Annotated in this window: 49 protein-coding genes and 1 other annotated feature (1 of these 50 only partly in view); of the genes, 39 read left to right on the forward strand and 10 right to left on the reverse strand. The window is 36.1% G+C overall.

Annotated elements, in window-relative coordinates:
• The 16 genes from ACSKT4_RS08830 to mtnN all read left to right on the forward strand — a co-directional run.
• A protein-coding gene (locus ACSKT4_RS08830) for a cysteine desulfurase family protein (protein WP_186870322.1) crosses the window boundary here: on the forward strand, positions 1-131 show its 3' end. The gene continues 1,012 nt to the left of window position 1, outside the view; 131 of the gene's 1,143 nt are visible here — the last part of the coding sequence; its start codon lies beyond the left edge, outside the window; it ends in the stop codon at positions 129-131.
• Positions 132-141: 10 nt separating this feature from the next.
• A complete protein-coding gene (gene mnmA / locus ACSKT4_RS08835) occupies positions 142-1,254 on the forward strand; it encodes a tRNA 2-thiouridine(34) synthase MnmA (RefSeq protein WP_186870323.1) in 1,113 nt (370 codons plus the stop codon).
• An 11-nt stretch (positions 1,255-1,265) separates the two neighbouring features.
• Complete coding sequence (locus ACSKT4_RS08840; protein ID WP_186870324.1) at positions 1,266-1,922, forward strand: tetratricopeptide repeat protein; 657 nt, start codon at positions 1,266-1,268, stop codon at positions 1,920-1,922.
• A gap of 29 nt (positions 1,923-1,951) precedes the next feature.
• Positions 1,952-4,276: an SF1B family DNA helicase RecD2 gene (gene recD2, locus ACSKT4_RS08845; RefSeq protein ID WP_186870325.1), complete on the forward strand. Its 2,325-nt coding sequence runs from the start codon at positions 1,952-1,954 to the stop codon at positions 4,274-4,276.
• Positions 4,277-4,350: 74 nt separating this feature from the next.
• A complete protein-coding gene (locus tag ACSKT4_RS08850) occupies positions 4,351-4,545 on the forward strand; it encodes a hypothetical protein (protein WP_186870326.1) in 195 nt (64 codons plus the stop codon).
• Positions 4,546-4,590: 45 nt separating this feature from the next.
• On the forward strand, positions 4,591-5,658 hold the full coding sequence (locus ACSKT4_RS08855; protein ID WP_186870327.1) for an AI-2E family transporter: 1,068 nt from the start codon (positions 4,591-4,593) through the stop codon (positions 5,656-5,658).
• A 42-nt stretch (positions 5,659-5,700) separates the two neighbouring features.
• Positions 5,701-5,904: a binding site (T-box leader), on the forward strand.
• A 129-nt stretch (positions 5,905-6,033) separates the two neighbouring features.
• Positions 6,034-8,676 carry an alanine--tRNA ligase gene (alaS, locus tag ACSKT4_RS08860; protein WP_186870328.1) on the forward strand — a complete coding sequence of 881 codons (2,643 nt, stop codon included), beginning with the start codon at positions 6,034-6,036 and terminating at the stop codon, positions 8,674-8,676.
• Positions 8,677-8,779: 103 nt separating this feature from the next.
• Positions 8,780-9,052 carry an IreB family regulatory phosphoprotein gene (locus ACSKT4_RS08865; RefSeq protein WP_186870346.1) on the forward strand — a complete coding sequence of 91 codons (273 nt, stop codon included), beginning with the start codon at positions 8,780-8,782 and terminating at the stop codon, positions 9,050-9,052.
• Positions 9,053-9,466 carry a Holliday junction resolvase RuvX gene (gene ruvX / locus ACSKT4_RS08870; protein WP_186870329.1) on the forward strand — a complete coding sequence of 138 codons (414 nt, stop codon included), beginning with the start codon at positions 9,053-9,055 and terminating at the stop codon, positions 9,464-9,466.
• A gap of 16 nt (positions 9,467-9,482) precedes the next feature.
• A complete protein-coding gene (locus ACSKT4_RS08875; RefSeq protein WP_186870330.1) occupies positions 9,483-9,767 on the forward strand; it encodes a DUF1292 domain-containing protein in 285 nt (94 codons plus the stop codon).
• Between the two features lie 266 nt (positions 9,768-10,033).
• The gene (gene mltG / locus ACSKT4_RS08880; RefSeq protein ID WP_186870331.1) at positions 10,034-11,149 is read left to right on the forward strand and encodes an endolytic transglycosylase MltG; all 1,116 of its coding nucleotides are present in this window, start codon (positions 10,034-10,036) and stop codon (positions 11,147-11,149) included.
• Between the two features lie 142 nt (positions 11,150-11,291).
• Positions 11,292-11,933, forward strand: a complete 642-nt coding sequence (locus tag ACSKT4_RS08885; RefSeq protein WP_186870332.1) for an O-methyltransferase — start codon at positions 11,292-11,294, stop codon at positions 11,931-11,933.
• A 15-nt stretch (positions 11,934-11,948) separates the two neighbouring features.
• Positions 11,949-12,608, forward strand: coding sequence for a uridine kinase (gene udk / locus ACSKT4_RS08890; protein WP_186870333.1), 660 nt, complete (start codon positions 11,949-11,951; stop codon positions 12,606-12,608).
• A 114-nt stretch (positions 12,609-12,722) separates the two neighbouring features.
• Complete coding sequence (gene greA, locus ACSKT4_RS08895; protein ID WP_186870334.1) at positions 12,723-13,199, forward strand: transcription elongation factor GreA; 477 nt, start codon at positions 12,723-12,725, stop codon at positions 13,197-13,199.
• A gap of 240 nt (positions 13,200-13,439) precedes the next feature.
• Complete coding sequence (locus tag ACSKT4_RS08900; protein WP_186870335.1) at positions 13,440-14,132, forward strand: YrrS family protein; 693 nt, start codon at positions 13,440-13,442, stop codon at positions 14,130-14,132.
• 19 nt (positions 14,133-14,151) lie between these two features.
• A complete protein-coding gene (mtnN, locus tag ACSKT4_RS08905) occupies positions 14,152-14,841 on the forward strand; it encodes a 5'-methylthioadenosine/S-adenosylhomocysteine nucleosidase (protein WP_186871458.1) in 690 nt (229 codons plus the stop codon).
• Positions 14,842-15,010: 169 nt separating this feature from the next.
• Here the strand turns inward: mtnN and sigK are convergent, their stop codons facing one another.
• From sigK to sda, 8 genes are all read right to left on the reverse strand, one after another.
• Complete coding sequence (sigK, locus tag ACSKT4_RS08910; protein WP_186871459.1) at positions 15,011-15,715, reverse strand: RNA polymerase sporulation sigma factor SigK; 705 nt, start codon at positions 15,713-15,715, stop codon at positions 15,011-15,013.
• A 149-nt stretch (positions 15,716-15,864) separates the two neighbouring features.
• Entirely contained in the window at positions 15,865-16,233 is a 369-nt protein-coding gene (gene mnhG / locus ACSKT4_RS08915) for a monovalent cation/H(+) antiporter subunit G (RefSeq protein WP_211741266.1), read from the reverse strand.
• Positions 16,214-16,525, reverse strand: coding sequence for a Na(+)/H(+) antiporter subunit F1 (locus tag ACSKT4_RS08920; RefSeq protein ID WP_186871461.1), 312 nt, complete (start codon positions 16,523-16,525; stop codon positions 16,214-16,216). The genes mnhG and ACSKT4_RS08920 overlap by 20 nt, the downstream gene beginning before the upstream one ends.
• The gene (locus tag ACSKT4_RS08925; protein WP_186871462.1) at positions 16,526-17,002 is read right to left on the reverse strand and encodes a Na+/H+ antiporter subunit E; all 477 of its coding nucleotides are present in this window, start codon (positions 17,000-17,002) and stop codon (positions 16,526-16,528) included.
• Between the two features lie 6 nt (positions 17,003-17,008).
• Positions 17,009-18,490: a Na+/H+ antiporter subunit D gene (locus ACSKT4_RS08930; protein ID WP_186871463.1), complete on the reverse strand. Its 1,482-nt coding sequence runs from the start codon at positions 18,488-18,490 to the stop codon at positions 17,009-17,011.
• A complete protein-coding gene (locus ACSKT4_RS08935) occupies positions 18,483-18,821 on the reverse strand; it encodes a Na(+)/H(+) antiporter subunit C (protein ID WP_186871464.1) in 339 nt (112 codons plus the stop codon). Before ACSKT4_RS08935 ends, ACSKT4_RS08930 begins: the two co-directional genes overlap by 8 nt.
• Positions 18,822-21,161: a Na+/H+ antiporter subunit A gene (locus ACSKT4_RS08940; protein WP_186871465.1), complete on the reverse strand. Its 2,340-nt coding sequence runs from the start codon at positions 21,159-21,161 to the stop codon at positions 18,822-18,824. It lies immediately after the preceding gene.
• Between the two features lie 275 nt (positions 21,162-21,436).
• Positions 21,437-21,577, reverse strand: a complete 141-nt coding sequence (sda, locus tag ACSKT4_RS08945; RefSeq protein WP_010094136.1) for a sporulation histidine kinase inhibitor Sda — start codon at positions 21,575-21,577, stop codon at positions 21,437-21,439.
• 513 nt (positions 21,578-22,090) lie between these two features.
• Between sda and ACSKT4_RS08950 the strand changes: the two genes are divergently transcribed.
• From ACSKT4_RS08950 to ACSKT4_RS08995, 10 genes are all read left to right on the forward strand, one after another.
• Positions 22,091-22,606 carry a YqeG family HAD IIIA-type phosphatase gene (locus tag ACSKT4_RS08950; RefSeq protein WP_186871466.1) on the forward strand — a complete coding sequence of 172 codons (516 nt, stop codon included), beginning with the start codon at positions 22,091-22,093 and terminating at the stop codon, positions 22,604-22,606.
• A 2-nt stretch (positions 22,607-22,608) separates the two neighbouring features.
• On the forward strand, positions 22,609-23,706 hold the full coding sequence (yqeH, locus tag ACSKT4_RS08955; protein WP_186871467.1) for a ribosome biogenesis GTPase YqeH: 1,098 nt from the start codon (positions 22,609-22,611) through the stop codon (positions 23,704-23,706).
• Between the two features lie 11 nt (positions 23,707-23,717).
• Complete coding sequence (gene aroE / locus ACSKT4_RS08960) at positions 23,718-24,545, forward strand: shikimate dehydrogenase (protein WP_186871468.1); 828 nt, start codon at positions 23,718-23,720, stop codon at positions 24,543-24,545.
• Between the two features lie 4 nt (positions 24,546-24,549).
• Positions 24,550-24,852, forward strand: a complete 303-nt coding sequence (gene yhbY, locus ACSKT4_RS08965; RefSeq protein ID WP_186871469.1) for a ribosome assembly RNA-binding protein YhbY — start codon at positions 24,550-24,552, stop codon at positions 24,850-24,852.
• Between the two features lie 59 nt (positions 24,853-24,911).
• On the forward strand, positions 24,912-25,493 hold the full coding sequence (gene yqeK, locus ACSKT4_RS08970; protein ID WP_186871470.1) for a bis(5'-nucleosyl)-tetraphosphatase (symmetrical) YqeK: 582 nt from the start codon (positions 24,912-24,914) through the stop codon (positions 25,491-25,493).
• A 7-nt stretch (positions 25,494-25,500) separates the two neighbouring features.
• A complete protein-coding gene (gene rsfS / locus ACSKT4_RS08975) occupies positions 25,501-25,842 on the forward strand; it encodes a ribosome silencing factor (RefSeq protein ID WP_186871486.1) in 342 nt (113 codons plus the stop codon).
• A 3-nt stretch (positions 25,843-25,845) separates the two neighbouring features.
• Complete coding sequence (locus ACSKT4_RS08980; protein WP_186871471.1) at positions 25,846-26,595, forward strand: class I SAM-dependent DNA methyltransferase; 750 nt, start codon at positions 25,846-25,848, stop codon at positions 26,593-26,595.
• Between the two features lie 78 nt (positions 26,596-26,673).
• Positions 26,674-27,264, forward strand: coding sequence for a helix-hairpin-helix domain-containing protein (locus ACSKT4_RS08985; RefSeq protein ID WP_343221422.1), 591 nt, complete (start codon positions 26,674-26,676; stop codon positions 27,262-27,264).
• 60 nt (positions 27,265-27,324) lie between these two features.
• A complete protein-coding gene (locus ACSKT4_RS08990; RefSeq protein ID WP_186871472.1) occupies positions 27,325-27,888 on the forward strand; it encodes a ComE operon protein 2 in 564 nt (187 codons plus the stop codon).
• 7 nt (positions 27,889-27,895) lie between these two features.
• Positions 27,896-30,163 (forward strand): DNA internalization-related competence protein ComEC/Rec2, encoded by a 2,268-nt coding sequence (locus ACSKT4_RS08995; protein ID WP_186871473.1) that lies wholly within the window; start codon positions 27,896-27,898, stop codon positions 30,161-30,163.
• Positions 30,164-30,238: 75 nt separating this feature from the next.
• Here ACSKT4_RS08995 and ACSKT4_RS09000 read toward each other — a convergent pair whose 3' ends face one another.
• Entirely contained in the window at positions 30,239-30,373 is a 135-nt protein-coding gene (locus ACSKT4_RS09000) for a YqzM family protein (protein ID WP_186871474.1), read from the reverse strand.
• Positions 30,374-30,684: 311 nt separating this feature from the next.
• Here ACSKT4_RS09000 and holA point away from each other — a divergent pair, with 311 nt between their 5' ends.
• A complete protein-coding gene (holA, locus tag ACSKT4_RS09005; RefSeq protein ID WP_186871475.1) occupies positions 30,685-31,698 on the forward strand; it encodes a DNA polymerase III subunit delta in 1,014 nt (337 codons plus the stop codon).
• 56 nt (positions 31,699-31,754) lie between these two features.
• Here the strand turns inward: holA and rpsT are convergent, their stop codons facing one another.
• A complete protein-coding gene (rpsT, locus tag ACSKT4_RS09010) occupies positions 31,755-32,021 on the reverse strand; it encodes a 30S ribosomal protein S20 (protein ID WP_186871476.1) in 267 nt (88 codons plus the stop codon).
• Between the two features lie 197 nt (positions 32,022-32,218).
• Here rpsT and gpr point away from each other — a divergent pair, with 197 nt between their 5' ends.
• The 12 genes from gpr to mtaB all read left to right on the forward strand — a co-directional run bounded on the left by gpr (position 32,219) and on the right by mtaB (position 46,582).
• Entirely contained in the window at positions 32,219-33,310 is a 1,092-nt protein-coding gene (gene gpr, locus ACSKT4_RS09015; protein ID WP_186871488.1) for a GPR endopeptidase, read from the forward strand.
• 106 nt (positions 33,311-33,416) lie between these two features.
• Positions 33,417-34,589, forward strand: coding sequence for a stage II sporulation protein P (spoIIP, locus tag ACSKT4_RS09020; protein ID WP_343221423.1), 1,173 nt, complete (start codon positions 33,417-33,419; stop codon positions 34,587-34,589).
• Between the two features lie 13 nt (positions 34,590-34,602).
• Positions 34,603-34,935 carry a hypothetical protein gene (locus tag ACSKT4_RS09025; RefSeq protein WP_465823204.1) on the forward strand — a complete coding sequence of 111 codons (333 nt, stop codon included), beginning with the start codon at positions 34,603-34,605 and terminating at the stop codon, positions 34,933-34,935.
• A 360-nt stretch (positions 34,936-35,295) separates the two neighbouring features.
• On the forward strand, positions 35,296-37,104 hold the full coding sequence (gene lepA / locus ACSKT4_RS09030; protein ID WP_186871478.1) for a translation elongation factor 4: 1,809 nt from the start codon (positions 35,296-35,298) through the stop codon (positions 37,102-37,104).
• Between the two features lie 118 nt (positions 37,105-37,222).
• A complete protein-coding gene (hemW, locus tag ACSKT4_RS09035) occupies positions 37,223-38,395 on the forward strand; it encodes a radical SAM family heme chaperone HemW (protein WP_186871479.1) in 1,173 nt (390 codons plus the stop codon).
• A 63-nt stretch (positions 38,396-38,458) separates the two neighbouring features.
• Entirely contained in the window at positions 38,459-39,490 is a 1,032-nt protein-coding gene (gene hrcA / locus ACSKT4_RS09040; RefSeq protein ID WP_186871480.1) for a heat-inducible transcriptional repressor HrcA, read from the forward strand.
• Positions 39,491-39,540: 50 nt separating this feature from the next.
• Complete coding sequence (gene grpE, locus ACSKT4_RS09045; RefSeq protein WP_186871481.1) at positions 39,541-40,125, forward strand: nucleotide exchange factor GrpE; 585 nt, start codon at positions 39,541-39,543, stop codon at positions 40,123-40,125.
• A 37-nt stretch (positions 40,126-40,162) separates the two neighbouring features.
• Positions 40,163-41,992 (forward strand): molecular chaperone DnaK, encoded by a 1,830-nt coding sequence (dnaK, locus tag ACSKT4_RS09050; protein WP_186871482.1) that lies wholly within the window; start codon positions 40,163-40,165, stop codon positions 41,990-41,992.
• Positions 41,993-42,310: 318 nt separating this feature from the next.
• Entirely contained in the window at positions 42,311-43,438 is a 1,128-nt protein-coding gene (dnaJ, locus tag ACSKT4_RS09055; RefSeq protein ID WP_186871483.1) for a molecular chaperone DnaJ, read from the forward strand.
• Between the two features lie 82 nt (positions 43,439-43,520).
• Complete coding sequence (gene prmA / locus ACSKT4_RS09060) at positions 43,521-44,459, forward strand: 50S ribosomal protein L11 methyltransferase (protein WP_186871490.1); 939 nt, start codon at positions 43,521-43,523, stop codon at positions 44,457-44,459.
• A gap of 9 nt (positions 44,460-44,468) precedes the next feature.
• A complete protein-coding gene (locus ACSKT4_RS09065) occupies positions 44,469-45,224 on the forward strand; it encodes a 16S rRNA (uracil(1498)-N(3))-methyltransferase (protein WP_186871484.1) in 756 nt (251 codons plus the stop codon).
• A 2-nt stretch (positions 45,225-45,226) separates the two neighbouring features.
• Entirely contained in the window at positions 45,227-46,582 is a 1,356-nt protein-coding gene (gene mtaB, locus ACSKT4_RS09070; RefSeq protein ID WP_186871485.1) for a tRNA (N(6)-L-threonylcarbamoyladenosine(37)-C(2))-methylthiotransferase MtaB, read from the forward strand.
• Positions 46,583-46,687: the final 105 nt, after the last annotated feature.

The following is a 46,687-nucleotide window of genomic DNA, read 5'->3' on the forward strand; positions in this document are numbered from 1 at the left end:
CGATTTATGGTGAAAATAACCCATGCACAACTAGCTCGATTCGATTTAGCTTTGGAGCTGCCAATACTAGTGAAAATGTCGAAGAAGCAGCACATCGTGTTGCCAAAATTATAAAACGATTAGTAAAGTAGGGTGTTCATAATGAAAGAAAATAAAGATATACGTGTTGTTGTAGGAATGAGTGGTGGAGTCGATTCATCAGTAGCTGCACTACTATTAAAGGAACAGGGGTATGATGTAGTCGGTATTTTTATGAAAAACTGGGACGATACCGATGAATTTGGTGTCTGTACCGCAACAGAAGATTTTGAAGATGTTGTTCGTGTATGTAATCAATTGGATATCCCGTATTATTCAGTTAACTTTGAAAAGCAATACTGGGATAAAGTGTTTACGTATTTCTTAGATGAATATAAAGCAGGGCGCACACCTAACCCAGATGTAATGTGTAATAAGGAAATTAAGTTTAAAGCATTTTTAGATTATGCACTAGATTTAGGAGCGGATTATTTAGCTACTGGACATTATGCTCAAGTTCGTGAACATAATGGAAAGTATGAAATGTTACGCGGGGTAGATTCAAATAAAGACCAAACATATTTCCTAAATCAATTAACTAGTGATATTTTAGAAAAAGTTATGTTTCCACTAGGTCACTTACCAAAATCTAAAGTGCGTGAAATTGCCAAAGAACACGGCTTAGCTACTGCTACGAAAAAAGATAGCACTGGAATTTGTTTCATCGGTGAGCGTAACTTTAAAGAATTTCTTAGTGAATATTTACCTGCACAACCTGGTGAAATGCAAACCCTTGATGGAGAGGTGAAGGGAAAGCATGATGGATTGATGTATTATACGATTGGTCAACGTCAAGGACTAGGAATCGGTGGTTCAGGTGATCCATGGTTTGTTGTTGGTAAGAATCTAAAGAAAAATATTCTTTATGTGGAACAAGGCTTTAGTAATGAATATCTATATTCTGATGAACTACTAGCGACAGATGTTAATTGGATTAATCCTGATACAGTTGAGAAAACCTTTACGTGTACGGCAAAATTCCGCTATCGTCAAGAAGACAGTGGGGTAACCGTACATGTATTGGATAACGGTGACTTAAAGGTAGTATTTGATGAGAGTCAACGCGCTATTACACCAGGCCAAGCTGTTGTATTCTACGATGGTGAGGTATGTCTTGGTGGTGGAACAATAGACAAAGTAAAGAAACAAAACAACGTATTAGATTATGTTGGATAGGGAGTACGACAATGAGTAAAATTGCAGAAGCAGTCGAATTAATGAAAGAAAGTAAATATGAAGAAGCAGCTAATCTATTTAATGAATATATCGAAGAAAATCCTAATGATCCGGTTGGGTTTATAAACTTTGGTAATTTATTATTGCATATTGGTGAGCATGAAAGTGCCATTAATTTCTTTCAAAAGGCTTTATCGTTAGAAAATACAACCGCTACAGCCTATTATGGGATTGGAAATGCTTATTTTGAAATGGAAGATTTTCCAAAAGCACAGCAGAACTTTCTTGAAGCGATTAAATTGGGATTAGAAGAAGCAGACGTATATTTTATGCTCGGAATGTCTCATCAAAACCAACAGCAATTTAAATTAGCTTTGCCGTATCTTTTAAGAGCCAAGGAAATAACACCTCAAGATGAGGAGGTCGTGTTTCAGTATGGACTTGCTTTAGCACAGAGTGAATTGTTATCGGATGCTAAAAAGGTTTTCGAAACGGTGTTAGAATTAAATGAAAGCCACAGTGATGCTTTATATAACTTAGGCGTCATTTCATTATTCGAAGAAGACGTAACTAGTGCAGTAGCATATTTTGATGAAGCACTAAAATATAATCCGAATCATGTGCTAGCAGCGAATGGAAAGCGGGTAGCAGAGGAAGCAATAAATTAATTGCGGTATGGGAATGTGAGGTATTTAGTATGGACCAACTTCAACCTGTGGAAATCGAAGAATATATAAAGGGAGAGCTTCTCTATACAATTTTTCATAATGATGTAGAGCATTTTTCCATTGCCAAGGTAAAAATACTAGATACTAATCTAAACTATGATGAGAAAGAAATTGTCATAAAAGGCTACTTTTCCCAATTGCAGGAAGGGACTGTGTATCGGTTTATTGGTCAACTTGAAAAGCATCCTAAATATGGACAGCAATATAGTGTTATTTCCTATCAAACATTTATTCCAGATACAAAGGAAGGACTAATCGCTTATTTAGCTAGTGATATGTTCTATGGAATCGGAAAAAGAACTGCTAAGAAGGTTGTTGACCATTTAGGAGAATCTGCTGTTTCTTCTATATTAAACAATCCTTCTGTTTTAGATTCCGTCCCAGGGTTAAAGAAAGAAGCTGCTAATACGATTGTCAAGACATTACAAGAGAATCAAGGCTTTGAACATGTAGTAGTTTACTTAGCAAAGTATAATATTGGTCTTAAAATGGCGCAGAAAGTCTATGAACAATATAAGGATGAAACGATAGAGTTATTAGAAGATGATCCATACCGCTTAGTATTTGATGTGGAGGGTTTCGGATTTCATACAGCAGATGAGATTGCAAAGAAGAATGGATTATCTCTATCCAGTCCAAATCGAATTGGAGCTGGATGTATTTATATATTGCAAAGAAGTGTGCAGGATGGTCATGCATTCTTGCCATTAAACCAATGCCTTGATGAGGTCAGTGCGTTATTAAGTAATCAGGAGTATGTCCTAACAGAGGACGAAATCAAAAGTACGATAGAAAAGTTAAATAAGGAAAAGAATGTAATCCTATATAAAGGCAAAGTGTATCTACCGTCTTTATATTATGCAGAAGATGGATTTGCCTCTAGTGTTAAACGATTAATTTCTTCTCAGATGGATGAAGCTACTACGCTAGCTGATTTAATGAAGATTATCGGCAAAATTGAAGAGGAAGAAATCCTTAGCTATGGAAAGGAACAGTTTGCTGCTATCGAACAGGCACTAAAATCAAAACTGATGATTCTTACAGGTGGTCCTGGAACTGGTAAGACTACCGTTATTAAAGGGATTATTAAGGCATATGCGGCTGTTCATAATCTTTCGGTAGAAACAGCAGACTATGAGCATAAGAAGGACTTTCCTTTTGTCCTTGCTGCACCAACAGGGAGAGCAGCAAAACGATTAAATGAATCGACAGGTCTTCCAGCTCTTACGATACACCGCCTCCTAGGTTGGAATGGTAGTGAAGGCTTTGAGAAGAACGAGCATGAGCCTTTGAACGGAAAGTATCTCATAATTGATGAGTTTTCTATGGTAGACATATGGTTAGCTAATAATCTATTTAAAGCCATCCCTACGGATATGCAAGTACTAATCGTTGGAGATGAAGATCAACTTCCATCTGTTGGTCCGGGACAGGTGTTAACCGATTTGTTGGAAAATAATCATATTCCAAAAGTAAGCCTACATGAAGTTTATCGGCAAAAAGAAGGTTCAAAGATAATCCAATTAGCTCATAGTATAAAGAATGATACGTGCTCAGTGGATAGCTTAACGAATGATAAAGATTTTAGTTTTATTGCATGTCGGGAGCATCAAGTCGTAGACGTCATTACCAAGGTGTTTGAGAAGGCGATGAATAAAGGACTTGATGTTCGAGATATTCAAGTATTAGCACCTATGTATAAGTCCCAGGCAGGAATTACTATCATTAACAATGCCTTACAAGCATTAATTAATCCAAAAGGAAAAGGTAAGCGTGAAGTTAGGCATCATGACACCCTATTTCGAATTGGAGATAAAGTAATCCAATTAGTCAATCAACCAGAAGATCATGTGTATAATGGGGATATTGGTGAGGTAGTTGCTATTTTCAGAGAAAATGAAAATACAGAGAATGTGGAGCAATTAGTGGTGTCATTTGATGAACGGGAAGTCGTCTATGAGCGAAAAGACTATGACAACTTAATGCTGGCATATTGTATCTCTATCCATAAATCCCAAGGAAGTGAGTTTCCTATTGTTATATTACCTGTTGTGTCCACGTATAACCGTATGTTACGGAAGAATCTATTATACACTGCAATTACAAGAGGACAGAAATCACTTATAGTATGTGGTGAGAAACAAGCCTTTTTACGAGGAATTCAGACGAAGGATACGAATAAACGGTATACATCCTTGCAAGAACAGTTAATCGAAAGATTAGGAGACGTACAAGTTTCAAGTGGGGATACAGTAGAAGAGGAATACGACATTTCCCCTTATGATTTCATGTAAGTAGGTATATTTTGGAGAAAAAGGGAAAGCATAACATAATACTTATAAATTATTTCCAGGAGAGATTAGTATTTATGTTAATGCGATGCCCGAATTGTAGTAGTAAAGATATAGGAAAAATTGGTTCACAGCAGTACTATTGCTGGAATTGTTTTGTAGAAATGTCTGTATCAGGTAATGAATTAACCGTGCATCAAGTTGAAGCGGATGGAAGTTTAAGCTCGCTCAATGATTTATTTACAGAAGAAGAAAGAAAACTAGAATGGTAATCCTTTAGTTTTGAACAAAAATTCCTGACTAAAGGGGTGTACCAGATGTTTTCTCAAAAAAAACCGATTCATTTTCTTTATTATATCGTGACAGGGATATTTGTATTTTTATTTATTTATTTGCTTGTAAAGCTTTTTCCTTATTATAAGGCGTTCTTCTCCTTCCTGTTGCATGTAGCAGCACCCTTTTTGATTGCCAGTTTAATCGCCTATTTACTGTATCCTATTGTCCAGAAAATTCATCAATACAATATTCCTAGAAGTATTGCAATTTTATTGATATACATTCTATTTTTCGGTGGACTTGGTTATTTAATTTATCGTGTCTATCCTGCAGCTGTGGCACAATTACGGGATTTAAATGCGTATTTACCACAGTTGATAGCTATGTATCAAGATCTTATCTATCAAGTTTATGCTTCTACCTCATTTTTACCGGAAACCGTCCATGATAGGATTGAAGAGACTATTCTGTCGATTGAATCGAGTCTTGACGGATGGATAGGTAAGTTAGTTGGAGGCGTAACCAAAATTATCGATTTTATTGTTTTGTTAACGGTTATTCCGGTATTAGTTTTTTATTTCTTAAAGGATTATGAGAAAATCAAAGGATATGTCAAACGATTTATACCGTCTAAGTATCGCGATAATTCTAGTAATCTTGTCCATGCCATTGATGAAGGCTTAGGTGGATATTTGCGTGGGCAATTATTAGTTAGTCTATTTGTTGCCATAGCGTCATATATTGTGTTTCAATTTTTGGGATTGAATTATGCCTTGCTACTTGCTATATTTATGGGCATTATGAATTTCATACCATATTTTGGACCAATTATAGGAGCAGTTCCGGCGGTATTAATTGGTTTAACCGTTTCGGGAAAAATGGTCCTGTTCATCGTTATTGGTGTATTTGTTATTCAATTAATTGAGAGTAATTTACTCTCCCCATACATCGTTGGTAGAAGTACAAGAATTCATCCGGTTGTCATCATTTTCGCTTTATTACTAGGTGGTAAAATTGGTGGCGTCTTAGGAATGGTAGTGGCGGTACCTGCATTTACGATATTGCGGGTCATTATGAAACATACTTGGATTATGATTAGAGAAAATTGACTTTTTAGGTAAAGTTATCTATAATATCGCTATCAATAATTATTTAATACGATGAAGGTTCTGAGTACATGGCACTCGATTTTCTAGAGAGAGGTTTCCTAGGCTGTAAGAAATCTTAAATTAGAACCATGGAAAGCTAAACCTGAGTACGGCTAATCCCCGTCGGTTTCATACCGTTATCATGCTTAAGTGATGGATAGTAATGTCCATAATTAGGGTGGTACCGCGAATAATCTCGTCCCTGCAAATATTGCAGAGAGGAGATTTTTTTATTGGTGTATTTTCTACTTATAGCATGTAAATGAACTGTAGCGTGCTAATATGCATTGGACACCCGAAAAATCAATTATGAATAATTTTAAAAGGAGGATATAGATGAAAAATTTAACATCTGCTCAAATTAGACAAATGTATTTGGACTTCTTCCAAGAAAAAGGCCACAGAGTGGAACCAAGTGCTTCACTAGTCCCACAAGATGATCCAACATTATTATGGATAAATAGTGGGGTAGCGACATTAAAGAAATATTTTGATGGTCGTGTCATTCCAGAAAATCCCCGGATTGTTAACGCTCAAAAATCAATCCGTACAAATGACATTGAAAATGTAGGGTATACAGCAAGACACCATACATTCTTTGAAATGTTAGGGAACTTCTCTATTGGAGATTATTTTAAAAAAGAAGCCATTGCATTCGCATGGGAATTTTTAACGAGTGAAAAATGGTTAGGCTTAGATCCAGATAAGCTATCTGTAACTGTTCACCCGGAAGATGATGAAGCGTATGAAATGTGGTTAAACGATATTAAGCTGCCGAAAGAACGAATCATTCGTTTAGAAGAAAACTTCTGGGATATCGGTGAGGGTCCAAGTGGTCCGAATACTGAAATCTTCTATGATCGTGGAGAAAGCTATGGCAAAGATCCAAATGATCCAGAATTATATCCCGGTGGGGAGAACGACCGATACTTAGAGGTGTGGAACTTAGTATTCTCACAATTCAATCATAATCCAGATGATACGTATACACCACTTCCTAAGAAGAATATCGATACAGGAATGGGATTAGAACGTATTGTCTCCGTAATTCAAGATGTACCAACTAACTTTGAAACAGATTTATTCATGCCAATTATTAAGAAAACAGAGCAATTAGCAAATGTAAAGTATGGGGTAGCGAAAACGAGTGATACAGCGTATAAAGTAATTGCTGACCATATCAGAACGGTAAGTTTTGCTATTAGTGATGGGGCACTACCATCAAATGATGGAAGAGGCTATGTATTAAGAAGACTAATACGTCGAGCAGTTCGATTTGCGAAAGAAATTGGAATCGAAAAACCATTTATGTACGAATTAGTTAAAACGGTTGGAGAAATCATGAAAGATTTCTATCCTACTGTCCTACAGCAACATGACTTTATACAAAATATTATCAAAGTAGAAGAAGAACGCTTCCATGAAACCTTGAATGAAGGGCTAGATATCCTAACTACTATTATTGAGAAAGAAAAAGGGAAAGGTTCAACTGTTTTCCCAGGTGAGGAAGTATTCCGACTTTATGATACGTATGGTTTTCCTAAAGAATTAACAGCAGAATATGTGGAACAATTAGGATTTAGTATAGACGAAGCTGGATATGATAGAGAAATGGAAAAACAGCGTGAACGCGCTAGAAACGCTCGACAAAAGGTAGATTCTATGCATGTTCAAGATGAAGTGTTTAGTAAATTAGACGTGGAGAGTGAATTTATCGGATATGATAGTTTAGAATCCGATACGAAGATAGTGGCATTATTGAAGGATGGAGAATTAGTAGAGCGTGCTAAGAAAGATGAAGAAGTATTGATTTTCCTACAAGAAACGCCATTTTACGCGGAAAGTGGCGGTCAAATTGCAGACCATGGAATAATCAGTAGCAGTAATGGGAATGCTTCTGTGAAACATGTACAAAAGTCACCTAAATCACAAAACATTCACCGTGCTGTTGTAGAAGATGGTGAACTACGTGTTGGTGATCTTGTTAAAGCGATGGTGGATTCTGAATCCAGAAACTTAGTGATTAAGAACCATACAGCAACCCATTTACTTCACCAAGCGTTAAAAGATGTACTTGGAACACATGTCAATCAAGCCGGCTCTTTAGTTGCATCTGATCGACTACGATTTGACTTCTCTCACTTTAATGCAGTTTCTATAGAAGAGTTAAACCAAATTGAAAAAATTGTTAATGAAAAAATTTGGGATTCCATTCCTTTAGATATTAGCTATAAGAGTCTAAAAGAAGCAAAAGAAATGGGAGCCATGGCTTTATTTGGAGAAAAATATGGTGAGGTTGTCCGAGTTGTTCGTATTGGTGATTACAGTCTTGAATTATGTGGTGGTATACACGTTGGAAACACTTCAGAAATAGGTCTATTTAAAATCGTTTCAGAAGGTGGAATTGGTGCAGGTACGCGCCGTATTGAAGCAGTAACAAGTAAATTTGCTTATCAATTCTTGTCAGAGAAGGTAAATCTTCTCCAAAATACAGCTCAATTAGTGAAAACGAAAGATGAGAAAGTACCAGAACGTGTCGAGGCACTATTCCAAGAGATCAAAACATTACAAAAAGAAAATGAATCATTAAGTGCTAAGCTTTCCAATTTAGAAGCTTCCTCTATTTTGGAGCAGGTAGAAGAAGTTTCAGGTATTAAGGTGCTAGCTCAAAAAGTTAATGTAAAAGATATGAATCAACTAAGAACAATGGTTGATGAGTTGAAACAGAAGCTTGGTTCTGCCATAATTTTATTAGCAACAGAAAGTGGTAATAAAGTGCAACTTGCATCAGGAGTTTCAAAGGATCTAATCGAACGAGGATTACATGCTGGTAATTTAATTAAGGGAGCTGCACAGCTTTGTGGCGGTGGAGGCGGTGGACGCCCTGATATGGCCCAAGCCGGAGGAAAAGATGCAAGTAAAATTAATGACGCATTAGATTTCACGAAACAGTACGTGGAATCGAATCTGAAAGCATAAAGATGTAAACCATCATAGCTCATGAATGTTAAAAAATATTATATTTAATCTTTCAAACATGGTAGAATGAATAGAGAGTCAAAAAGCGGAATGAGGTGTCGTGATGAGTTCAAATGATAAAACCATGAAATTCAACTTTTCGGAAGAGCCATTTGATCGAGATATAAAAGAAATCTTAATGACTGTCCATGAGGCACTTCAAGAAAAAGGATACAATCCCATTAATCAGATTGTTGGTTACTTATTGTCCGGAGATCCTGCATATATTCCAAGATATAAAGATGCAAGAAATTTGATTCGTAGAATTGAACGTGATGAAGTGATTGAGGAACTTGTCAAATATTATTTAGAACAGCAATATAAAAAAGGTATTTAAATGAAGATAATGGGTTTAGATGTTGGCTCTAAGACAATTGGAGTCGCTATAAGTGATGAATTGGGATGGACAGCCCAAGGATTAACAACGATTAAATGGGATGAAAATGATATTCATTCAGCAGATAGTCAATTAAAAACCATAATTGATGAGCATAATATATCAAAAGTAGTCATTGGCTTACCTAAAAATATGAATGGAACGATTGGGGAACGTGGTGAGGCATCACAGCGTTTTGCCGCATATATTGAAGAAAAGTACAATCTCCAAACTATATTATGGGACGAGCGCTTAACGACGATGGCAGCTGAACGAGTGCTACTCGAAGCGGATGTAAGTCGAAAGAAGCGTAAAAAGGTAATCGATAAAATGGCTGCTATGATGATTTTACAAGGCTATCTTGATCAAAAGTAAAAAGGAGACTAATAATATGGCTATTGAAGAAAAAGAACGCATCATCATTCCTGATGAAAATGGAGAAGAACATTTATTTGAGGTATTATTTACATTTGATGTAGATGATACAGGAAATTCTTACATTGCAGTAGTTCCTGCTGAACAAAAAAATGACGAGGAAGTAGAAGTTTATGCTTTCCGTTATGAAGAAAAAGATGATGAGGATATTTCATTATTTGCTATTGAGTCAGATGAAGAGTGGGACATTGTAGAAGAAATGCTAAATACATTAGCTGAAGAAGAAGAATTGAACGATTAAACGTTATCCAAAGAACAAAGCTAAAAGAATCCCCTACCACTATACAATGTGATAGGGGATTCTTTGCTTTATTATAAAATAACTTTTAAAAGCTAATATCAGTCCTTCATTATAGCATCAGGGAACTTAGATAATAGTACAATTAAATTGTATTTCTTGGGGAAATAATAGGATACATATGAGCCACTTTTCATGTATAAACTGATAAATCCTAGCGTATATTGTCATTTTTTAGTATAATATACCGGATGAGAGGGGGACGATGAATGTCGAAAGGAAAAGATAAAGGTACTTTTAAAGATAATTTAATTGCAAGAGGTGAAGAAGCTCGTACAGTTCGCAAAATCGTAGCAATTGTTATCTTTACCATTATCATTATCCTTGCTATCGGTGGTATAGTTGGATACAACTATGTTAAATCGGCTTTAGAACCAGTGGACCCTGGTAATGAGCAAGGTGTTGAGATAGAAATTCCTTTAGGTTCATCCACTTCAAGTATTGCCAATATACTTGAGGAAAATGAAATTATAAAAAATTCGATGATTTTTCGCTTCTATATAAAGTTTAAAAATGAGTCAGACTTTCAAGCAGGAAACTATACATTCACGAAGTCAATGACGATTGATGAAATTATAGAGTCCTTAAAAAGTGGTCGAATAACGAAGGAACCAGTGTACAGGGTTACAATTCCAGAAGGTCTAACCATTGAAGAAATCGCAAGCATATATGCAGATAAACTTCCGATTACAGAAGAAGAATTCTTGGAAAAGGTAACGGACGAAGCGTATATCAATCAACTTATTGAACAGTATTCCATACTAACGGAGGATATTCTCAATCCAGAACTACGGTTTGCACTAGAAGGATATCTTTTTGCAGCAACATATGATTTTTATCAAGAAGATCCACCAGTGGAATTAATAATAGAAAATATGTTGGACAAGTCTCAAGCTGTCATCAGTCAATATGTTGATAGTATTTCTGAAAGGGGATTATCCTTACATGAAGCGGTAACAATGGCTTCGATTGTAGAGAAGGAAGCAGTGACAGAAGATCAACGTAAGAAAATTGCTGGTATTTTCTTTAATCGATTAGAGATTGGTATGCCGTTACAAACTGATCCAACCGTATTATATGCGCTAGGTGGTCATAAGGAAAAGGTGTTATTATCCGATTTAGAGGTGGATTCACCATTTAATACGTACCAGATTAATGGCTTACCTATTGGACCTATTTCAAATTTCTCGGAAAGTGCATTAGAATCTACCGTTAATCCTGAGGAGTCTGATTTTTATTATTTCCTACATGATAAAGATGGTAATATTTATTATTCTGAGACATTAGAAGAACATAACGCATATAAGTCACAATATATTAATTAATCTCGAGGAAGTGTGAAGAATCTATTCACATTTCCCGTTTTTTTGCATGTGGTGTCAGAACGTTTTTTACTGATTAAGGATTTAAGTATAAGATTACCACAAATTGGTATCCTAATAGGATAAGTATAAATGAGGGTTATAAATGGATGAACAGTTATTAAATTATTTGAACAGTCACCTTCCTCCATCAGAGGATTGGGTAAAAGACATTGAACAGCAAGCACATATCGATCGTGTCCCAATTATGGATTCCATTGGGATAAATTTTCTAATGCAGTTAATTCGTTTATCAAAACCGAAGCGAATTTTAGAAATTGGTGCAGCTATTGGGTATTCAGCTTTAAGAATGAGTGAAGCCAATCCGGAAGCAACCATAACAACGATTGAAAAAGATGACAAAAGGTACCAACAAGCAATAGAAAATATTAGGAAAAACAACAGGGAAGCGGCAATTAAAATTATATACGGTGACGCCATAGAGGAGTTAAGTAGGCTAGCAGAAAATAAAAATAATACGTATGATTTTATCTTTATAGATGCTGCGAAAGGTAGCTATAAGCGTTTCTTTGAATTATGTTTCCCGCTATTAGCTGATCACGGTGTTATTATTTCAGATAACGTGCTATTTCGAGGCTATGTCCTTGATCCAAATTTTGACCACCCACGTTACAAGAAAATGGTCGAGAAAATTCGATCGTATAATGAATGGCTGGTAAATCATCCTAGCTTTATCACAACGATATTACCTATTGGTGATGGGGTTGCAATTAGTTATAAAAAATAGAAAAGGGGTAGCAAGATGCAAGACAAACCAGTAGTAATTGGGGTTGCAGGTGGTAGTGGAAGTGGGAAGACCTCTGTAACGAAATCAATCTGCCAGCGATTTTCAGATAAAACAATTCTTGTAATAGAGCAAGATTATTATTATAAAGATCAAAGTGATTTACCGTTTGAGGAGCGTTTAAAAACAAATTATGACCACCCACTTGCTTTTGATAATGATTTATTAATCCAACATATTCATGATTTATTAAATCATAAATCCATTGATAAACCTGTATATGACTACAAGGTTCACAATCGTTCGAAGGAAGTTATTACGGTAGAACCTAAGGATGTAATTATTTTAGAGGGAATATTAATATTAGAGGACCCTCGCTTAGTGGACTTAATGGATATAAAAGTGTTCGTTGATACAGATGCTGACCTTAGAATTATTAGAAGGTTGCTTCGTGATATTAAGGATCGTGGAAGATCTCTTGATTCGGTTATTGATCAATATTTAAACTCTGTAAGACCAATGCATTTACAATTTGTAGAACCTACGAAGCGTTATGCAGATATTATCATCCCTGAAGGTGGAGAAAACCACGTCGCAATTGACATCATGGCGACAAAAATCGCGGATATTCTGTCGAAAAATAAAGAAAATAGTTTAAACAAAAGTATTGAAAAGTAAAATAAAATCTGCCATAGTTATGGATAGTATACTTTTTAGTTGAATTGGGTTATCCCATAACACAATCAAGGTATTCTTGATTTAAAGCAGTAGATAGACAAAGGAGTGTTTTTTATGGCTGTAGAGAAAAGTTATTACATGACACAAGAGGGGAAAGAAAAGTTAGAACAAGAGCTTCTTTATTTAAAAACGGAAAGAAGACAAGAAGTTGTTGAACGAATTAAGGTCGCTCGTGATTTCGGTGACTTATCTGAGAACTCTGAGTATGATGCAGCGAAGGATGAGCAAGCATTTGTTGAATCCCGAATTTCTCAGGTTGAAAAGATGATTCGAAATGCAGTAATCATTGAAAATGATAATGAAAATCCTAATATGGTTTCTTTAGGGAAATCCGTTACATTCCAAGAGCTACCAGATGGTGACGAAGAAACGTATACGATTGTAGGAAGTGCAGAAGCAGATCCTTTTGAAGGTAGAATTTCGAATGACTCACCAATGGCGAAAAGTCTTCTTGGACATGAAGTAGGGGAGGAAGTAGCAGTAGTAACCCCTGGTGGAGAAATCCAAGTAAAAATATTAAAAGTAGAATAGATAAAAAAGCGGAGTAAATAGCTCCGCTTTTTGTTTCGATTGCATATAAATTATCTTGTGAATCACTCATACCTCTCTTCCTTTAAAGTAGTTACTTTAAGTTTGTGACAAAACGTAAACACTTTTGTTCTAACTTCTATTTTTTCATAAAAGTGAAACAGGAAAGTAAACAAAGGATATTATTCCTAGCATATAAGTTATGGTAATATAATAAGGTATACATAGGGAGGGAACGATAGAATGAGTGAATTTGATAGAAAATCTCGTGTAAACAAATTCGAAAAAAGACGTAAAAATACGAAGCTAATGTCTATACTAATTGTTGCTGCATGCTTCCTTATTATTCTTCTTTTAGGTTTATGGATTTTCAGTCCTAATGATAAACCTGATGAGAAAAATGAAAGTGCTAATCCTGATCATGTGTCAGAAGGAGATAACGATATCGAAACAGATGATTCCGAATTAGAAGAGGAATCTACTGAAACGGAAGAGAATACCCCTGAGGAAGATGAAGAAAATAATGAACCGTCAGAGGAGGATAATTCTAGCCAAGAAAGTGATAAACAATCAGTTGAAAGGAAAACCACAGATCCAGTTGCAGCTGATGATGATAATGTAATTAGTGCATTTACTGCGGATTGGCAGCCGGTTGGTACAGAACAAAGTGGGCCACATACTGTCGTATACGATGCCGATTCACAAGATAGAATAGAAATGGAAAAGGCTATTCTTTTAGCTACTGGATTAGCTGAAGATGATTTGATTACTTGGTGGTTAAAGCGTGGCGGTGATCAACAGGTGATCGGAACGGTATCAAATAGAGCTGAAACGGAGATATACCGTGTATATATAAGTTGGATGGATAACCAAGGATGGCAGCCAACTTTGGTAGAAGTATTGAAGGAAAACGATGAAAAATGGAGATTTGAATAGTAATAGGAGGATATACATCATGACAATAGGTATCATTGGCGCAATGGATGAAGAAATAGAAATTTTAAAAAAGAAAATGATAGACACAGAAGAGAGTACAATCGCTAATTGCGTATTTATAAAAGGTCATTTAGAAGGGAAAGAAGTAGTACTACTCCAATCTGGTATTGGTAAAGTGAATGCTGCCATGGCTACCACGATATTAATGGAAAGATACTCACCTACGTTTATTATTAATACTGGTTCTGCTGGTGGTTTTTCTTCTAAATTAGAAGTCGGGGATATCGTAGTATCGTCTGAGGTTGTGCACCATGATGTAGATGTAACAGCTTTTGACTATCAATATGGACAAGTTCCAGGAATGCCTGCAACATATCAAGCTGATTCTTCATTAGTGGATAAGACGATGAAGGCAATTGAACAACTAGATATAAATGGTGAGGTTGGCTTAATTGCGACAAGTGATTCCTTTATGGAAGATCCTGAACGAGTTCGTTTTGTACGTGAAAAATTCCCGAATATGATAGCTAGTGAGATGGAAGCGGCTGCTATTGCACAAGTATCATACCAGTATAATTGTCCTTTTGTCGTAATTCGAGCATTGTCTGATATAGCCGGAAAGGAATCTTCCGTATCCTTTGATGCCTTTTTAGAAACAGCAGCAAAAAACGCATCGGCATTAATTATCTTACTGTTAAAAGCCATATAGATTGGTAAGGTACGGGTTTCATTACTAAGGTATTACAATATGAAAAAAAGCTTAAACCAAAGGTAAAATCGAACTGAATGCATACCTTATTGAGCTAATAGTAAAGGCTGTCGTTGATGCTATCCGACAGCCTTTATAATCTTCTCCTCATCATGTATGCCAGCATTTCTTATCCTTTTCTTTCATTACGATAATACTCATGAAAAACCTTCATTAAAGCCCTTTTTTCGATACGTGATACATAACTTCTGGATATGTTTAACTTCTTCGCGATTTCTCTTTGCGTCATTTCCTTTTTATCATTCAATCCATAGCGATAAATGATTACTTCTTTTTCGCGTTTATCTAGAATGGAAAAATAATCCTGCATTTTTTCAATTTCCATATTTAATTGGATGTATTCAATGACATTTTCGTTTTCTGCTTGTAAAATGTCAATAAGGCTAATCTCGTTACCTTCTTTATCCTGACCGATAGGATCATGTAATGAAACGTCTTTCTTCACTTTTTTTAAGGCTCTTAAATGCATCAGTATTTCGTTCTCGATACAACGAGCCGCATACGTAGCGAGCTTGGTACCTTTCCCAACAGAGAAGCTCTCAATCCCCTTAATTAATCCAATTGTACCAATTGAGATTAAATCTTCCATATCCTCACCAGTGTTTTCGAACTTTTTTACTATATGGGCAACAAGTCTTAAATTATGTTCAATTAACTTGTTTCTAGCTTCTTCACTACCATTTTGCATTTCTTCGATATACTTGGCTTCTTCCTCTGAGGATAATGGCTGTGGAAAAGCATGGTTTTTTACATAGGAAACAAAGAATAGAGCTTCCTTTATTAGCAATGCAAGGACACTCAATATTCCGGACAAACACATACACCTCCTGACCAGGCTGGGCTATAGCCTATATAAACACAGTATGTCGTTAGAGCGTGTCTTGTGTCTGTCCATTTAAACAAATACAAGCAAAAAAATAAGGACGCCTTAAAGGGAGAACATCCCATTTAAAGCGTCCTATTTTATGATTGACGTTTTCGGATAGCTTCTTCAAATGCATCGGTACGATTTTTCGTAACGGGTTTAACACCACTAATGTGTGCAGCCCGACCAATCATATGTGATGAAACCGGAGCGGTTATTAAAATAAATAATATACCGAGTAACAGTTTCCCACTTACGATGTCTTCTTTGACTAATAGGTACAGGAAGGCAGCCAATATGATGCTGGATACTCCCAGCGTGGAAGCCTTCGTTGCCGCGTGTAGTCTTGTGAAGATGTCTGGGAAACGTATAATTCCAATAGATGCAGATAATGTTACAAATGCACCAATCAGTAATAATAAGCTAACAACAATATTTACAATTAATTCAATCCATGTCCCTGTCAATAATAACACCCTTTTCTACATATTTTGCCGTAGCAAGTGTACCAAGGAATCCAAGAATTCCAACGAGTAAAACCACGTCGTTTAAATATGGAGTAGAAAGGTGAATGGCTACAAGACCTGTCAATGCCATGAGATTTATTCCAATTGTATCTAAACTAACGGCACGATCTGGGTTAGTAGGCCCTTTAAACGTACGATAGAGGAGTAGTACTAGTGAAATTCCAATAGCAATTGAACAAACAATAATGGTATATTCAAGTATTAATTCTGTTACTTTTATAGCCTCTTCCATCTATCTTGTCACCTCCAGGATAGCTTTCTCGAAACTTTCCTTTATTTCCTTAACTGATTTATCTACTTCATCAATATCCATCGCATGAATATACAATATGTCATTTTCATCTGACACAGCAACAGATAGGGTACCAGGTGTTAAGGAAATTAGATGAGCTAAAATGGTAATTTCCCAATTGCTTTTCACCTCTAATGGTAGTGCAAAGATTCCTGGTTCTATTTCTGGTTTAGGTGTATAAACCAGTTTAAGGATACCGAGGTTTGATAAGAATAACTCTTTCACAAAAAGAAGGAGAAGCTTTACTATCTTTACGACCCGTATTCCATAAAATCGACCAGGTATAAAACGATTTAGCAAGAGTACTAAAAGAATACCCCAAATATATCCAGCAATAAAGCTTGCTAAAGTATACGATTCACTAAGGAACATCCACATGATGGCAATAATTAAGTTAATAATAATTTGAAATGGCATAATCCATTACTCCTTCAACACAGAATCAATATAAATTTGGGGATCTAATAAATACTCCGCTATGCCTTCAATAGAAGGATAGACAAACTCAGCTCCGATACCAAGAAAGACGGAGATAGCTAATAAACCAACAATTGGTAAGATTAATCCTAATGAAGGCTTCTTCGTATAGGTTTTCGTTTCATCTTTTTCTCCCCAGAATCCTCGAATGAAAATTTTCATGACAGAGTATAGGATAAGTAGACTGGATAATAGCGCTATTAAGGTTATCGCAATTTCATCAGCCGATAGGGCACCCCTTAGTAGTAATAGCTTTCCGATAAAACCACTAAATGGTGGAATACCCGCAAGGATAAATGCTGCGATAAATAGTAACCATCCTAATAAAGGATAATGATGGATTAATCCACCCATTTTCTTCAAGTCAGATGTTCCAGCTACATAGGCAATAACTCCAACCAGTAAAAATAGCGCTGATTTTATAATCATATCGTGAACCAAATAATAAATGGAGCCACTTAACGCATCGAGATTAAAAATACCTAATCCCATAATGATAAATCCTATAGCAGGGATAATATTATAACTAATGATTAGTTTAATATTATTTGTTGAAAGGGCACCAATTACTCCAAATACCATGGATAACCCTGCAATCCAGATGAATGCCTCATGTGTAATTTCCGTTCGATGGATGAAAATTAATGAGAACACGCGTAGGATGGAATAGATACCTACTTTAGTTAATAGGGCACCAAATAAAGCAGATACGACCGGATTTGGTACGATATATGGCCTTGGCAACCAATAATATAGCGGGAATAGTGCTGCTTTCGTACCAAATACGAAGAACAGGAGAACCGCAATGGTTGTTAAGATTCCAGTCTGTTCGACTTCTGCAACACGCTCTGCAATTTGAGCCATATTAATGGTTCCTACAGCTCCATATAATAGAGCAATTGCAGTTACAAATAGCATGGAAGAGAACAAGTTAATTAAAACATACTTGATAGATTCTCTTAATTGAACTTTATCGCCACCTAGTACGATTAGGGCATAGGAAGCCATCAGTAATACTTCAAAAAATACAAATAGGTTAAATAAATCACCTGTGAGAAACGCACCAGTTACACCAGCAATAAGCATAAAGTAAAACGTATAGAAATAATGTGTTTCTTGTCTTAAAGATAAAGAGTTTGGCGCGTAAAATACCGCTGCTGTTGCGATGATATTCGTTGTTAGAACGAGTAGAATGGAAAGCTTATCTGCCACTAATATAATTCCGTATGGTGCTATCCAACCACCCGTCTCTAAAATTATTGCACCATCAGTAAATACAGTATAGGCAACAAACATCGCGACTGCTAAGCCAATTAAAGTAAAGAGCTTTGTTAAAAGTCGAGTTGTCTTCACATGTGAGTTAGTAAATGCCACAATGACACCTGAGATTGCCGGGATGATTAGCGGTAATATAGCTAAATTACTCATTCGATTCACCCCTCATTTCTTCCATATTGTCTGTTTTGTTTTCTTGAGCTGTTCGGTAAGCTAGAACAAGTAAAAGACTAGTAATACCAAAGCTAATTACGATCGAAGTTAAGATCAATGCTTGTGGTAAAGGGTCAGTATAGTTTACTACCGCATCATCTAGTATTGGAGGCTGACCTCGTTTTAATTTCCCCATCGTCAAAATAACTAGATGAGCACCATGGGATAATAGAACAGTCCCAATGATTATGCGTAATAACTGCTTTTGTAATAGGTTATAAACAGCTGTTGCAAATAAAATCCCAGCTAGTATTAGAATGATATATTCCATTTACTCAGCCTCCTTATTTCTGAGTTTAATGAGGCCATAGATGGCTAAAGCAGCAATACCTAATACTGCGATTTCAAACAGTGTATCGAGTCCACGCATATCCACAAGAATAACGTTTACGATATTGTGTCCGCCACCGAGTTTATATGCGGTTTCTACAAAGTAATCCGAAATCTTATTAAACCAATCTGCACTATGGGCTGCAAATCCTGTAAGTGTAACTAAAAGTCCCATACCTACAGCAATAATGGTATTGGTAGTGGATGTCTGCAATGTTTCCTCTCTTTTTCTTAGCTCAGGTAAATGATAGTAAGCGAGTAAGAAAAGAGCCATCGATACAGTTTCTACTACTAATTGCGTTAAAGCTAAGTCTGGAGCACGGAAGATGACAAACAAAATAGAAATTCCAAAGCCAACAATACCTGTAATGATAATTAGTGCGAGTTTATTATTAACAAAAATTGTCGCCAATGCAGCTAATACCATGATGATTACTACGGCAATATCAACTACGGAAACTTCTGCTAAATCTTCAAAGCTAATATTGCTTAGACCACCAGTTGTTAACATGATAGTAAATGTTGCCACTATGATAGCTACTAAGATGATGGACATGTATAGCTTAATTGATCCAGTCATATAAGCATTGGTGACACGGGCTGAAACATCGTCTATTTTCTGAATTAACTTGTCATACACTTTATTAAAACTTAATTTACCAGGTAAGACATGATAAATGTTGCTCCATTTTTTACGAGTTAAGAATAGGACAATACCTAGTCCAACTACTATAAGAGACATTTGGAATGCTATCGAATCAAAACCATGCCAATAGTGAACATGATAAGGTTCCATCGGGCTATTCATTATTCCGCCTGTTGCGTGTACTAGTAATGAACTGTTCGCAATATTAGGGAATAAACCAATAATGATAACACCTAGGATGAGGATTAATGGTGAAATAAGCATACCAATTGGTGCCTCATGTGGCTTCTTTTTAAGTAAATCGAATTTTTTTGGCCCCGTAAAAACGCCAAAGAAAAGATACATGGAATATACAAAAGTAAAAATACTTCCAAACACGGCAAGGTAAGGAATAGCAGTTGAAAGGAAGCTAGCTAATCCATTTGCCTGATCACTTAATTTCGTTGTTGCCTCAAAGAATAATTCTTTACTATAGAAGCCGTTTAAGAACGGAAAGGGAACCCCAGCCATTGAGAAGGTACCAAAGACAGCTAACGTACCGGATATTGGCATAATCGTAAATAAACCACCAAGTTTACGTATGTCTCTGGTTCCAGTTTCATGGTCAATGATCCCAGCAATCATAAAGAGGCTTCCTTTAAATGTAGCATGGTTTAAAATATGGAATACAGCAGCGAATATTGCAGCCTCTGTTCCAAATCCAAGCATAGCCATAATCATACCTAATTGACTTATGGTAGAAAATGCAAGTATACCTTTCAAGTCAGTCTGTCGTACTGCCATATAGGATCCCCATACCAATGTAACAATTCCGACTAAACTAACGGTAATATAGAACCATTCAAATGCTACGAAAATAGGTAAGAATCTTGCTACGAGATAAATACCCGCTTTAACCATGGTAGCGGAGTGTAAGTAAGCACTAACTGGTGTAGGTGCCTCCATCGCATCTGGTAACCAAATATGAAATGGAAATTGTGCAGATTTAGTAAATGCACCTAACAGAATTAATCCTAAAATTAAAGGCAAATAATTGTTGTTAATAATCAAATCTACTTGATCAATCATCCCACGGATACTTGTAGTTCCGGTAATGACGGATAATAATATAAGTCCACCTAGCATGCTTAGCCCACCAAATACGGTGATAAGCATCGATTTTTGTGCCCCATAACGTGAACGTTCTCGATGATGCCAATATCCAATTAATAAGAATGAAGATATTGAGGTTAGTTCCCAAAAGGAATATAGAACAAACACATTATCAGACAACACAACGCCTAGCATTGCTGACATGAACATAAGTAGATAAACATAGAAATGAGCTAATCTTTCTGAGACATGCAGGTAATAAATGGAATAGAATACCACAAGTGTACCAATCCCACTAATAAGCAGTACAAAAAGCAAGCTAAGTCCATCTAAATAAAAATCAAAATTTATACCAAGGGAAGGAATCCAGTTATATGTATGACGTACTGGAGAAAAGTCATTACCTATAAAACGAACAAAGTAAAGGAAGATTCCTAAGGGGATAAGTAATACAAATATACCTGTATGAACTTTATTCTTCACCTTACTTAAAAGTGGAACTAATAAAGCAAATACAAGGGGTATTAAAACTGCAAATATCATCTACGAATTGACCTCCTATTTTTTTATCGATTATCCCAAACATAAGACGAGTAGATTACTCTTATTTTGGGTTAGCTTCTAACTTATCATTTACGTTAAATTTATTTTAATATATAACTGATAAAGTCACAAAGCGATATAACGTTACATATAACAGAAAGCTTACCATACTTTTAACCGAGAAAAAAATAAAATACCCCTAACATTCACAATAATGTCAAGGGTTATAAAATCTCTTCCTATATATATATAATCATTTAATACTGTCGATTTTTTTAACTGCTATATTTTATTTTGTGACTTAAACCTCGGCGATATATTTCATCTTCTATAAGCGAAACAAAATCAGGGCTTAATTTTAATTCATTTGCTTTATGATACGACTCGATTAACAATTCATCTGACAAATGTTCCATAATCGTAGCCCTCCTATATTGAACAAGTTCTTTTTATTAAGACGGTTTACTAGAAGATTGTTGCATTTTGTGGAATTAGGATTGAGTGGGAGCCATATGGATATAGCTTTTTTCAACAATCTTTACTATAGTAGCGGTCTTAAATATCTACTAGATTTATGATAGATATAACGTAACACGAAAAATAATCAAGGACAAGATGCTAGTTATCTACATGGAGCTGTAGATAACTTGTGTATAAAGGTTGAAAACTACACGTAAACACTTGATTCTATACTGTTGATAATGTGAATATAGTTATCCACAATGCGAGAAATGCGAGAATTTGTCGAACGATTTTTGCATTTTTAATCGCTATTTTACATATTTCTACCTTCTGTAACATATCTATGGTATTTTAGTATGCATAGGTTTTTATTTATATTATGTATAATAACCAAAAAGACTTTTGTATAAACATCGAATAGGTTAGTATATAAGTCGATAGATTTTGTAAACAAAGAGGTGTAAGTATTGTTAAAGCGGTTTCTACCAAACGAACATGTAAAAAGTATATTTGAAATTAAACCTAGTGACCTTCATGATAAAGGGATAAAGGGAGTAATTACAGATTTAGATAATACATTGGTAGCATGGGATGTAAAGAATGCTAGTCCCGAGGTTGTAGAATGGTTTAAACTAATGAAGGACCATGGCATTAAAGTAACTATCATATCCAATAATAAGGAAGAAAGAGTAAAAATGTTTTCAGAACCACTTGGTACACCATTTGTTTTTAGTGCTAGAAAACCATTAACTAGAGCATTTAAGACTGCTGCACAGCAAATGGAATTAAAAAAAGAAGAGATAGTTGTCATAGGTGATCAATTATTAACCGATGTACTAGGTGGTAATTCAGCAGGTTTTTACACAATCCTTGTTGTTCCGATTGTTCAAACCGATGAAAAGATAACGCAATTTAATCGCAGAATTGAACGGAAAATAATGAACTACTTTCGTAAAAAAGGTATGATTAGCTGGGAGGAATAAAAATGGAACAAATCCATTGCATAGGATGCGGTGTAGAAATCCAAACAGAAGACCCAAAAGGTTTAGGGTATACACCAAAATCATCGCTAGAAAAAGAAAATATACTTTGTAAAAGGTGTTTTCGTTTAAAGCATTACAATGAAATACAAGACGTATCCATTCACGATGACGATTTTCTCAGAATGGTTAGTTCGATTCGTGATAAAAAGGGACTTGTAGTCCATATTATCGATATTTTTGATGTGAATGGAACAATGATTAAGAGTTTACCTAGGATTGTTGGGAATAATCCTATTATTTTAGTTGGGAATAAAATGGATTTATTGCCAAAATCTACAAATCAGAATAAACTGATACAATGGTTACGATCATCTGCTAAAGAACTTGGTCTAAAAGTAAAGGATGTTTTCTTGATCTCATCAGTTAAAGGCTATGGGATGGATGAATTAACGGATCAAATTGAAGAGTACCGTAATCAACAAGATGTTTATATTGTTGGTACGACAAATGTTGGAAAATCAACATTCATTAATCAATTAATCAAACAATCCGTAGGGGAGAGTGACGTCATTACGACATCCTATTTTCCAGGAACTACACTCGGGTTTATTGAGATTCCTTTAGATGATGATTCTGCTCTTATTGATACTCCTGGAATAGTTAATCATGAGCAAATTGCGCATTACGTATCAGATCAGGATCTAAAGGTAATTACTCCGTCTAAAGAAATTAAACCAAGAGTATATCAGTTGAATTCGGAACAAACACTATTCTTCGGTGGTTTAGCCCGACTTGATTTTATTAAGGGAGATAGACAATCTTTCGTCTGTTACTTTTCCAATAATCTACCAATCCATCGGACTAAGCTAGAAAAAGCAGATGAATTATATGAAAGTCATCTTGGAGAGTTATTATCTCCTCCAGATGAAGAATCGATGAAATTGCTACCACCATTAACAACAAGTTCATATCGTTTAAATGGTGAGAAGACAGATATTGTATTTCCTGGATTAGGCTGGGTAACGGTAAGTGGAGCATGTACGATTGTGACGCATAGTCCAAAAGAAGTAGCTGTATCGTTGAGGAAATCCTTGATATAGGAGGAGTCTAAGTGGCGTATCAACTTGGGTTAATTGGGTATCCAATCAAACATTCCTTGTCTCCTTGGATACATAAACAATTCCTAGAGGAAGCGAATATACAAGGAAACTATTCGATATTTGAAGTTAGAGAAGATGATTTAACAGAACTTGTACAAACTATAAAGGAAAAAAGTGTTACAGGATTTAATGTTACATTTCCATATAAACAAAAAATAATTCCTTTATTAGATGACTTAGACCCAAGTGCGAAACATATTGGTGCAGTTAATACGGTTTTAAATAAAGAAGGTCGTTTAATCGGATATAACACAGATGGAATTGGTTACCTGCGTTCGTTAGAGCAAAGCTTTCCAGGCTTAACCAATAACAAACAGGTAAACATCCTGATTATTGGTGCAGGAGGCGCTGCACGAGGAATATACAATGCCCTACATCAAGCAGGATATTCGTCGATTACTATTGCGAACCGAACCATTGAAAAAGCAAAGGGAATAGCTCAAAATCCAAAGTCAGCCATTTTAACCTTAGATCAAGCTGAGGAAAATATAGCTACCTTTGACCTAATGATTCAAACGACTAATGTTGGGATGAAACCTAATCAGGATGATTCGCCAATAAAAATAGATGGAATGAAATCATCTACTATTGTAAGTGATATCATCTATCAACCGATTTGGACTACTTTATTACGCGAAGCCAAAGAGAAAGGTGCTCAAATCCATCAAGGACATTCCATGCTGTTATATCAAGCACAATATGCTTTTGAAATTTGGTTTGGGCTAACACCATCACTTGGAAATATGAACAGTCAATTAAAACGAATACTAGAAGGGTGATAACATGCTAACAGGTAAACAAAAGAGATTTCTTCGATCAAAGGCACATCATTTAAGACCTATTTTTCAAGTTGGTAAAATAGGGGTTAATGAGAATATGATCGTACAAGTAAATGAAGCTCTAGAAAAAAGAGAATTAATTAAGATTACGATTTTGCAAAATTGTTTAGATGATAAAGAAACCGTAGCGGAAGAATTAGAGGCAGGAACAGGTGCAGAAATTGTCCAAATTATAGGTAATAACATTGTTCTGTATAAAGAATCGAAAGAGAACAAAGAAATCGTATTACCTTCATCTTCGGACTGACTTTAGCGTTTTTTTTGGTATGTAGAGTTTTCTGTACTTTTTAGAAGGAGTATGTTTAGATGAATAAAAATGATGCGATTGCATTTGTTGAGCCACATTTAACAAAGCAGAGATTTGAGCATACATTACGTGTAGCTAGCACTGCTGTATCCTTGGCGAAGAAATATAATGTTTCTCCTGAGAAGGCCGAGCTTGCTTCTATTTTTCATGATTATTGCAAATATCGCGCAATGGATGAAATGAAAAGAATAATTGCAGCAAGTAATTTACCAAAGGACCTACTCCTCTATCATCATGAGCTTTGGCATGGGCCAGTCGCATCCATTAAGATAGAAGAGGAATTCGGGATAACAGATCATGAGGTAAAATCAGCTATTTATTATCATACTACTGGAAAAGCCAATATGAGCAAATTAGAACTTATTGTATTTATTGCAGATTATATTGAGCCTGGAAGAAGCTTCCCGGGACTAGATAAAGTAAGAGAGATGGCACAAAACGATTTGATTAAAGCCGGGTGGATGGTATCGCGAAATACAATAAAATATTTGATGGAAAAGGAAAATCGTATTTATCCTGACACATTTCATGCATATAATGATTTAACAAGACTTATAACTGGAGGTAATCATATTGAATAATAATCCTATGGAAATATTAAAGCTAGCAGCCGAAGCATGTGATGACAAACGAGCAGATGAGATTGTTGCGCTTGACTTAGCACAAGTATCCCTAGTCGCAGATTATTTCTTAATTTGCCATGGTACGAATGAAAGGCAAGTTCAATCCATTGCTAGAGCTGTAAAAGAAACAATGGAAGAGCATCAAATATCAGTGAAACGATTAGAAGGGTTTGAGCAAGCAAGATGGGTGTTGGTCGACCTGGGTGATGTTGTATGCCATGTTTTCCATAAGGATGAACGAAACTATTATAATTTGGAGCGATTATGGGGAGATGCTGCCCAAGTACCATTAGAGGTAGGACAGTAAGGGATGGCGTATCAATTAATGGCAAGCCTATATGATCAATTTATGGAAGATGCTCCATATGATCAGTGGGTGAAATATACGAAAACGATTATCGACAAGTTTGGTTTGAAAACACCAAATGTACTAGATTTAGGGTGTGGGACTGGTGAAATTACCGTTCAGCTGGCAGAGGAATATTCGATTACGGGTGTAGATTATTCTGCTGATATGCTAACAGTCGCAGACCAAAAAGCAAGTAATCACAATCAACAGATTCAACTAGTCCATCAAGATTTAAGAGAGCTGGAAGGACTTTATCATTTTGATTTAGCAATTAGTTACTGCGATGTAATCAATTATATGACAACCATGGAGGATGTTCAAAAGGTCTTTAACAATGTTTATCATTCCCTCAATGAACATGGCCTTTTTGTGTTTGATTTTCACTCTGTTCGTCATGTTGAAGAAGATTTAGTAGGGAATTCCTTTTCTGATGTAAAAGAGGATAGCGCGTATATTTGGACGTGTTATCCAGGAGATGAGGAAGGGGAGATGTTTCATGAGTTAACCTTCTTCACATCAGAAGGAGATTTATATACTAGATTTGATGAAGCACATCATCAAAAGACGTATTCGGTTGAGGTTTATCGTCGTTTACTAAAAAATGCAGGTTTTGAAATTTTGGCTGTTCATGGTGATTTTTCAATAGAAACAGATTTTTCTGAAAAAGAATCGGATCGAATATTTATTATAGCTCAAAAAAGGACAAGATAATTTATTTTTCTTGTCCTTTTCTTATTTTGCCAGAAAAATTTTCGTCTTGTATCATAGAAGGACAACTAGTAATGGGATGTGAATGTCTTGCTAGAATGGTTACGAAAAAACGTATTTGTAATCTTTATGGTAATAGGGATAATAGTTGTGTTCATTTTGTTTAATATGGGGGAGGAAGACTTGCCTACGGGTTTAGTTACAGTTGATGATTCATCAATTATAGAGGCTGAAGCCATAAATGAACCAAATTCTGGCCTGGTAGTCGTAGATATCAAAGGAGAGGTTCAAAATCCTGGTGTCTATGAAATCAAGGAGAGTTCCCGTGTTCGTGATGTTGTACTATTAGCAGGAGGTTTTACAAATTCTGCGGATCAAAATTTAATTAATCTTGCCCAAAAGGTGTTTGATGAAATGGTGATCCTTGTTCCTGAAATAGGACAAGAGGGTTCGGTTAATGTTGGCGAATCAGAAAGCGCAAAGATAAGAATAAACTATGCGACTGTCGAAGAAATCCAAAAACTACCAGGGATAGGACCGTCTAAAGCAAATGCAATTGTTGAGTATCGGGATGCGAATGGTTATTTTCAACAAGTAGAGGATTTACTAAGTGTGACAGGGATTGGTGAGAAGACATTAGAGGCAATCAAGGATGAGCTTCAAGTTCCTTAAGCGATTGACGGTAGTAGGACTCACAAGGTAAACTAATTTAATAGAGAGAGGAGACTGATCATGGAAAGAATCTCATGGAATCAATACTTTATGGCACAAAGTCATTTATTATCGTTGCGAAGTACTTGTACAAGACTTATGGTAGGAGCGACGATTGTTCGAGATAAACGAATAATAGCTGGTGGTTATAATGGGAGTGTATCTGGCGATGTTCATTGTGTAGATGAAGGTTGCTATGTTATCGATGGACATTGTGTACGAACTGTTCATGCAGAAGCTAACGCTCTTCTTCAATGTGCGAAGTTTGGAGTTCCTACAGAAAATGCCGATATCTATGTTACCCATTTTCCGTGCTTACAATGTACGAAGCAACTTATCCAAAGTGGTATTACAACGGTATACTATGCAGAGGATTATAAGAATCATTCATATGCAATTGAGTTATTTAAGGAAGCCGGAGTAAGAACGGAGAAAGTAGAATTAGACTACTTAGCATTAGATATGAACTACAAAGAGAAAGCTTCTGTTGTCGAAGAATTATTAAAGATAGTGGAACATCATGATACGAGCGAATTCAATCAGCTTAAAGAAAAGGCACAGGAATTATTCCGCTTAGTAAGGTAATCGTTTTATGAACGGTAATTGGTACATAGCTGCTTTTGCAGTTGTTTGTAGTGCATTATCTGTCATGTTTGATGCAATCCTATTTTTTTTAGCTTTTATCATTTGGCTATTCATATTGTTTAAAAAGAAACGGCTAGGTAAGTTTCCTATCACGCTTTCCCTAGTCGTTTATCTTACCTTCCTCCTTTATATCCCTCCCATTGATTCTCTCAAGCCTGACACAGACCGTTCTGACGTCACATTCTCAGGGAAAATAATACGTTATCCCGTCAAAACAGAAACGATGCTACAATTTGATTTCAAAGATGATGATACAAAAGATACGATGAGAGTTATGCTATTTAATCTTGATAGACAAAATCCAACTATCGCCACCATTCAATCTGGTGCATCCTGTCAAATTCATGGCGACCTCAATATACCAGAAAGCAGTAGTAATCCTGGTCAATTTGATTATCAAGCCTATTTAGCATCAAATGGAATACATTATGAAATTGTAATCAACTCGATAGAGGATATTAGTTGTCATGGTAGTGATAGATTGAATGTCCTCTATACGATGAGAGAGAATATCAAGGAATATATTTATAGTAAATTTTCTGAAGAGACAGGTGCTTGGATACTTGCACTTGTTCTAGGAGATGATAGTTTAATCTCAAAGGATATAACTGAGTTGTTTCAACGGTGGAGTTTGTCTCATTTGTTAGCTATTTCTGGTCTTCATATTGGATTAGTGGTGGGACTACTGTATTTCTTTACGGTAAAGCTTCAACTGCTAACCATAGAGAAAGCACAATATCTTATGATGATATTTTTACCAATATACGCTTTTCTCGCAGGTGGAGCGCCTTCTGTGCTACGAGCGAGTTCTATGGTTTTACTCGTTCTTTTTCTTCGTAAAGTGAAACGGAAGCTCATGATAACCGATGTTATTAGTATTGTCTTCATCATGCTGATTATTTTCGATAAATACATTATCTATCATATTGGATTTCAGTTTTCTTTTTTGGTTACTTTTGCAATCATATTGTCTAAAAAATGGCTGTTAAGTAGTGATTCCTTGTTATTTCAGATGTTGAAATTAAGTTTTATCTCACAGCTTGTCATTCTCCCTATTCAGATGATTTATTTTTACAATTTTAATCCGCTATCCATATTACTGAATGTCTTCGTAGTTCCGTATTTTACTTTCTTTGTGATCCCACTTATGTTTTTGCTACTGTTGATTTCACCAATCTCATTCCTACATGTATTTATGGACAAGCTATTTTCATTCGTGCATGAGATTTTTCTACGCTTATTACAAGGAGTCGATACTAATCTTTTTTATCCGTGGTGGAATGGTCAATTTCCTACTAGTTATATCGTGATATATTATACGCTGTTGATTTTCATGTTAGCGATGATTCTACGTGATAGGTTAACTAGAGCATTTGCTTATGGAACGTTATTAACTATGTTATTGGTATCGTTGATGCTTCGACCATATTTATCTCCATATGGGAGTGTCACCATGTTAGATATAGGACAAGGGGACGCTATAGTAATTGAACTCCCATTTCGTAAGGGAGTGTTTATAGTCGATGCGGGAGCTGCGATTTCGTTCGAAAGTATGGAAGCTACGAATCGAAATTACACTAGAGTCATTAAACCCTTTCTTCAGTTTCAAGGTATATATGAGATAAATGCAATTATCATCAGTCATGAGGATACAGACCATGCAGGTAGTGTGAAATATATTGTGGATGATTATCGAGTGAACACGATAATGATAAGCGAGTATTACCAACTTGAAGAGGAGCTTATTCATAAGCAGACACAAGGGGAAATACTAAGAGTAAAAGCAGGACAAGTTGTGGAAATAAAAGGAAAAATGTTTAACATTCTTGCACCTGGGGTAGATAACAAAGGCAGTAACGAAAATTCCCTCGTATTTTCCATTAGTCTAGGTGGCCGAGATTGGCTATTTACTGGAGATATTGATAAGGAAACCGAGAAAGATATAATCAAGACTTTCCCTGATCTGTCTGTAGATGTATTAAAAGTGGCACATCACGGTAGTAATACTTCTACCGATCCAATGTTTATTTCGGCGATTAAGCCCAATTACGCGCTAATATCAGTTGGTAAAAATAATCGATATGGTCATCCAACTCGTGATGTTTTAGAAACATTGCTTAAAGAACAGGCTCTTGTTCTAAGAACAGATCAGGCGGGTGCTATTATTTATCGTTATAGCGAAAATGATGGAACGTTTTATCAATTCAAGCCATAATCTAAATTAGACCAAATAAACAAAAGAGACCGGAGAAAGCCCAGTCTCTTTTGTTACGAAAAAACACTTATGTACTTATTGACCAATTACGCTAATGATTACTCCGATAAAAAAGATTAAAAGAAAGAAAACTAAAGAAAAGCCAAAACCCTTAATGGAATCAACTACATCATTATTTTTTGATTGTGGATCCTTTTCAAATTCATTCATAGCTAACCCTCCCATATCAACCTTTAGTATAAATTAATTACATAAAAAAATCCACCATAGATACAAAAATGTCAAACATTAATTATGCATAGCCAAAATTAGAAAGACTTAACAACTATACTTTTGGTGAGAAGGGTCATGCTATAGGTGAAAGAAAAACATCGTTTAACATACTGTTCCTAGGGCTTTATGTTAAACGTTCATATAGATAGAGAGGGAAATTCCTGTCCCTATTTTCCCTCTCAGGTTTTTCTTGCTATTCATCATTCGACCGATTACCATAAAGAATATACGAATTTGGAGTGAATAGCATGACTTACACAGATGTAGTGAAACAAATAAAAAAAAAGCAAATCCCAGAAGTCATTTTATTATATGGTACAGAAAACTATTTTATCCAGAAAATAAAGGATCTACTGGTTAAAGGTGTTCTAGACGATGAAGAAAACCTTTCTACATATGATTTAACCGAAACATCCATCCAAGAAGTCATTGCAGATGTCGAGACGTATCCTTTTTTTGGTGAAAAGAAATTGGTAATTGCTACGAATGCACTTTTTCTTAAAGCGAAATCGGACAAGCTGCCATTTGAACATGATTTGTCGGTACTCGAACAATATTTAGAAATGCCAGTAGATTATTCTGTATTGGTTCTCATCGCACCTTATGAAAAAATAGATGAACGGAAAAAAATCAGTAAACTTTTGAAAAATAAAGGGTTGGTAGCGGAATGTAATCCGGTTAAAGAGTACGAATTAAAAAATTGGATAGTAAATTTAGCTAAACAATTACATGTAACGATTGATGAGGATGCATTTGAAATATTCGAAAATGAACTTTCTACCGACTTAAACATTATTGAAAGTGAGCTAGAGAAAATAGCATTATATGTTGGTGCTGGGGGCACGGTGACCAAACAAGTTGCAGAAGAATTAGTATCCCATACGACCACTAGCTCTGGTATTCGGCTTGTGGACACGGTGATAGAAGGTAATCTTGCAAAAGCGATTACCATCTATAAAGATTTAGAAATCATGAAGGAAGAACCGATTGCATTAATTGGGTTATTGGCTTTTCAGTTTAGAACAATTCTCCGAGTGAAGCTTCTAAAGCAAAAGGGATATAGTTCTGGTCAAATGCAAAAGCAACTAGGTGTTCATCCCTATGTAATTAAAGTTGCATTAAATCGAGAAGGGAAGTTTACTGTGCAAAAGCTGGAATATATCATCGATCAGCTTACAGAAACAGATGCGATAATTAAACAAGGAAAAATGGAAAAGTCTTTAGCTTTTGAAATGTTATTATATAATCTGATTAAAAAATAATGTTAATAACGTGATAAACAATAAAAACGATCCCGAATAGGATCGTTTTTTATTGTTTAGGCACCAAGACCGTTAACTTTTTTAGTTAGACGACTCTTTTGACGAGCACCAGCATTTTTATGGATAAGACCTTTTTGTACTGCTTTATCAATTTTTTTAATTGTTGCAGTTAATGCAGTTTTAGCATTTTCTACATCATTTGCTTCAACAAATTTTTCTAAAATCTTTATTTGTGAACGCATTTCAGATTTGTCTGATTGATTTTGAGCACGTTTTTTATTGTTTACTTCAACACGTTTAATTGCGGATTTAATATTAGCCATGATTTCACCTCCTAAAAACACAAACGTTCATTACATTGAACAAGAGACATTGTACCAAAGTTGGAGCGTGTTTTCAATAACTATTATCCTTTATTCATGGTAATTTGTATGTTTTTAGTGAAAATGCTAAGGATAATTCTATAGATTTGTGTAGTTAACAAGTTGAAAGGATGAGATTTATTTTGGATAAAAAGGATATGATGGAAAACCAATTACAAGTTCGTACGGATTTAGCGGTGGAAGCGAAGGATATGTACGTTGAGAAGGAAACCCCTTCTGATGAACATATAAAAGGAGTTAAATTAAAGGATATCGAAGAAAATGGTATTAAAATATCCTATGTTGAAATAGATGATGAGGGTGCTCAACTTTTAGGAAAGAAACCAGGGTCCTATGTAACCATTTATGCAGATGGGGTGAAGAAACAGGATACGAAACGCCAAGATAATGCAGCAAAGATCCTGGCACGAGAAATTGAGAATTTACTTGAGAAAAACAATATCAAGAAAAATGCAACTGGGCTTATAGTTGGATTAGGAAACTGGAATGTAACACCAGATGCTCTTGGTCCTATGACAGTGGAGAAAGTACTTGTAACGAGTCATTTATTTAAGTTAGAACATGAATCAGTGTCAGAAGGCTATAGACCAGTTGGAGCCGTAACACCTGGAGTAATGGGGATTACTGGGATAGAGACAAGCAATATTATTTTTGGGATTGTAGAAAAGTTTAAGCCTGATTTTGTGTTAGCGATTGATGCCTTAGCATCCAGGTCGATAGAACGGGTTAATGAAACCATCCAATTATCTGATTCTGGTATCCACCCTGGTTCAGGAGTGGGAAATAAGCGTAAGGAGCTTAGTAAGGAAACACTAGGAGTTCCTGTATTGGCGATTGGGGTACCGACAGTTGTTGATGCTGTAACCATAACTAGTGATACCATCGATTTTATACTGAAGCATTTCGGCAGGGAATGGCGAGAAAAGGATCGCCCATCTAAAGCACTTGCCCCAGCTAGTATGTCTTTTGGGGGTAAGAAGTATAACGAAGAAGATCTGCCAGACTCAGAAAAGAGACAGACCTTTATGGGGATTGTAGGGAATCTATCTGAAGAAGAAAAAAGAAAACTTATTTCAGAGGTGCTAACGCCAACAGGCTATAATATGATGGTTACGCCAAAAGAAGTAGATGGTTTTATGGTTGATATGTCACATGTTTTGGCCAATGGTATAAACGCTGCCCTTCATGAGGCGGTAGATGTGAATAATATTGCCTCCTACTCTCGATAAGAATACCGTATAAATCTATTAAATTTTGTGAAAAATAAGAGATAACAGTTCTACCTTCCGAGGATTCGTCATAGATTTTACTAAAGACGAACTAGGAAGGTGGAACATGATGCTAGGACCTCATCGTTTTAAACGTGAAAATAGATTACCTCAATATGTTAAAAAAAGTGTTTTATATGTTGCTAGTGTGATTATTTTGTTTCTCTTTATCGGAATTTTCACCACCATTTCACCAGCTTTTCGGTTATCGTCCAATACGTTAACGAATTGGACAAGTGAAATTGAGAGCTCTACCTTTATGTATTTATTAGGAATGGAAAATCGAATTTTTATGAAGGGACTTCCGCCAGAAACGGAATTGCCAAATTTATCCTCAACTCTTTTTCAAATAGCAACCAGCATCAGGCCAGATGACCCGAGAAGTTTACTTGGAAACGAACTTCCCGGTTTTTCGATTTATGATAGTGAGATTTTCATTGCAGGGGAAGGAACGAATTATACGAATCTTCCAGTGGAATCATCACCTCCGTTAGAGGAAGTCTTAAAAGATAGGGAAGCAGTGATTGATGAAGAGGTTGAAGTGGAAACTCCAGAGGATACACCAGAGGGAGCACCAACAACTGGAGATAGGGAAGTTGTTTTTATTTATAATACACATAACTATGAATCATTCTTACCTCATTTACCGGGCGTAACTAATCCTAATTTAGCACAGCATAGTGAAGTGAATGTCACATTAGTAAGCGAGCGTCTCTCTAGTGCCCTTGAAAAATATGGTATCGGTAATAAGCTTGATGATACTGATAACATGAAATTATTGGAGCAGAACAACATGGAGTACTGGCAATCTTACACTTCGATTCGTGGTACTGTCCAGGAGGCTTTTGCCAATAATCAAGATATCCAGTATATATTTGATATTCATCGGGATTCATTAAGAAGAGAAGCAACCACAAAGGAAATCGATGGAGAAGCATACGCTAAGATTGCTTTTGTAATAGGTGGAGATAATGAGAATTATGAAAAGAATCTGGAGTTTGCTAGTAGACTTCATAAGCTCATGCAAGAGAAATACCCTGGTCTAAGTAGGGGAGTATTACCTCCTAAAAAAGGCGCAGGGACCGATGGGGTATTTAACCAAGACTTACATGAGAATGCTTTAACAGTAGAAATTGGTGGAATAGATAATAAATTAGAGGAATTATATCGATCTGCTGACGCTTTAGCAGAAGTGTTTAGTGAATTATACTGGGATGCGGAGAAGGTTAGTTCGGAATAGGAGGTAGATCATTATGTTTAAGTTTATATCTGTGGTGCTACTACTAGTTATTTGTTTTCTAGTAGGTGCTATCGTAGGTGTTGACCATACTGGAAAACATGTACCAGTGACCGATACAAGTACTGCTAGTGAAATTGTGGAAGCATCCTCACAGGTCCAACAAACTACTAATGATAAGCCAGAAAATCCAGAAATCGTTAATCAAACTACAATTACCGAGGAGCTTTCTGTTTCGAATCCTGACCAGCTAAGCCAAAAGACAGCATCTTTTTTAGAAGTTGTGGTCCAAGGTTTTTATGATATGGTTGTTGAAATTTTATATCAGATTTCCCAATTGTTCTTCTAAATAAATTCATAGTACTAGATGTGGCTCGAATATGCGATATTTCCCTCGTAGTTGAGCCACTTCTTGCGTTAGATTAGTTGTCGTATTTGAAAGTGAAACATTCGAAGGTATCAAGATATTGCGTCTTTATGTATGATTATGGCAACTCTTTCTTGAAACAATAGACTCCAATTGCTATAATCATCCTAGCAATCATCGAATTGTTGGCAGATAGGAAAGAACAATAAGCTTTCCTAACCAGCAAAAGAAAAAACAACATATTCGCAAAAATGCGCGAATGCGAGTTTTTTAAATACTAGGATGTATTAAATATGTACTTTACCGAAAATGGGTAAAGGCAAGTAGGAGTGAACATCACGTATGGCAAGAAAACAAGAGAATGTACGTAATTTTTCTATCATAGCCCATATTGACCATGGTAAGTCGACTTTGGCTGATCGCATTTTAGAAAATACACAAACCGTTACGAAACGTGAAATGAAAGACCAAATTCTTGATGCAATGGATTTGGAACGAGAACGTGGCATAACGATTAAATTGAATGCAGTACAATTACAATATAAGAGTAAAAGTGGGGAAGACTTTACATTTCATTTAATTGATACCCCAGGACATGTTGATTTTACATATGAAGTATCTAGAAGTTTGGCGGCTTGTGAAGGTGCGATTTTAGTGGTTGATGCAGCACAAGGAATTGAAGCCCAAACTCTTGCGAATGTTTATCTCGCTTTAGATAATGAATTAGAAATTATTCCGGTTATTAATAAGATTGACCTACCTAGTGCCGACCCAGAACGTGTAAAAAAGGAACTGGAGGATGTAATCGGAATTGATCCTGATGACGTTATTTTAGCATCTGCTAAAGCGAATATTGGTATCGAAGACATTCTTGAACGAATTACAGAGGCCGTCCCGCCACCAGCTGGAGATCCAGATGAGCCTTTAAAAGCACTTATATTTGATTCTTTATATGATTCCTATCGTGGTGTTGTTGCGTATGTTTGTGTGAAAGAAGGATCTGTAAAAGTTGGCGATCGTATTAAAATGATGGCAACTGGTAAAGAATTTGAAGTAAACGAAGTTGGTGTGTTCACACCAAAACAATTACCACTCAAAGAGCTAAACGTTGGGGATGTTGGCTATATTACCGCGTCCATTAAAAATGTTGGGGATACACGTGTAGGGGATACCATTACACTAGCAGAGAAACCTGCAAAAGAGCCGTTACCAGGATACCGACGCTTAAATCCTATGGTTTATTGTGGACTTTACCCAGTAGATTCCAGTAAATATAACGATTTACGTGAGGCGCTTGAACGATTAGAATTGAATGACTCGGCTTTGCAATATGAAGCAGAGACATCACAAGCGTTAGGATTTGGCTTCCGTTGTGGATTTTTAGGATTATTACACATGGAAATAATTCAAGAACGTATTGAACGTGAATTTAAAATTGATCTTATAACTACTGCTCCGAGTGTAATCTATGAAGTAGAGCAAACAGACGGAGAAGTTATCACGATTGATAATCCATCTGTTATGCCAGATCCACAGAAGATTCAAGAAATTCGTGAACCATATGTGAAAGCTACCATTATGGTACCGAATGAATACGTAGGACCAGTAATGGAAATTGCTCAAAAGAAGCGTGGTCAGTTTATTGATATGGAATATCTCGATGACATTCGAGTCAATGTGATTTACCATATCCCACTTTCTGAAATTGTGTACGATTTCTTTGATCAATTGAAATCCAATACAAAAGGGTATGCATCATTTGATTATGAATTATTAGGTTATCAAGCATCGAAACTAGTGAAAATGGATATCCTGCTAAATGGTGAGACAATTGATGCGTTATCGTTTATTGTGCATAAAGATTTTTCATATGATCGCGGGAAGCAAATCGTAGAGAAATTAAAAGAATTAATTCCTAGACAACAATTCGAAGTTCCGGTACAAGCAGCAATTGGAAATAAAATAGTTGCCAGATCAACCATCAAAGCAATGCGTAAAAACGTATTGGCGAAATGTTATGGTGGAGATATATCCCGTAAGAGAAAACTTCTAGAGAAGCAAAAAGAAGGAAAAAAACGAATGAAGATGGTTGGTTCAGTTGAAGTACCACAAGAAGCATTTATGGCCGTATTAAAAATGGATGATGAATAATAGTGAGAGAACGGAAGAACTTGTTAAAGTTTTTCCTTTTCTTTTTTAATTATAGAGCCTACAGTTTTTCGGAAGATGTCAATAGAAGAAAAGTATTAGGATGGTTAGGAGACATAATATGATTCAATCAGTATATATCCATATCCCGTTCTGTCAGCACATCTGTCATTATTGCGATTTTACAAAGTTCTTTTATAATGAACAATTGGCAACGGAATATTTAGAAGCACTAGAAAATGAAATAAACACACATATTCAAGGTAGTAAGCATTCCGTCAAGACGATTTTTATTGGCGGGGGAACACCTACTGCTTTAACCTATTCCCAATTAAAAAAATTATTAATGTTTATGGAAGAAAAATTTGATGTTTGGAATTGTGAAGAATATACCATTGAAGCTAACCCAGGAGACTTTGATGCAGATAAGGCGAAACTCTTAAAGGAATACGGTATAAATCGTGTGTCACTTGGTGTTCAAGTGTTTGATGATGTGATGTTAGCGGAGCTTGGAAGAGCCCATCGGGTAAAAGATGTATATAAAACGGTTGAACTATTAAGCACGGCTGGCTTAACTAATATTAGTTTAGATATGATTTACTCTTTACCGAATCAAACACCTGAGCATTTTGAAAAAACGGTTACCGAGGCACTTTCCTTTGGTTTACCACATTATTCAGCATATTCCTTGCAAATTGAACCCAAAACGATTTTTTATAACCGTTATAAAAAAGGGCAATTACATCGACCCGCTCAAGAAGAAGAGGTAGAAATGTATGACATCCTGCAGTCAAAAATGCGGCAAGGTGGACTAATGCAATATGAAATAAGTAATTTTGCCAAATCTGGTTTTGAAAGTAAACATAATTTGACCTATTGGAATAATGATTATTACTATGGTTTTGGTGCCGGTGCGAGTGGTTACTTACCAGAAAAACGTACCATGAATATTCGACCTTTACCTGCATATATCAAACAAGCAAATGAGGATGGGAAACCAATTCTAAAGGTTGAAACAATAGGTTTAAAAGAGCAAATTGAGGAAGAATGGTTCTTAGGGTTACGAAAACTGCGTGGGGTCCATAAGAAAGTCTTCCAGGACAAGTTTGGCTTTTCACATGAATTACTCTATCAACAACAAATTGAACATTTAGTTCAAAAGGGTTGGTTAATTAATGATAAAGAGACTATCCATCTTTCACAGCAAGGATTACTATTTGGAAATGATGTATTTGAGTATTTTTTGTTGGAAGATGAAGATCTAGAGGCAATAGCATTGACAAAAAAATCGTGATTTGATAATTTATTAGTAGTATTAGCACTCGAGATAAGAGAGTGCTAACAGGGGTGATCATTAATGTTAACGGATAGGCAATTAATGATTTTGCAAGTTATAATTGATGATTTTATTGAATCAGCCCACCCAGTTGGTTCACGTGCGATTTCAAAAAAAGATGAAATATCCTTCAGTGCTGCAACTATCCGTAATGTGATGGCGGATTTGGAAGAAATGGGTTTTATTGAGAAAACACATTCTTCTTCAGGTCGTGTGCCATCAGAAAAAGGATATCGTTACTATGTAGACCATGTCATTGCACCGTCTATTGATAAAAGTAATTTAAATATAATGAAGGATCTAATTCGGGATGAATTTATTGACTTTGAAAAGCTCGTACAAAAATCAGCTGAGGTATTGTCTGATTTAACAAATTATACGTCCATCATTTTAGGTCCAGAAATATTCGAAACAAAAGTAAAACAGTTGCAAATTGTCCCACTGTCAGATCATACGGCAGTTGCAATATTGGTTACTGACTCTGGTCACGTTGAACATCGTTCTTTCACGATTCCTGGAGAAATTAGCCCGTCTGACTTGGAGAAAATCGTTAATATCTTAAATGAACGATTAAAGGGCGTTTCGCTGGCACGATTACCAGACGTTATAACAACGGAAGTAGTATCATTAATGAGGATATACGTTCGTGATTTTGAAAAGTCCTTTCAATATTTATCGTCTGCTTTCTTCCATGATCAACCGGTAAAGCTCTATATAGGTGGAAAAACAAATTTATTAACACAACCAGAATTTAATGATATTAATAAAGTTCGATCATTCTATCAAATGATGGAGAACGAGAATCAGGTTGTAAATTTATTAAAGACACCTCAACATGGAATAAAGGTGACCATTGGAAATGAAAATAAAGTTGACGTAATAAAGGATTTCAGCTTAATTACTGCTTCCTATCAATTAGGGAGTGAACAAATGGGAACTATTGCCCTAATTGGACCTACTCGGATGGAATATCGAAAAGTAATTACATTATTAAATGCGCTATCAAATGAAATGACAGATGCTTTATACTTATGGTATAAAAACAACGGGTAAAGACATGGGAAGAATATGTCTTTCTGAGTTGTATTTTGGAGGTGCGAATCATGGAAGAAAAAGATGTTACAGGGGTCGAGGATGAGAAGAAACTTGACGAACAAGTTGAAAAGGAAGATCAAACTGCCGACTCAGAAGTAACTATTGAAGAAGAAGGTATTGAACCTGATTCAGAAGCAACGGAGCTAGAAGCAGAGTTGGCTAAAGTTCAACAAGAAAAAGAAGAGTTATATCAACGATTATTACGAACACAAGCGGAATTTGATAACTACAAAAAACGTTCCATTAAAGAGCGGGAAGCGGAGCGCAAGTATAAAGCACAGGATCTTGTTACAGAGCTTTTACCTGCAATCGATAATTTCGAGCGCGCCTTACAAGTGGAAACTACAGATGCTAATAAGAACTTGTTAGATGGGATTTCGATGGTATATAGACAGCTTGTGGATGCATTAAAATCACAAGGTGTTGAACCTATCGAAGCTATTGGGAAAGAATTTGATCCCAATATTCATCAAGCCGTTATGCAGGTTGAGGAAGAAGGCTTTGAACCGAATACGGTAGTAGAAGAACTACAAAAGGGATACATGATGAAAGATCGTGTTATCCGTCCTGCTATGGTAAAAGTAAACCAATAATTTAAAGAAGGCTATCTTGTCAAGGAGGAAATAATTCATGGGTAAAATCATCGGAATTGATTTAGGAACAACAAACTCTTGTGTTGCAGTTATGGAAGGTGGAGAAGCGGTTGTTATCCCTAATCCTGAGGGGAACCGTACGACACCGTCAGCTGTAGCGTTTAAAAATGGAGAAAGACAGGTAGGGGAAGTAGCAAAACGTCAATCTATTACTAACCCGAATACGATTCTTTCTATTAAACGCCATATGGGTACAGATTATAAAGTAGAAATTGAAGATAAAGAATATACACCTCAAGAAGTTTCTGCTATTATTCTTCAGCATTTAAAATCATACGCTGAAGATTATATTGGTGAAAAAGTGGATAAGGCAGTTATTACAGTACCTGCATACTTTAATGACGCAGAACGTCAAGCTACGAAAGATGCTGGTAAAATTGCTGGTTTAGAAGTGGAGCGTATTATTAACGAACCAACAGCAGCTGCCTTAGCTTATGGTATTGAAAAGTCAAATGAAGATCAAACTATCCTTGTTTACGACCTTGGTGGAGGTACATTTGATGTATCAATCCTAGATATTGGTGAAGGTACATTTGAAGTAGTTGCAACTGCAGGGGATAACCGACTAGGTGGAGATGATTTTGACGAAGTTATCATCGAGCATCTAGTTGCTGAATTCAAAAAAGAAAACGGAATTGACCTTGCAAAAGATAAAATGGCAATGCAGCGTCTAAAGGATGCTGCTGAAAAAGCTAAAAAAGATCTATCAGGTGTTTCCCAAACACAAATCTCATTACCATTCATTACTGCGGGAGAAGCTGGTCCATTACATTTAGAGATGAACTTAACACGTTCTAAATTCGAAGAGTTATCTTCTGATCTAGTTGAACGTACAATGATCCCTACTCGTAAAGCATTACGCGATGCGGATTTAACTGCAAGTGATATTGATAAAGTTATTTTAGTTGGTGGTTCAACACGTATTCCAGCAGTACAAGAAGCAATCAAACGTGAAATTGGTAAAGAGCCATCTAAAGGGGTAAACCCAGACGAAGTAGTAGCATTAGGCGCTGCTATTCAAGGTGGTGTCTTACAAGGTGATGTAAAAGATGTTGTATTACTTGATGTTACACCACTATCACTTGGTATTGAGACTATGGGTGGCGTATTTACGAAACTAATTGAACGTAATACAACGATCCCTACTAGTCATTCACAAGTATTCTCAACAGCTGCTGATAATCAGACCGCTGTAGACATTCATGTTCTTCAAGGGGAACGTGAAATGGCAGCAGACAATAAAACACTTGGTCGCTTCCAATTAACGGATATCCCACCAGCACCAAGAGGTGTACCACAAATTGAGGTATCTTTTGATATCGATGCTAACGGTATCGTTAATGTAAGTGCAAAAGATATGGGTACGAATAAAGAGCAATCCATTACAATTAAATCTTCTTCCGGTTTATCAGATGAAGAAGTAGAACGTATGGTACAAGAAGCAGAGGAAAATGCGGAAGCTGATAAGAAGCGTCGTGAAGAAGTGGAGCTTCGTAATGAAGCAGAACAATTAATCTTTACAACCGATAAGACGCTAAAAGATTTAGCGGATAAAGTTTCGGATGAGGAAAAACAAAAAGCAGAAGCAGCTAAAGAAGAGTTGAAAAAAGCTTTAGAGGGTAATGACCTCGATGAAATTAAAGCGAAAAAAGAAGCTTTACAAGAACAAGTACAACAGTTATCTGTGAAGCTATATGAACAAATGGCCCAAGCAAACCAAGCCGGTCAAGATGAAGCAGCTCAAAACACGTCAGATGATGTAGTAGACGCTGATTACCAAGAAGTCGATGACGAAGAGAAAAAATAAGTAAATACTTGAACAAAAAAGTCAAAGTCAGGACCTTCTTGACTTTGACTTTTTTAAGTTAAGTTGGTTCACCCCATTAGTTGGCAAGGTGCTTCGTATGTCACACACAAATTTCAAACGGATATGAGGCCACTTGTAGAGTACGAGCAGAATATAGGAAGCTATCATTATTTGTAAGTATCCAGTGTGTTATTCGATCTGAGGATATGGATTTTTAACTAAATCTACTAAAGCACAAGCAATGAACCATTTGCCATCATAATGTTGTTAATGTTATGATTTACTCTATGTGAAAGTGATTCGGGAGAGTGATACAGAGTGTCAAAACGAGATTATTATGAAGTCTTAGGTATAGATAAGAGCGCATCTAAAGAAGAAATCAAAAAGGTATACCGCAAATTAGCTCGTAAATACCATCCAGACGTAAACAAAGAGCCAGATGCTGCTGATAAATTTAAAGAAGTGAAGGAAGCATACGAGACATTATCCAATGATCAAAAACGTGCACAATATGATCAATTCGGCCATGCCGGAATGAATGGAGGCCAAGGCTTTGGTGGCTTCGGAGGTTCACAGGATTTTGGTGGATTTGGCGATATATTTGACATGTTCTTTGGTGGAGGGGGACGTAGGAGAGATCCGAACGCTCCACAACAAGGTGCAGACTTACAATATACAATGATATTAGATTTCGAGGAAGCTATCTTCGGTAAGGAAGCAGATATTACGATACCTAAAGATGAACAATGTGCTACATGTCATGGATCTGGAGCAAAGCCCGGTACTAAGCCAGAAACATGTTCTCACTGTCATGGTTCTGGTCAATTGAATACCGAACAAAATACGCCATTTGGTCGTGTAGTAAACCGCCGAGTTTGTCATTATTGTGATGGATCTGGAAAGGTTATTAAAGAAAAATGTACAACATGTACTGGAAAAGGTACTGTTAAAAAGAACAAAAAAATTCATATCACCATTCCTGCTGGTATTGATGATGGACAACAAATTCGTGTGGCAGGAAAAGGGGAACCTGGTAAGAATGGTGGTCCTAGTGGTGATTTATACGTTGTCATTCAAGTACGTAACCATGAATTCTTTACTCGAGAAGGAGATCATATTTACTGTGAGCTACCATTAAACTTTGCACAAGCTGCTCTTGGTGATGAAGTAGAGGTTCCAACAGTACATGGTAAGGTGAAGCTAAAAATCCCTGCTGGCACTCAGACTGGTAAGGTATTTCGTCTGAAAGGTAAGGGAGCACCTAATGTAAGAGGTTATGGACAAGGAGATCAACACATTAAAGTTCGCGTTGTAACACCTTCTAAATTAACGGATCGTCAGAAGGAATTATTACGAGAATTTAACGAGATTTCTGGTAATGGTAAAGCAGAGGAACAAGAGGATTCACTTTTCCAGAAATTCAAAAGAGCATTTAAAGGGGAATAGGTTTAATCTAATTCCCTAATACATAATTATGATAGGAACCAGAACACTAGACTATAATGAAAAAGAAAAGAGTGAGATTTGCTTGAAATGGTCAGAGATTTGTATCCATACCACAAATGAAGCTATCGAACCGATTTCCAATATCCTGCATGATTTGGGAGCAAGTGGTGTTGTTATTGAAGACCCGCTAGACTTAATCATTGAGAAGGACACGATGTATGGTGAGATTTTTGAGCTTGATGCCAATGATTATCCAGAAGAGGGTGTATATATAAAGGCTTACTTACCTACTAATAGCTCCTTGGGTGAGACAGTTGATGCAATCAAGTTAGCAGTAAACAATTTGAGAACCTTTGATATTGATCTTGGTGAAAATCAGATTACATTGAGTGAAGTAGATGAAGAGGATTGGTCAACGGCATGGAAGAAATATTATAAACCGGTACAAATTTCCGATAAAATTACCATTACGCCAACTTGGGAAGAATATACACCAAAGTCTAAAGAAGAGATTGTTATTGAATTAGATCCTGGGATGGCCTTTGGTACGGGGACACATCCAACCACGATTTTAAGTATTCGTGCATTAGAGAAATATTTACAAGGCAATGAAACGGTAATCGATGTTGGATGTGGTTCAGGTGTACTTAGTATTGCATCAGCACTCCTAGGTGCTAAGGAAATTTATGCGTATGATTTAGACGAAATTGCTGTGACTAGTACGACAATGAATGCAAAAGTCAATCAAGTTGATCAATTAATCCATACAAAACAAAATAATTTGTTGCAGGATGTTCATATGAATGTGGATGTCATTGTTTCTAACATATTAGCAGAAATCATTGTTCGATTTATTAAGGAAGCATGGGATAACCTTATTCAGGGTGGTTATTTTATCACTTCTGGCATCATTCAAGCGAAAAAGGAAATGGTCTTAGAGCAGTTAGAGGACCAGGGTTTTGAAATAATCGAAGTTAATGAACTGGAAGACTGGGTTTCTGTAGTAGCGAAGAAAAAGTAGGTGCTTTTTATGCAAAGGTACTTTGTTCCAACAGAGAATTGGAGAAATGATACTGTAGTAATTGAAGGTGATGATGCTCACCATATGTTAAGAGTAATGCGTATGCAGGTAGATGACAGGATAATTTGTAATCCACCAGCTTCAAAGGGAGCTATTTGTAAAATTGTACAAATGGATACGGATTCCGTAACTGCAAAAGTTGTAGAGTGGCTAGATAGAGATAGCGAGCTACCTGTTTATGTAACGATTGCGCAAGGCTTACCGAAGGGCGATAAAATGGATTTGGTGCTGCAAAAGGGAACCGAACTAGGTGCGAGTGCTTTTATCCCTTTTCAGGCTGATAGATCTGTTGTAAAATGGGATGCTAAGAAGGAAGAAAAGAAATTAACACGTTATCGTAAAATTATTAAAGAAGCAAGTGAGCAATCCCATCGCAATCATTTACCAGAAATTAAGCCAGCAATGAAGTTAAAGCAGTTTATTGAGGAGAGTAATACCTATCATGTACGACTTTTCGCATATGAAGAAGAGGCAAAAACTGCTTCTTTCCAATCATTTGCAAGTGTTGTGAGCAAGCTAAACAAGGGAGATAGAGTTATGATATGTATTGGGCCAGAGGGTGGCTTTTCAACTGATGAAGTTGATACATTGAAAGAACATAACTTTATCCCTGTTCGATTAGGTCCTAGAATTTTAAGGACAGAGACAGCTGCTTTATACGCACTGGCTAGTATTTCGTACCATTTGGAAGAATTGGAGGACTAGTAATGCCAACAGTTGCATTTCATACATTAGGTTGTAAGGTAAATCATTATGAAACAGAAGGAATATGGCGGATGTTTAAGGAGCAAGGTTATGAACGTGTAGATTTTGACCATGATTCCGATGTATATGTTATTAATACGTGTACCGTAACGAACTCAGGAGACAAAAAAAGTAGACAAATTATTAGAAGAGCTGTTCGTAAAAATCCAGATGGTATTGTATGTGTTACAGGGTGCTATGCACAAACGTCACCTGGTGAAATATTAGAAATACCTGGCGTGGATGTTGTAGTCGGTACGCAAGATCGTAAAAATATGATTCAATACATTGAAGATCATAAGAAAACGAAAGAGCCAATTAATGGTGTGTCAAACATCATGAAAAATCGTGTATTTGAGGAAATGGACGTACCAGAATTCTCTGATAGAACACGTGCTTCATTGAAAATTCAAGAAGGTTGTAATAATTTCTGTACATTCTGTATTATTCCTTGGTCTAGAGGGTTATTACGTTCTAGAGATCCTGAAAGTGTATTAGATCAAGCTCAAAAATTAGTAGATGCTGGCTATAAAGAGATTGTATTGACAGGAATTCACACTGCTGGCTATGGGGAAGATTTAAATGACTATAACTTTGCAATGCTTTTACGTGATTTAGAGTCTAAAGTTGAAGGGTTGCAACGGATACGTATATCTTCTATTGAAGCAAGTCAGATTACCGATGAAGTCATTGATGTATTAGATCAATCTGAGAAGATAGTCCGTCATTTACATATCCCATTACAATCTGGTTCTGACTCTGTATTAAAACGTATGAGAAGAAAGTATTCAACAGATTATTACTATCAAAAAGTAAAGAAAATTCGTCGTGCTTTACCAGATCTTGCGATTACTTCTGATGTCATTGTTGGATTCCCTGGAGAAACAGAAGAAGAGTTTATGGAAACATATGATTTTATCAAAAAAGTTGGTTATTCCGAACTACATGTATTCCCGTTTTCTCGCAGAACAGGGACGCCTGCTGCTAGAATGGAAGATCAAGTTGAAGAAGATGTGAAAAATGAGCGAGTTCAACGGATGATAGATCTATCAGAGGAACTTGCAAAAGAATATGCATCCCGATATGAAAATGAAGTACTTGAAGTAATTCCAGAAGAACGTGCACTAGAAGAGGATAATCCGAATATGTTAGTCGGCTATACGGATAACTACCTCAAAGTGAAGTTTGAAGGTACACCTGATATGATCGGAAAGATTGTCCGTGTAAAAATAACAAAATCAGGTTATCCATATAACGAAGGTACTTTTGTAAGAATTATGGAAAATGCCACTCATAGTAAACTAAAAATGAATGCCTAGTCGTAAGAGGTGGCAACCCCTTAAAGTTAGAGTTTATATTATGCAGCTGATTGACTGGATTGAGTTCGGTATTCTACCGGACTCAGTCCAGTCAATTTTTCTTTT

The sequence above is a fragment of the Ornithinibacillus liuyingii genome (genome assembly GCF_055550225.1).

Bases quoted from the DNA above. Each gene is read 5' to 3' on its own strand.
- mnmA (WP_186870323.1), top strand. From the start codon at position 142: ATGAAAGAAAATAAAGATATACGTGTTGTTGTAGGAATGAGTGGTGGA.
- ACSKT4_RS08840 (WP_186870324.1), top strand. From the start codon at position 1,266: ATGAGTAAAATTGCAGAAGCAGTCGAATTAATGAAAGAAAGTAAATAT.
- recD2 (WP_186870325.1), top strand. From the start codon at position 1,952: ATGGACCAACTTCAACCTGTGGAAATCGAAGAATATATAAAGGGAGAG.
- ACSKT4_RS08850 (WP_186870326.1), top strand. From the start codon at position 4,351: ATGTTAATGCGATGCCCGAATTGTAGTAGTAAAGATATAGGAAAAATT.
- ACSKT4_RS08855 (WP_186870327.1), top strand. From the start codon at position 4,591: ATGTTTTCTCAAAAAAAACCGATTCATTTTCTTTATTATATCGTGACA.
- alaS (WP_186870328.1), top strand. From the start codon at position 6,034: ATGAAAAATTTAACATCTGCTCAAATTAGACAAATGTATTTGGACTTC.
- ACSKT4_RS08865 (WP_186870346.1), top strand. From the start codon at position 8,780: ATGAGTTCAAATGATAAAACCATGAAATTCAACTTTTCGGAAGAGCCA.
- ruvX (WP_186870329.1), top strand. From the start codon at position 9,053: ATGAAGATAATGGGTTTAGATGTTGGCTCTAAGACAATTGGAGTCGCT.
- ACSKT4_RS08875 (WP_186870330.1), top strand. From the start codon at position 9,483: ATGGCTATTGAAGAAAAAGAACGCATCATCATTCCTGATGAAAATGGA.
- mltG (WP_186870331.1), top strand. From the start codon at position 10,034: ATGTCGAAAGGAAAAGATAAAGGTACTTTTAAAGATAATTTAATTGCA.
- ACSKT4_RS08885 (WP_186870332.1), top strand. From the start codon at position 11,292: ATGGATGAACAGTTATTAAATTATTTGAACAGTCACCTTCCTCCATCA.
- udk (WP_186870333.1), top strand. From the start codon at position 11,949: ATGCAAGACAAACCAGTAGTAATTGGGGTTGCAGGTGGTAGTGGAAGT.
- greA (WP_186870334.1), top strand. From the start codon at position 12,723: ATGGCTGTAGAGAAAAGTTATTACATGACACAAGAGGGGAAAGAAAAG.
- ACSKT4_RS08900 (WP_186870335.1), top strand. From the start codon at position 13,440: ATGAGTGAATTTGATAGAAAATCTCGTGTAAACAAATTCGAAAAAAGA.
- mtnN (WP_186871458.1), top strand. From the start codon at position 14,152: ATGACAATAGGTATCATTGGCGCAATGGATGAAGAAATAGAAATTTTA.
- ACSKT4_RS08920 (WP_186871461.1), bottom strand. From the start codon at position 16,525: ATGGAAGAGGCTATAAAAGTAACAGAATTAATACTTGAATATACCATT.
- ACSKT4_RS08925 (WP_186871462.1), bottom strand. From the start codon at position 17,002: ATGCCATTTCAAATTATTATTAACTTAATTATTGCCATCATGTGGATG.
- ACSKT4_RS08930 (WP_186871463.1), bottom strand. From the start codon at position 18,490: ATGAGTAATTTAGCTATATTACCGCTAATCATCCCGGCAATCTCAGGT.
- ACSKT4_RS08935 (WP_186871464.1), bottom strand. From the start codon at position 18,821: ATGGAATATATCATTCTAATACTAGCTGGGATTTTATTTGCAACAGCT.
- ACSKT4_RS08940 (WP_186871465.1), bottom strand. From the start codon at position 21,161: ATGATATTTGCAGTTTTAATACCCCTTGTATTTGCTTTATTAGTTCCA.
- sda (WP_010094136.1), bottom strand. From the start codon at position 21,577: ATGGAACATTTGTCAGATGAATTGTTAATCGAGTCGTATCATAAAGCA.
- yqeH (WP_186871467.1), top strand. From the start codon at position 22,609: ATGGAACAAATCCATTGCATAGGATGCGGTGTAGAAATCCAAACAGAA.
- yhbY (WP_186871469.1), top strand. From the start codon at position 24,550: ATGCTAACAGGTAAACAAAAGAGATTTCTTCGATCAAAGGCACATCAT.
- yqeK (WP_186871470.1), top strand. From the start codon at position 24,912: ATGAATAAAAATGATGCGATTGCATTTGTTGAGCCACATTTAACAAAG.
- rsfS (WP_186871486.1), top strand. From the start codon at position 25,501: ATGGAAATATTAAAGCTAGCAGCCGAAGCATGTGATGACAAACGAGCA.
- ACSKT4_RS08980 (WP_186871471.1), top strand. From the start codon at position 25,846: ATGGCGTATCAATTAATGGCAAGCCTATATGATCAATTTATGGAAGAT.
- ACSKT4_RS08990 (WP_186871472.1), top strand. From the start codon at position 27,325: ATGGAAAGAATCTCATGGAATCAATACTTTATGGCACAAAGTCATTTA.
- ACSKT4_RS08995 (WP_186871473.1), top strand. From the start codon at position 27,896: ATGAACGGTAATTGGTACATAGCTGCTTTTGCAGTTGTTTGTAGTGCA.
- ACSKT4_RS09000 (WP_186871474.1), bottom strand. From the start codon at position 30,373: ATGAATGAATTTGAAAAGGATCCACAATCAAAAAATAATGATGTAGTT.
- holA (WP_186871475.1), top strand. From the start codon at position 30,685: ATGACTTACACAGATGTAGTGAAACAAATAAAAAAAAAGCAAATCCCA.
- rpsT (WP_186871476.1), bottom strand. From the start codon at position 32,021: ATGGCTAATATTAAATCCGCAATTAAACGTGTTGAAGTAAACAATAAA.
- gpr (WP_186871488.1), top strand. From the start codon at position 32,219: ATGATGGAAAACCAATTACAAGTTCGTACGGATTTAGCGGTGGAAGCG.
- spoIIP (WP_343221423.1), top strand. From the start codon at position 33,417: ATGATGCTAGGACCTCATCGTTTTAAACGTGAAAATAGATTACCTCAA.
- ACSKT4_RS09025 (WP_465823204.1), top strand. From the start codon at position 34,603: ATGTTTAAGTTTATATCTGTGGTGCTACTACTAGTTATTTGTTTTCTA.
- lepA (WP_186871478.1), top strand. From the start codon at position 35,296: ATGGCAAGAAAACAAGAGAATGTACGTAATTTTTCTATCATAGCCCAT.
- hemW (WP_186871479.1), top strand. From the start codon at position 37,223: ATGATTCAATCAGTATATATCCATATCCCGTTCTGTCAGCACATCTGT.
- hrcA (WP_186871480.1), top strand. From the start codon at position 38,459: ATGTTAACGGATAGGCAATTAATGATTTTGCAAGTTATAATTGATGAT.
- grpE (WP_186871481.1), top strand. From the start codon at position 39,541: ATGGAAGAAAAAGATGTTACAGGGGTCGAGGATGAGAAGAAACTTGAC.
- dnaK (WP_186871482.1), top strand. From the start codon at position 40,163: ATGGGTAAAATCATCGGAATTGATTTAGGAACAACAAACTCTTGTGTT.
- ACSKT4_RS09065 (WP_186871484.1), top strand. From the start codon at position 44,469: ATGCAAAGGTACTTTGTTCCAACAGAGAATTGGAGAAATGATACTGTA.
- mtaB (WP_186871485.1), top strand. From the start codon at position 45,227: ATGCCAACAGTTGCATTTCATACATTAGGTTGTAAGGTAAATCATTAT.